The following is a 57,671-nucleotide window of genomic DNA, read 5'->3' on the forward strand; positions in this document are numbered from 1 at the left end:
CATTCGCCAATTAACCCATTACGTACACTCACTAGGTGGCGGCGAATAACCTTCGCCACCTAACCAAGATCTATCTTAAACAAGAGACTGACCTAATGAACGCCCAACAAGAAATACCACAACCGGAAAAAATCGAGCTTTACGAAGCGCGGAAAAAGATATTTCCCAAGCGTGCAGAGGGTCAGTTTCGGCGTTTAAAGTGGATCATTATGGCGGTGACGTTATCGATCTATTACATCACCCCTTGGCTGCGTTGGGATCGCGGTCCCCACGCGCCCGACCAAGCTGTCTTAATCGATATCGCCAATCGCAGATTTTATGCGTTCTTTATCGAAATTTGGCCGCAGGAGTTTTACTTCGTTGCCGGCATGCTGGTCATGGCGGGCGTTGGATTATTTCTTGTAACATCTGTGATGGGTCGCGCATGGTGCGGTTACACATGTCCGCAAACTGTTTGGGTTGATTTATTCCTCGTTGTAGAGCGCTTTATCGAAGGCGACCGCAATGCGCGGATGAAACTTGATAAGGCTCCTTATAATTTCGATAAATTACGCAAACGCATTATCAAACACGCGATATGGCTTGCGATTGCTGTTGGAACCGGCGGCGCATGGATTTTTTATTTCGCCGACGCGCCAACTTTGCTGGTTGATTTCGTTACACTCCAAGCCCCATATATAGCCTATGCAACGGTGGGTATTTTAACCGCAACCACTTACGTATTTGGTGGGCATATGCGCGAGCAAGTGTGTAACTATATGTGTCCTTGGCCACGTATTCAGGCCGCTATGCTCGATGAGAGCTCGCTGGTTGTCACATATAATGACTGGCGCGGAGAGCCACGCACGCATGGTAGCAAAAAGGCCAAAAAAGCAGATTTCACCGGTGGAGACTGCATCGATTGCATGGCGTGTGTAAACGTCTGCCCTGCTGGCATCGATATTCGCGATGGGCAGCAAATGGAGTGCATTACCTGCGCACTTTGCATCGACGCGTGTGATGACATTATGGGTAAACTTGGTCGCGAAAAGGGCTTGATCTCCTATTCAACGCTAGAAGATTACAACACCAATATGGCGCTCGCCACTGATCCAGATACGCTTAATCTTGATCCAAACCGCATCCGCGATGAGAACGGCTTTATTGATAAAATCAAACACTTTAACCCGAAGGTATTTTTGCGTCCGCGCACAGTGATGTATTTTGCGATCTGGGCATGTCTTGGCCTTGGATTATTAACCGCTTTATCATTGCGAGACCGATTGGGTGTGAACGTTCAACATGACAGAAATCCAGTTTTCGTTCAGCTTAGTGATGGCGGCATACGCAATGCATATACCGTTAAAATTCTCAACATGATCCAGGAGCCACGCACCATCGTGTTTTCAATTGAAGGCCTTGATGAAGCGGTGATGCAAATCAATGGTTTTGAGGATCGCGAAGCAAGAACCTTCTTGATCAATGTTGATCCGGACAAATTGCGCGAACTCCGCGTGTTCGTTAAACAACCAAAAGACAATCTGATCGCCGGATCTACGCCATTTAAATTTATCGCAGAAGATAGACAATCCAACGAACGCGACGTCTATGACGCCAATTTCGAAGCACCAGAGGTAGGAAAATAAAATGATCAAAGCAGTTAAATCTTTTGTCGCACCAACCGAATTTACTGGCTGGCATATGTTCACAATCATCTGCATGTTTTTCGGAACGATCATCACGGTCAACATGATCCTTGCCTTTAATGCTGGCTCCACATGGACGGGTCTTGTTGTTAAAAACACTTATGTGGCCAGCCAAATCTTCAATGAAGAAACTGAAAAACTGGAACAACAACGCGCGATGGGCTGGACATCTGATCTTAAATACCAAGATGCGCAGCTACGTCTTCAGCTCACTGATAACAAAGGCGCTTTGATTACCGGTGCGAATGTATCCGCTAAAATCGGCAATCCTGTGCACGAAACCAATGATCATATGGTCAGCTTTACTCAGATTGGCGAATTCTATGTTGTGGAGAACAATCTCGAGAACGGTCTTTGGCAAATCGATCTACAAGTTCAAACTCAGGACGGCTTAACCTGGAACAAAGCTGTTCGTCTGGTTGTTGGAGAATAAATCATGTCTTGCTGCGCAGGCGACATTGCTGAAGAGCTTGGAACTCAAGACTATCGCGAAACATCGCGCCGAGAGGAATATCTTCATTCCGGCCATGAGCTTGCCAGTGGAGACACCAAATATGTTTTCTCTGTTGCCAATGTTCACTGCGGCGCATGTATCAACATCATTGAAAAGCAGCTTAAAAAACAAACTGGCATCAATTCTGCGCGCGTTAATCTCACCCTCAAGCAACTTGATTTAGAGATCGATCAAAACGCAGACATCCTGCAAATCGTTGATCAATTGGAAAAGCTTGGCTACCCGCCGACCCCAGTAGATTTAGGCGATCTAAGCGAGTTCAAACAAGAGCAGCAAAGTGCAAAACTCATCCGGGCGCTTGCTGTTGCTGGATTTGCAGCTGCCAATATCATGTTACTGTCAGTTTCCGTCTGGTCAGGCGCAGATGGCGAAACACGTAAATTGTTCGAGCTGGTATCAGCGTTGATTGCCATTCCAGCAATTGCTTATTCTGGACAGGTCTTCTTCCGCTCGGCATTTTCAGCACTTAGGTTTGGTCATCTAAACATGGATGTGCCTATTTCACTGGCGATCATACTTTCATTGTTTATGAGCCTTTATGAAACATTCTATGGCACTGGTGAAGCCTATTTCGACGCTGGTGTTATGCTGCTATTCTTCCTTCTCATCGGGCGGTATCTCGATCAAAAAATGCGGGAGAAAGCCCGAAATTCTGTTTTCGCGCTGAGCAAAATTGCGGCCAAAGGTGCCAACCGCATTCTGCCAGATGGTCAGTTAACATATATCCCGATTGATCAAGTAAAAGCCGGCATGACAATGCGCATTTTCCCCGGTGATCGTACACCTGTGGATGGCGTAATGATTTCCGGACAAACCGATCTTGACCGTTCATTGGTCAACGGTGAGAGCGATACCCATGCGCCAAAAATCGGTGAAGAGATCGAGGCGGGTGTATTAAATCTAACCGGTGCTATTGATATCAAAGCATCAAAACCCGCTGATCAATCGTTCTTGTCTGAAGTTTCCAAAATGCTCGAAGCTGCAGAAAACTCTCGCATGACCTATGTCAGCCTGGCGGATCGGATGGCAAAAATCTACGCGCCTGTGGTTCACATCTTTGCGCTTGTTGCATTCTTAATCTGGTTCTTCCTCGTCGGCGAAACGTGGTATACCTCACTCAATATTGCAATTTCGGTGCTGATCATCACCTGCCCTTGCGCGCTTGGTTTGGCGGTACCCGTGACCAATGTGATCGCTGCCAATCAGCTTTTTAAAAATGGTATTTTAATGCGTGATGGCACTGCCTTGGAACGCGCTGCTGAAATTATCCGGATCGCATTTGATAAAACTGGCACTTTAACATTTGGCACGCCAAAACTTGCAAAAGGCGAGATTGAGAATTTAGGCGAGATGACAAAATCTTACCTTAAGGCACTTACATCACGTTCTTCTCACCCGGCTTCAAAAGCTATTGCCAATGCGCTGTATGATGTTACGCAAGGCAAGGTATCTGATATTCGCGAAATAGCCGGCTTCGGTGTTGAGGGCCATGTGAATGGCAAAACTATTCGCTTAGGCAGAGCAGCTTGGGTGAACGAAATTGCAAACGACGATAAGAAACCTATTGAAGATAAAATTTCCTATGCGATCGAAGGCAGCGCGTTACATCAATTTAACCTACACGAGACCTTGCGCACAGATGCCATGAAAGCACAGCAATATCTTCATGAACACAACATCGACACTGAAATACTCTCCGGAGATGGCAGTAAAGCCGTGGCAAAAATTGCCAATCACCTTGGTATAAAAACTTGGCAGGCTGGATTAAAACCCGCCGATAAACATGCGCATTTACAAAATCTGGAAAGCGAAAACATTCCAACAATGATGGTGGGTGATGGCCTTAATGATGCACCTTCACTGGCTGCAGCTCATGTCTCTATGGCACCTGCAAGTGCATGCGAAGTGGGGCGACAGGCTGCGGACTTTATTTTCACCAATGATAGTTTAAAAGCCGTGCCATATGCCATTAGCACCTCACAGCTCGCAAAGCGCATCATCAAACAAAACTTTGGTATTGCAATTGCCTATAATACAATCGCCATCCCCCTCGCTTTTTTAGGCTATATCACCCCATTAATTGCAGCTATTGCTATGTCTGCTTCTTCAATTATTGTCGTATTAAACAGCTTGCGTTTATCGCTACATAACATAAGTGAAGTTGAATCAAAGGCGCTAAAATGAATCTGATTTTATTGTTACTACCCGTTGCTTTGTCATTAGGCTTTTTGGGCTTGTGTGCATTTTTCTGGAGTTTGAAATCTGGTCAATATGATGACCCGGAAGGTGCTGCTCAACGCATATTAAATGACGATGAGCATATCTAGCAGCCCTATCTTAGCCCTCGAGTTTACCAAACGTTGGTGTCATTTCGGGATTCGTTACAATTGTAAGCAATTCCAGCATCAAAAATTAAACCCCTTTGCGTATAACTGATCCCAAATTACAGGATTAGTGCGCGTAACGAGCCATTTTTAACTCGTATTTATAAAACAAAAAGTCGCGTCACTATTAAGCAGGGGTGCGTCTTTAATGAATGAAAAGTTTAATATTGCCAACGCGTTTTACAGAACCGCTACTGAAAATCCAGACAAAACCGCTTTGGTTTGTGACGGTAAAATCTTCACTTATGGCGATCTTTGGCGCGATGCATCGCGACTAGCCAGTTTCATCAAACCAAATCTAAAAAACAAACGTGTGGGCGTTCTAGGCTCTCGCAGTGCAATGGCCTATATCGGTATCATCGGCGCTGCATCAGCGGGTTCAACCTATGTGCCACTCAACATGAAATGGCCTGAAGAGCGCCTCATCGCAATCTTTGAGCAGCTTGAGTTGGATGCAGTTATCGTCGACAAATTTGGCGCGAAACTTATTACTGAAAATGTGAAGAAGCACGCACCGAAAATCATTGTTTCAAGCGACGATGCTGGCGAAGTCGAAGGCGTTGTTAAACTATCCGATTTGCCAGAAGAGATTGTTACAGAACCCGTTCAGCGCAAACCAGACGATCTTGGTTATATCATCTTCACATCAGGCACGACCGGGATGCCAAAGGGTGTAATGATATCCAACAATTCACTCGATATCTATCTAAATGAAGCGCATGAATGGTGTGATCTAAATGCTGATGATCGTGTTGCAGAAGCGCATGATCTCACCTTTGATTTGAGCGTCCACAACATGTTCTTAGCTTGGCGCGGTGGTAGCGCACTTTATATCATGAGCCAATTGGACATGATGGCGCCGCAAGCCTTTGTGCGCAAACATGAGATTACCGTGTGGCTATCGGTTCCAACTATTGTGAACAATGTGCGCCGTGCAAACCGTCTTGGACCAAATCTGTTCCCAAGTCTCCGCCTTTCCATGTTCTGTGGTGAGCCGCTTCCTGTGGCGACAATTCAAGCGATGCAGGAAGCTGCGCCAAATGCGCGGATTGAAAACATTTACGGTCCAACTGAATGTACCATTGTGTGTTCACGCCAGACCGTGACAAATCCACTTATGGTTACAGAACAACGCGATATTCTGGCCATCGGTCAGGAATTTTCAAACACAAAAATGCTGATCTGCGATGAGGATGGCAATCTATTGTCTGATGGCAAAATGGGTGAAATCGCGCTTGAAAGCGAAAAGCTCGCCGATGGTTACTTCAAAGCCGAAGAGCAAACCAAGAAGGCCTTCCGCAATGTCGATGGTCGTCGCCTTTATTTCACCGGTGACCTTGGTTATCGCGATGAAAACGGCGTGCTCCACTATATGGGTCGCACCGATAACCAGATCAAAATGAAGGGCAATCGTATTGAACTTGAAGAGGTTGATACGCATTTGCGCAAAGCTGCAGGCACTGAACTTGCAGCCATTGTTGCCTGGCCGATCTTAGAAGGTATCCCGCAAGGCCTGGTTGGGTTTGCAATTGAGAACGGCAAGACAGCTGAAGACATTCAATTGGCGATGAAAAAATCACTGCCTTTATACATGGTGCCGAGCACGGTCCACATTCTTGAAGATATGCCGCGCAATACCAGCGATAAGATTGATCGCAAAGCATTGCGTGAACAACTTGCCAATCCTTCAACTAATGACACGGTTAAACTGGAAGAGGCATCCTAAACATGGCTTCAACAGAAACCTTACAACCGCCGGAGATTGAATATTCTCCGCTGAAATGGCGCCGCGCATGGCTCACCATGGATCAAAATCCGGTGGCGATCGAATTTGCGAAAACAAATTTGGGTGTGTTTGTATTACATATCGGCTTTATCTTAGCCCTAGCCGCTTCCGGACAATTGTCTGGTGCTGCATTGGTTATGGTATCAGCCACATTGGGTGCCATTGCGTTAGCACCGCATCGCCGCATTGAATTGCTGGTCGGCGCATCAATTCTTTACGTGATATTACGACCCTTTCGCATTGATGGATGGACCGCGGTTGTCAATTTGAAATCGCAAGTGATTGAATCATCGCCCTATCTGTTACAGATCCCGGCGGTGGTTTTATTCCTGTTTTTCTCGGCACTGTTTTTGCGCGCCATGCATTGGAAACCAACGCAAAGGCTGGCAAAGCGGCCGCTGACAAGTTTGTTTTTAATCTGGTCGGTCTTTTTGGTCACAGCGATTATGCTGCCGAAAGGCTCGTTAATTGGCGCATTTGTGTGGACATTTGTCGGCGTGATGATCTCTGCGATCTGGTTTCTGGCCTATGCGGCAGTGGACGAAAAAGCCAAGGTGAAAACGCCTTTAATTGCAAAGGCAGGTATGATGCGCCCTATTTGGGGTGGCAGTTCTACACCGCTTGGCAAAGGCTTTGGTTATCTTAATAAGTTTGATTCAAAAAATGCGGATGAACTTGCAGTCACAAGACTAAAAGCGCTCAAACTTGCTGTTTGGGGCGCATTGCTTGCAGGCCTTTGGTTCGTTATGGAATATTTCGCAAGAGATGTTTTTGAGCTGCCAACTTTGATCACATCGATCTTAGCCACAGCAGATGGAACTGCATCTGTGGGTACGAGCTGGGTCAGCTTGATCTATAACTACTTCTTGGATCTTGTGATCATTGCGGTTTGGGGACACATGATTGTCGCTGTCATTCGCATGATCGGATACCGCATCCCGCGTAATAGCCGCAATCCATTGGCTTCGCGCACTTTGGCTGAATTTTGGAACCGCTATCATTTTTATCATAAAGAACTATTGGTCGACTTCTTCTTCTATCCAGCCTTTGTCAGATACTTTAAGAAGTCACCAAAGCTCCGAATAGCATTTGCAACATTCTGTGCTGCAGGTTTAGGTAACTTCTTATTCCACGCTGCACGAGATACCCATGTCTTTGCCGACGCCACATTGATGGAAGGCTTAGCAATGTTCCAGTCCACTTGGGTCTATTTCTTGGCACTTGCGCTCGGTTTGGTCTTCTCACAGGTCAACCCATTTAAAATTAAACCCGAACATGGCTTCTTTTGTTACGAAATTCTCACGCGACTAAACGTTTGTACGTTCTTCTGTTTTGTGAAGATCTTCGGTGACATCACTGTTGAAGGCACACTGGCGGAACGTTGCCAATTCGTGCTGAGCCTATTCTTTATCTAACGAAACTAACGAGGACTTATTATGGCACAATCAATTCAGGACGTTGTTAAATCAATGATGGCTGCACGTGGCAACTCACAGGAAATCAGCAAAGATGAGCCGATTTTCACAAGTGGTTTGCTCGACAGTTTAGCGGCTACAGAACTTATGATGACCCTTGAAAGTGACTTCGGCATCGATTTAGCTGATGCTGATTTTGACATTTCAAAACTTGATACATTGGCAGATCTTGAAGGTTTGATCGGTCAAGCTGCTTAAGATTTAAGAGTGCTACTCACACTTAATTGATGTGATTTACAGCCTCTTCAAATAGGCAAAGCTATGATCCTTTGCTAACCTGATGCCCGAAGATGAAAAGTTTTACTTTGGGCGGAGAACGGGTTGAAGCAATTTTTAGCATTATTATTCTGCGCGGTTTGTTTTCTTACCGCGCATAATTTTATCGCAAACGCGCAATCTCAAGATGTCGATTTAGAGCTTGTATTGGCGATGGACGCTTCTGGCAGCATTAGCGAGCATGAATACATGCTTCAGCTCAATGGCACCGCGGACGCGTTTTTAGACACAAATATTCAAGCGGCAATAACCTCAGGTCCGCACGGCAAAATCGCTGTGGCAGTCGTATTATGGTCTGATGCCGCATTTCCCAAAGCCAATAGTGGTTGGCATATCTTAGATGATGAACCATCGATCATTGCCTTTTCTAATTTGGTGCGCACTTTCAATTTAACTGCAGATAATAAAATGGGCGCAAATGGCGGTGGCACTGGCATCGGTGCTGGTGTTGCTGAAGCCATTCGGCTTATCCGCGAAAACCAAATTCAAGGTGAGCGATTGGTCGTTGATGTTTCCGGAGATGGTATCGAAACAGATTTTTGGTTCACCCGAAAAACCATCATGATGCCGGACGCAAAACTACTGGCTCAAATCAACAATGTTACTATCAACGGGCTCCCTATTTTGACCAAAGACCATCCAAATCTTGATCAATACTACCGCGAAAACGTTATCTTCGGACCCGGCTCCTTTATTGAGAAAGCCACAAATTTTGATGATTTTGCCCGGGCTATTCGGCAAAAACTCTTCAGAGAGATCGCCCAACCCATCGGTTAAGACAAAACAACCGTTCAAGCTCGATAATTCGACCGCGTAACCTTTTCAAATAATTATAGCTGTTTATTGGCGCTGATATCCCTTGTTTAAATAAGAATTTAAACTACATATGCCGCAACTTTAAATATCATCTATTTTTGATTTAGGGGCTTATTGTCATGAATGACACAGCAACAAAAGAAACCTTTTCATTCCAGACCGAAGTCGGACAATTACTCGATATCGTTGCTGGATCACTATATTCAAATCGCGAAATCTTCTTGCGCGAACTCGTCTCCAACGCTTCTGACGCTTGCGATAAATTGCGCTATGAAGCGCTCACAAATGCCGCACTCCTAGAAGGTGGACAAGACTTTGCTATTGGCATTGAAATTGACGCAAAGGCAAAAACTCTGACCGTTTCTGATAACGGGATTGGAATGAACCACCAAGATTTGCTGGATACTCTGGGAACAATCGCAAAATCCGGCACGAGCAATTTCTTAAATGCATTGGATGATGAAAACAAAGGTGACTTAGGTCTCATTGGGCAATTTGGTGTTGGCTTTTATTCCGCCTTTATGGTCGCTGAAAATGTGAGCGTAACGACACGCAAAGCAGGTGAAAAAGAAGCATGGCTTTGGGCGTCAGACGGCAAAGGTCAATTTACTATTGAACCAACAACGCGGGAAAATAACGGTACCAGCGTGACGCTTTCATTGAAGAAAGACGCCAAAGAATTTTTAGAAGACGCTCGCATCAAGCATATCATTCGAACCTATTCTGATCACATCAGCTTCCCAGTTTTGTTGGGTGATGAAACGTTAAATTCAGCATCTGCGATCTGGACCCGCCCTGCAAAAGATATCACAAGCGAGCAATATACTGAGTTTTATCGCCATTCAGGACATGCCTATGATGAACCGTGGCTGACAATGCACAATCGCGTTGAAGGCCTGCTTAGCTATACCAACTTGTTGTTCATCCCATCTATGGCACCATTTGACTTGTATGAGCCAGAACGCAAAAGCCATGTAAAACTATACGTCAATCGCGTCTTCATCACCGATGACACACAAGGCTTATTGCCGCCATACTTACGCTTCTTACGCGGCGTCGTGGACAGCGAAGATCTATCGCTAAACGTATCTCGTGAGATGTTGCAGAGCGATCCGAAACTCGCGAAGCTGAAAACCGGTCTGACCAAGCGCGTGCTCGGTGAACTAAAGAAAAAAGCGGATAAAAAGCCTGAGGACTACACAGCATTTTGGGCAAATTTTGGTGCTGTTTTAAAGGAAGGTCTTGTTGAAGAAATTGCTCTGCGTGACAAAATTCTTCAGATCTGCCGTTTTAAATCAACCAATGGCGATGAGTTGACCAGCCTTGCAGGCTATGTCGAGCGCATCAAAGAAGGACAGGATGCGATTTATTACATTGTTGGTGAAGACGCATCAAAAATCGCGCGCTCACCGCATCTTGAAGGCTTTAAAGCGAAAGGTGTTGAGGTGTTATTATTGTCTGATTCAGTTGATGAATTCTGGCTACAACACATCACAGAGTTTGAAGGAAAAGCGCTTAAATCCATCACACGAGGTTCTGATGATCTTGATAAGATTAATGGCCTGGACAAAGCCGGTGAAGAAGATCAGCCAGAAGTCAAAGAGCTCGATCAACTCATTGCTCGCATTAAAGCTGAACTCGGCGACACCATTAAAGATGTGCGTCCATCAAAACGTCTTACAGATAGCCCTGTTTGCTTAATCGCAGATGATGGGGATATGGATGTAACCCTTGAGCGCATGCTAAAGCGCGCAGGCCAATTGCAACACACAACACCGCGCGTGTTGGAATTAAATCCATCACATCAAATTATCATTAAGCTTGCCGAACGTGCAAAAGCAGATGAAGGTGCGACAGATGATTTACTCAAGGATGCTGCGCATTTATTGCTTGATCAAGCACGCATTTCTGAAGGTGAGGCACCAAGTGACGCATTGGAGTTTAGCAGACGCTTAACAGCAGTCATGTCATTAGCGCTATAGGATCTTCATAGCGACAAATGGAGCCAGTTGATCATTTTTCTGGTGTCATGCAAAAACCAACTTAACATTAAGTTTCATTGTGATAACGTTGACCCTGCACAACATTTTGTGCGGGGAAAAATGTAAGCAGAGATGAAATGCGACAAAAATATACGGCTGCACATTGGGGCAGCTATCAAGTTAATACGTCAGGTGACGAAGTAAAACTTGAACCATTGGACGATGATCCAAATCCATCCACCATTGGAAATGGCTGGATGAGTGCCACCACAGACAATGAATTAAGAATTACCAAGCCAGCCATTCGAAAAGGTTGGCTTGAAAACCGGCAAACATCTAACAGGTGCAACGACACCTATGTCGAAGTAGAATGGGACGTTGCACTAGATCTAGCAGCTGAGGAGCTAACCCGTATCCGCCAAACCCATGGCAATCGTGCGATTTATGCAGGCTCTTATGGATGGGCAAGCACCGGGCGCTTTCACCACGCGCAATCGCAACTTAAGAGATTTCTCAATACAATTGGCGGTTTTACTTCATCCAAAACCACCTATTCTCATGGCGCTGCCGAAGTCTTGTTGCCTCACATAACAGGCATGTCCAACCGCGTATTTCAAGATGAAATGACGAGCTTGGAACTGGTGGCAGAACACTGCGAATATCTTATTTGCTTTGGTGGCATATCCGCTAGAACCGCGCAAATCACATCGAGCGGCACCTCAAAGCACGAGGTTGAAAACTGGCTCGAAGCTGCTCGGCAAAACGGTTTGAAAGTTGTCAATATATCACCCTTGCGCTCAGACTTCTCCAGCGATGCTGGCGCGCAATGGCTCCCTGTCAGACCCAACACAGATGCAGCCCTCATGCTTGCAATCGCGCATACACTGATTGAGCGCAATCTATATGATGGGAAATTCCTCAACACCTATTGTCATGGTTGGGATGCATTTAAATCCTATGTGATGGGTGACACAGATGGCATTGCAAAAACGCCACAATGGGCCGAAAACATCACTGAGATATCTGCTCAAGATGTCATTCAGCTCGCACAAAACATGGCGCGACATAAAACCATGATTTCAACGACATGGGCAATGCAGCGCGCAGATCACGGTGAGCAACCGCTTTGGCTAGCGCTCACATTAGCGGCCATGCTGGGTCAAATTGGCCAGAAAGGAACCGGTTTTTCCTTTGGTTATGGCTCTACCACACCGGTAGGTCGATCAGATAAATTGATAAGCTGGCCATCCGTTCCACAAGGTAAAAATCCAGTAGATGATTTTATCCCCGTCGCAAAGATCACAGAACTTTTATCAACACCTGGAAAGAGCTTCAAATTTGATGGTGACACCCATCAAATGCCGGATATCAAATTGGTCTATTGGGCGGGTGGCAATCCGTTTCATCACCAGCAAGACTTAAATAAGCTCAATGATGCTTGGACAAAGCCAGACACAGTGATCGTCCATGAACAGTTCTGGACATCAACGGCAAGACGCGCTGATATTGTCTTTCCTGTCACATCTTCGCTTGAACGCGACGATATTATGATGAACCGACGCGATCCTAAATTGGTTTGGATGGAACGTGTGTATGAAGCCAAGATCGACGCGAAATCCGATCATGAGATTCTATGTGGTTTGGCGCAAAGATTAGGCGTGCTGGACAAGTTTTCAGAACATAAATCAGTTGATCAATGGCTCGAGCAGCTTTGGAAAGATTCCCAAAAAGTTGCAAAATCAGAACAATTCGATTTGCCCTCGTTTGAAGATTTTAAGAACGAAGGTGTATTTGAATGCCCCAACAGTTCCCAGACGCGCATTCAATTCAGCAACTTTATCGAAGATCCAGAAGCCAATCCGCTCAACACACCAAGCGGTAAAATTGAGATCTATTCTGAAACCTTTGCGAAAATGGATATGGCCGATTGCCCCCCTCACCCGATGTGGTTGGAGCCAATTGAATGGTTGGGCGATAAAAACAACAAGCCGGATGCCTTGCATCTCATCTCCGGCCAACCGGCAACCCGTTTGCATAGTCAGCTTGATAATGGTTCGGAATCCAAATCAACCAAGATCAAGGGTCGAGAGCCTGCTTATCTTCATACCGATTTTGCCAGAAAAATGGGAATTCAAAGCGATGATATCATTCTAGTCCACAACGAACGTGGCAAGTGTTTGTGCGCAGCTCAACTCACCGATGACATTCACCCGCAGTCAATCTCGCTTGCCACTGGCGCTTGGTACGATCCGCAGGAAATTGATGGCGAGATCATTGAAGTTCATGGAAACCCGAATGTGCTAACCATCGACAAAGGCTGTTCAGAACTATCTCAGTCAAATATAGCCCATACGGCACTCGTGTGGGTATCTAAATGGGAGAAGCCACTACCACCCATTAAAGTGCACTCACCGCCTGAGATCGAAAAATACAAATAGGCGCAACAAAAAAGGCCAGATCTCAGTAGATCTGGCCTTTTATTTAGCTATCTATGTCTGGCTACATCTTACAATCAGCTGCATAAGCATCTGAATGTTCAGTTAAACCAGTAGCGATGATCTTATTGGTAAAGACATCACCTTCTTTGATCACTTCGCGAACATAAATGTCCTGAATTGGGTGATGGTTGTTTCCAAACTTGAAATCGCCACGTGTTGAAGAGAATTCAGCTGCTTTCAATGCAGCGCGGAAGGCATCTGCATCTTTAACATCTGCTTTGTCCATTGCGCTTAACAACAAATTCGCAGTGTCGAAACCTTGCGATGCATAAAGCGATGGCAAACGACCATATTCAGCCTGGAAGCTTTCAACAAAGGCATTGTTTGTCGCATTGTCGATATCTTTATTCCACTGAGATGTGTTTTTCACACCTAGCGCTGCTTCACCAACGGCCTGCAAAATGCCCTGATCAAAACTAAAGGCTGGGCCAACAACTGGTAGATCGATACCGCTGCCAGAGAACTGCTTTAAGAATGAGATACCCATACCACCTGGCAAGAAGAAGAACACACTGTCAGCACCTGAAGCACGGATTTGAGCGATTTCCGCTGCATAGTCTGTTTGGCCTAGCTTTGTATAAAGCTCGCCCGCAAGCTCACCTTTAAAGAAGCGCTTGTAACCCGTCAGAGCATCTTTACCTGCTGGATAGTTTGGCGCCAAAATGAAAGAATTTTTATAGCCTGCGTCATTTGCATATGCGCCAGCTGCCTCATGCAGGTTATCGTTCTGCCATGCAACATTGAAATAATTTGGATGACACCCTTTGCCCGCAAGTGGTGATGGGCCTGCATTTGGAGACAAATAGAACTTACCTTGCGCGGTTGCAGCTGGTACAACAGCCATTGCAAGGTTTGACCAGATAATACCTGTCAGAACATCAACATTTTCAGATTGGATCATCTTGTCTGACAAACGCACAGCAATATCAGGTTTACGCTGATCATCTTCGATCACTACTTCCAGATCGGTATTCCCGCTTTGCTTAACTGCCAGCATAAAGCCGTCGCGAACATCAATTCCCAAACCAGCGCCGCCACCTGACAATGTCGTAATCATGCCAACTTTTAATTTGCCGTGACCATCTGCGGATGCAGGTAGGACGGCCGCAGCGCTCAACGCAGTGGCAGCAATAGCAGCAAGTCCAAATGCTTTAAGTTTCATATTCAACTCCCAAATGTTTATTTTATATCCTATTTATACAGATTAGTTTTTGGATCGAAACAGAAAATTTATTTGAATGCAAACAAACTTAACAACTGTCGTTAATATGCTTGATAGAAATTTGATTTTGAAACCATATTCTTAGCGCAATAAAGTGATCGTATGCTACTTGCGCTTTGCGATGCTGGTCAGGTATGAAATTTAAATGCTAAACCAACGCATTCAATTAATAAAAACACCTGGTTCGTTGCCAAATGACCAAGTGCTTTCCAATGTGAGTAAGTTTTCTGATATGTCCAATAGCTTTCTATTTAAAAACATAAGCCTGTTTTGTTCATTCCTGTTTGCATGCCTTATTCTGGCTATACAGCCGGCAAAAAGCGAAGTGATCGAGCAAAAAGAAAGTCAGTACAACACCATTATCATCCGAAAAGATAATAACCTTGTTTCCATGACCTTTGGACACAATACGCGCATCTATACAGAAAGTGTGAAAGATCTCACCGATGAATTTGCGCTACCTGTGACTTACACACGCTATATGACTATCGCTATGGCATATCCAGACAATGCCAAAACTGTTGTTGAAATCGGCTCAGGCGGTGGTCGCACAGCGGCCTATCTCAGCCAAAGCATTGAAGATGTAAATGTCACAACCGTTGAACTAGACCCAGAAGTTCTAAGATTAGCTGATAAGTATTTTGGGCTCAAAAAATCGGATAATCTTGACATTGTTGAGCAGGATGGTCGGATATTCCTAACCCGGAATAAACAAAAACACGACATCATAATTGTAGACGCGTATCGCGGCCCATTTGTGCCATTCCACCTGCTGACGAAACAGTTCTACGAGCTCTCTGCAAAGCGTTTAAATGAAGGGGGTGTTATGGTTCAAAACATCGAACCCTCCACAATGTTATTTGATGCTGCAATTGCTACCATTTCAGATGTATTTGAACATGTAGATTTGTTTGAAGCACGCGGCAATATTGTTGTTATTGCCTATAATGGCGAGAAAAAGAATATTGATGATATCGTGAAGCGTGCTGAAAAGCTGGATGAAACATATGGTTTGAAATACCCAATTGCTAACTATCTCGATGAACGTCGTGTGGTTCTTAAGGACCTCATAAAAGGAGAGATTTTGACCGATGACTTTGCACCAGTGCAATATCTTAATTCTATCGAACGACATAATCGTCGTTTGGAAGAAATATCGCAATAGCATCGGAGCACGATAATGCGTTACGTTCTATACTGCCTTTTGTTCATTGAAGGGTTCGTTTTGCTCGGATTTGAAATGCTCGCCAGCAGATATTTAAACCCCTACTTTGGCAGTGGTATCGACACATGGGCATGCATAATTTCCGTAGTGCTGTTATCGATGATGTTCGGCTATATGGTCGGAGGCAATTTATCAAAACGCTTCACAGCCATTTCAGTTCTTTCAATCGTTACTGCTGTTTCCGGTATATACATGATATTGGTTTCAATCTTTGCGCACGGGTTGTTGCAGACGGCAATTGAAGACTTAGAATATGGGTTTCCACTGCTGTTCATGTCAGCCGTTTTCATCCAGGCTTTACCTGTATTTCTAATGAGTTTTTGGTCTCCTTATCTGGTGAGAAGCTTGACCCGAAATATCCAGGAGAGCGGCAGCATTGCCGGTTGGGTTTATGGTATATCTACATTGGGGAATGTTGTTGGTACACTTGTGACCGCCTTTGTATTGATCCCAAGATTTGGTACCTCTCAAATATCAATGAGTTTTGGCATAGTCCTCCTCTTCATCGCGTCTTTGATCATGTTTATACATCTGAAATCCGGTTTTCTGATCAACCGGCTATCAATATTTTTTGCAGCATTTTTGATCAGCTCAGGTCTTTGGCAAAACATTGATGCACGCGCTGACAATTTAAAAATCGATGCACTCTATCCAGAAGGGATATATTTTAATTCAGAAGATGACCTGTTCTTCACTGAGATGACCGCAAATAGAATAATGCGACTATCCGGCCCGAAGCTTAGTGTCTTCTGGGAGGGCGAAAAATGTGGTCCAACTGGATTTACCAAGATACAATCTGAGAACTTTGCAGTGGCCTGTCATCTAGAACCTAAAATTCTGATTTTAGATTCATCGGGATCTGTTAAAGACACATTGAAATATTCCACAGATGGGTATCGAATCTCATCACCTAATGACATCAATTCAGATGGAACAGGTGGCGCATATTTTTCAAATTCCGGGGTATTTTCACCAAATTCAATTCCAACAGGGCAAGTCTTTCATATCGACGCATCACTGAACACCAAGCTCGTTGTACAAAATATTCGCTATGCAAATGGTGTAGCATTCAGTGGAGCGGACAAAGCATTATACGTGAGTGAACACTTAAATAAGCGCATCCTCAAATTTATGCAAAAACCAGATGGGAGCTTCGCCCAAACTCCTGAAATTCATACAGAATTTGCAAACACAAGAGCATTTGAAAATGCCTCTGCGCTAACAGGTCCTGATGGGTTGCGAATAATGAAAAATGGCGGTCTGCTCGTCGGTCTATACGGCACCTCAAACGTTGCAATGGTCGACACGTGTGGTGAAATAAACTTCCTAACCGGCTTTGATAAATTTGTAACAAGCGTTGGATATCACGACAACAAAATTGCAGTTGCATCTGCGACAAACAACACCAAATTCCCCTATCGGGGACATATCCATCTTAGGGATAACATAACTCCAAAAGTGTGTTAGTTATATAAAACAATAGGCAAACAGTTGGATGAGTGTAAATTTGTATTTAAGCAAACGCCAAAAAGAAATCTTAGATCACGTGGTTCGCAATGGTGAGGTTTTTGTCGAGGATTTAGCCTTAAAGTTTGATGTCTCACCACAAACCATCCGCATGGATCTGCGTGAATTAGACAAAGCAGAAAAACTCGAACGCACCCATGGCGGTGCACGCGCGAAAAACGGTAAAAAGAATTTAGCTTATCAAGAACGCAAGCAAATTGCGGCATCTGAAAAGATCTCAATCGGGCAAACCGCAGCGGAACTAATCCCCAATAATGCATCACTCTTTATTAATATCGGCACAACAACTGAAGCTGTGAGTGATGCACTCCAAGCGCATACGGGTCTTTTGATCATTACCAATAATATCAATGTGGCAAGTAATTTGAGCTTAGGCGAAGCCAATGAAATTGTTGTTGCAGGTGGAACTGTGCGCGCAAGCGATGGCGGCATAATTGGTGAAGCGACCGTTGATTTCATCAACCAGTTCATGGTGGATTTTGCCATTATCGGCACGTCCGCGATTGCTGAGGATGGCGCACTCCTTGATTTCGATTATCGCGAGGTAAAAGTCTCACAAGCGATCATGAAAAATTCCCGCCATGTCATATTGGTTGCTGACAGCACAAAGCTAGGCCGCAAAGCCCATGCACGTATCGGCCATATTTCACAGATTGATACTTTTGTAACAGATACAATTCATTCCGAAAATCTCAGACAGCTCTGCCAAGAATCAGATATCGATATCATCGAGACAAAAGCAGATTGATTGATGGCCTGCCGAAATTCCGCAAGCCACCAACATTTTTATCTAAACTATATCAGCCAAACAGTTCTTTGAATAAGTCTATGGATTGACGGAATCCATTTTCAAAATTGCCATCACCCGGATGATAAACACTTTCAAACGAGATGACCCCGTCATATCCATCGGAACGTAAGGCATTTGCTATGGGTTCAAATAAATGGCCAAGCTGCCCCTGTCCCATCTTTCTGACTTCAAGCGTAGCTTTGGGTGTATCGACATAAACATCCTTGATATGAATATGACCAAGATAGCCGTCCTTTGCCTCATCATATCCGTTTGGATATGCAAGTTCATGGCACCAACAATTATTCGCCGGATCCCATAGAATTTTCAGCGTATCTTTGGCATCCAAGTCATCAATCATTTTACGCGCTGTATAATTGGAATTGACCATCGTGCCATTACCGGTTTCAACAACCAGCGTCACACCTTCTGATTTTGCAAGCTCAACTGCGGGTGCGATGAGTGGCAACATCGCATCCCATGCGCCATGGGCGACATTCCACTTTTCCGCGCCGTTCGCACCCCATAGGATTTGCTCTTTCTTTGGCGTCATAATCCGCACTAAAGGCGAACCAACAATATGGGCCATATCGATCACGCGTTTTAGCGCATCCATATGTTTGGCATGCAGCTCATCGCCGGGTTTATTTGCAGATGTCATGCCAGCAAAAATATGGCGAGACAAGCATGATACCGGCTTGCCACGATCACGCAGCAATTGATCAATCGCATTAATCTCCGCAGCGCTATGATCACCTACCTCTTTTTCACCGACAAACTGTAATTCCGCATATTCCAACGAAAATTCATCCATCGCATCAACCGCATGTTCAAGGTCACGGCTAATACCATCACAAATTACACCAAGTTTCATTTTTGCTTAGATCCCTTGCGATGAAGTTCAGCGCCGACGATGTCCTCAATCACTTGCGTACACGCCCAATTATCTCCGTTTGGAAATTTCGATTTCCCGGCATGAAATACCTGCATGGCAGCTGCAGCTGTGTGCAACGGCACGCCTAATTCTTCGCCCAAATTCATTGAGATCGTCAGATCTTTATGCATTGTGTTGATGTGGCTGCCTGTGCCTTCAAATTGACGATCAATTATCTTTTCAAGCGCGTTATTCACAACACCGCATCCGGCTGAAGAGGTTGAAAACACATCTAAAATAACTTGCCCAGGAACACCGGCTTTTGCAGCCAACGCAGCTGCCTCAAAAGTTGCAGAAAATTGCGCTCCGATAAGAGATTGCAAACATGCTTTAACGGTTTGGCCTTCCCCGCAAGATACCCCTACACGATGGATGTTCGCCGAAACGGCTTCCATCACATCTTTACAATTAGCAAGTGCGGTATCTGACCCGGCTGCCATCATGGTCAAAGTACCCCCTTGAGCACCCGGAAATCCGCCTGAAACAGGGCTATCAATGATATTTAGATCATAGTCTTTAAGTTCATCACCAATCTCGCGCGCTTCTTTAGGCTTAATGGTAGCAGTCAAAATAATTGTTGAACCAATTTTCAATGTTCGAGTTAACCCATTCTCGCCAAAAATAACCTGTTTGGCTTGATCGCCTGTCATCACCATGATGAACACAACATCTGCATTTACACCCACTTCAGCTATGCTTGTAGCCGCGCGGCCGCCTAATTTTTCAAACGCTGACATACGTTCAGGACTTAGATCAAGTCCCCATGTTTCAAAGCCGTTTTTGATCAGGTTTTTTGCGATCCCTGACCCCATATCTCCAATGCCAATTATCCCGACAGTTTTCATGATATTATCCTATCTTCCGTTTTCATAAATTGAGATTACATCTCAGTTGTTCGCGGGATTTCAGGCACCAATTTGGTGTCGGGCGGGTCCGGAAGACACCCGCTGCCCGAAAAAAACCGGAGCTAATTTTGCTCCAGCGTATCCTTAACCACTTCCCATGCCACGGCCAGATGCTCACTCAATGCATCCTCAGCCGCCACAGGATCGCGTTCTAAAATTGCGTCATAGATCTTCTTATGCGCTTGATAATTAATTAAATTATGATCCGACGCCCGCTTCATCTTTCCCCAACTTGGTGACAACCAAGACAGATATCCTTTGTGAATAGCCGGAAAAATCGGGTTTCGAACGATCTTGTACAACACACCATGAAAATCCATGTCTGTCTTGAAGAAAAGCTGGGTGTTGTCCAAGGCTTCATAATTCGCCGCTAGAGCTGATTTTAAATCAGCGATATCATCCTTGTTGGCATGAAGGGCAGCGTGCCGCGCAAGGCTTCTTTCGATAAACTCACGGCTTTTATAAAGATCAGCAACTCCACCTGGTTCACTTAACAAATGTTCAATGATTTTCCCTGTCGCGGTCAACACTGTTCCATAATCAGGTTTTTTAACAACAGGTCGAAATCTTGGTTTTGATTCTAATAGACCACGATTTGCAAGGGTAGAGATAGCTTCCCGAACAACTGTGCGGCTAGCACCAAAAGTGTCCATCAATTCGCGTTCAGCTGGCAAAGGCTTATTATGTTCAAACTGACCAGAGGCAATCCGATCCTCAATTTCAGCCACTAAATCATCCGATGCTCTTCGCATTCACTCCACCCGAAACAACAATAATCCCAATTTTGGCTCGACCAAAACCCGCCGACAAACCAAATATTTTTTGGGCGAGTATGAGCCTGAATTTAAAATTTCGTCAAGCCCAATCCATTTAAATATTATTTTTCAACTACTTATTACGATTACACCGTAATTTCCGGTATGAATATGAGAAAAAATTGCTTGACTCAACGCACATTACCCGATTTCCTGATGGTGTGTTTTGGTCATACCAAAATATTGGTCGTAAAGTAATTTTGGGAGGAATTACTTGGCAAAAATTGCCGCAGTGAGCGTTCGGTTGTTCCATATTCCGCTAGCAGAAGTGCTGACGGATGCAAAGCATGGTGACCACACACACTTTGAACTTATCACAACAACAATCCAATTAGATAATGGTTTGCTTGGCACCGGATACACATATACCGGTGGCAAAGGCGGTCACGCGATTGCCTCTATGATTGAATGTGATTTGGCGCCAATGTTGGTAGGAAGAGACGCAAGTTCCGTCGAAATCTTATATGAACAAATGCAGTGGCATATCCATTATGTTGGGCGCGGCGGTGTTGCATCTTTTGCAATATCAGCATTGGATATTGCTTTGTGGGATTTGCGCGGCAAAGAACGTGGCTTGCCGCTAAAAGAGCTCATCGGGGGGCTGGTTCGAGATGCAAGGCTTATCGCGGAGGGATAGACCTTGCATTCTCGTTACCCAAACTACTTTCGAGCATTGAAGACTATCTCGACGAAGGATTTAACGGTGTAAAAATCAAACTTGGCCAGCTTAATGTTCAAGATGATATTGATCGTGTGGCGGCTGTCCGTAAACTCCTTGGAGCCGACATCAACTTCATGGTGGACGCTAACTATTCAATGAGCGTTGATGAAGCAATTTATGCATCCAAAGCGATCGAAGAATTTGATATCTTGTGGTTTGAAGAGCCAACCATTCCTGATGATTATCAAGGTTATACGAAGATTGCGGCTGCAACAAATATTCCATTGGCCATGGGTGAAAACTTACACACAATTCATGAATTTGGTTATGCGTTTGATCAGGCAAAACTTGGGTATATACAGCCTGATGCATCAAATTGCGGTGGGGTAACTGGTTTCATGCAGGTTGTAGCATTAGCAGAGAAATATAACATTCCAGTGTGCAGTCATGGCATGCAAGAGCTGCATGTTAGTTTGCTGTCAGGAATTAAAAACTCTGGCTGGTTGGAAGTACATTCATTCCCAATTGATCAATACACCTTAAGACCGCTTCAGATAGAAAACAGCTTAGCTGTCGCGCCAGATACCCCAGGTATTGGTGTTGAGTTTAATTGGGACAAACTTGAAACAGAGGACATGTTATCAGCCGACGTTCGGCACGTCGCTTAATACGAAATTTCCGAGCTAAAGGGATGAAGCTCAGAAGCAAATGATCTCATCAGAGATTAGAAATAAATAAGCAAAATTGGGAGGAACCTTATGCTTAAAACTTTAACTCACACAATGCTTGCTGGTGCAGCAGCACTTGCATTCATGGCTGGTAGCGCAGCTGCAGATGGCCACGCAACAAAAACAAAATTGCGTATACAAACACACTTCTCGACTGAAACACTTTCTGGCCAGCTTGCTGGTAAGTTCGTTGATGACATTACATCAATGTCAAATGGCGAAATCGAAGTAGAAATGTTCTACTCAGGTGCAGTTGTTAAAGCGGCTGAAACATTTGATGCGGCTGCAACAGGTATCTTGGATTGCGACATGACTGGTGGTGCTTACCAAACTGGTAAAAACCCTGCATTCCAGTTTACTGGTGACTTGATGGGTGGTTATTCAAACCCTTACCAGCAAATGGCTTGGTTGCTACATGGTGACGGTCGTTCAGCGATCAACAACTTGTACAACGATCACAACATGGAATTTGTTGGCTGGTGGATCCCTGGTCCTGAATCACTATCATCTACTCGTCCAATCCGAGGCGTAGAAGACTTTAAAGATTGGAAATTCCGTTCACCTCCAGGTCTTGCAACAAAAGTGTTTGCAAACTTGGGTGCGTCTCCAATCGTGATGGACTTCAACGAAATCTTTACAGCTTTGGAAACAGGTATCATTGATGGTGCAGATGCTGCGAACTTGACCAACAACATCGGTCTTGGTCTTTATGACATTGCGCAGCACACAAACTATCCTGGCTTCCACTCAATGCCAGCTGACCACTTGGCTTGTCGTAAAGATGTTTGGGATGCAATGCCTGACCACCATAAGAAAATTATGGAAGTAGCGATGGATTCATTGGCTCTGCATAATGCGACAATTAACGAAGTTAAGAACGCTCAAAATGCTGTTGAACTACGTGCAAAAGGTGTGAACCTTTACGAATGGTCTCCTGAAGAGTTGGCTAAATTCCGCGCCGCTGTTCAAAAAGGTTGGACTGAGTTCGCAACAACTCCAGAAGCTAAAGAACTTCTAGCAAGCCACATCAACTTCCTAAAAGGCATTGGTGCAATGCAATAATAAGCAATTATGTTTATTGCTGGCAGGCGAGCAATCGCCTGCCATTTCTTATGTTCGGCTAGCCATTATGAAAATCACAAAAATCACCAGTCATGTATTGCAGTATGATATGCCCGAACTCCTGGGCTATTCTCAGCAATATTACGCCAAAAGAAGCGCCCATCTGGTGGAAATAGAAACGGATGAAGGCATTACAGGATGGGGCGAATGCTTTGGCCCTGGAAACATCGCAATTGCCAATAAAACAATTGTCGAAAAAGTAATTCAGCCAATGATACTCGGCGATGATCCGATGGACCGCGACGTCATTTGGCACAAAGTTTATAATCTCATGCGCGACCACGGCCAAAAAGGCATGCCTTTGCAGGCGCTATCTGGGGTCGACATTGCGCTGTGGGATATTGCAGGCAAGGTTGCAAAATTACCGCTGTACAAATTATTGGGCGGCGAGCACCGAAAAGAAATTCAGGTTTACGGTTATGGGATGATGCTAAGACCCGAACCAATTGAAGACCTTATTTCCCGTTTTGAAGATGAAGCGCAAGAAATTAAATCCAAAGGTTTTCGCGCCACCAAGATGAAAATTGGCATGGGACCGAAAGATGACATTCGTCTGGCTCAAGCCGTCCGAAAAGGTGTGGGCGAAGATTTCAAATTTATGGCAGACGCCAATCATTGTTATACAACAAGCGATGCATTTTATGTCGGGCACGCGCTGGATGAGTTAGATGCTTATTGGTTTGAAGAGCCCGTAGCACCCGAAGACTTAGATGGCTATCGCGAGCTAAGAGCTGGCCTTAAAATCAACATCTCTGGCGGAGAAGCAGAGTTCAATCGCTGGGGTTGGCGCGCCTTGCTCGAAGCCCGTGGTTTGGACATCGCTCAGCCAGAAGTTTGCGCATTAGGCGGAATTTCTGAGTATATTCGCGTTTTGGCATTATGCCATGCACACCATACACCAGTGATCAATCATGTTTGGGGTTCAGCAATTGCTGTTGCAACCAACATGCATTTGCTAACATCGATGCCACCGATGCCGGGAGGATTGCATCCGTGGGAACCAATGTTGGAATTTGATACAACGGACAACAAGTTCCGAGATGAATTGTTGCAAGAGCCACTTAACATTTCATCACAGGTTAAGAATAATGACGGACGAGTTATCGCGCCACAAGGCCATGGTCTAGGCGTGACACCAGACAGAGACTTTATAAGTCACTATAGTATTCACTAAGGGGAGAGAAATCGTGGAAAGAAAATCCGGAGGATTGCATGAATGGGCATTCGCATTTGCGTTTGTATTTTGTGCAGGATGGGTCATTTGGCATGGACCAGCATATATTATTGATTTCATACCCCCTGCGAGTGAAAGTTTGCTGACGCAAATGACAGAATTGCATAAGTCAAAAGATGTAACGCCAGGAATGTCTGGGTTATTTGGTGGACAAACCGACATAATCGATTGGGCTGCGCTCATTTTAGCGCCGATCTTCTTCACCTTTGGCATGCGAACCGTTGTTTTGGCACAGATGGAATTCCCCCACGCATCGAAGATAGACAGATTTGCGATGTTTGTTGGTCGCGTTACAATGATTTTGATCATCTCCATGACCCTAATCATGCTCTATGAAGTTTTCCTACGTTATGCAATTGAAGCGCCAACTTTATGGGCCAACGAGTTAACCCTTTGGATTGCGGGCTTTGTGTTCTTGCTATCAGGCCTTTATGCTATGCAACAGCGCAGCCACATTCGCATTTTCATCATCTACGATCTGATGCCACGCTGGGGACAACATATCTGTGATGTCATTTCAGTCTTTATGCTCTGGGTCTTCACATTCTTCCTTATCTTTGGAAGCTATTCGCAAGTCTTTGCGATCAAATTTTATCGTTGGGAGGTGTTTGGGACAGCGTTCGATCCGCCCATCCCAGCAACAATTCAGCCAATGATCTTGATCATGGCAACACTTATTTCAATACAAGCTCTTTTAAACTTAATCGCTGACTGGAACCGCGATCCGAATGAATTGACGGAAGCTGAAGTTATCGATCAGGAAGAGCTGGAAGCCATTAAGAAAAGCGTGGGGGCAAACTAATGGATATCGGAACAATATCAATTGTACTCGTCATCGGGTTAGTTTTCCTTCTTGGTATCGGCATGCCTTTGGGCCTCGCATCTGCGGTGCTGGCTGCCCTAGTTATGATCATGAAGTTTGAACCAAATCTCTTCTTTGATCCATTTAGCTTTGGCGAAGGCATGCTAACGGGACGACCCGGAACCGGAGCGTTATATATCCTAACGCAGAAGATTTTCGATCTCCTGACGGAATATGTCCTCATATCGGTGCCCTTATTTATTTTCATGGCCGCATTGCTTGAACGATCAGGCATCGCAAAACAAATGTATGACAGCCTTGATTTCTGGCTTTCAAGAACACGCGGTGGTATCGCGATCGTGACATCTTTGATGGCTGTGTTAATGGCTGCGATGTCAGGCATCATCGGTGGTGAGGTTGTGCTACTTGGCCTAATTGCGTTGCCACAAATGCTGCGTCTTGGCTATGATCAGAACCTTGCAATCGGTACCATCTGTGCCAGTGGTTCGTTGGGAACAATGATCCCGCCGTCCATCGTATTGATCATCTATGGTTTAATCACAGAAACTTCGATTAAAGCGCTCTTCACAGGTGCGTTTGTACCTGGCTTTATGTTGGCAAGTTTCATCATTTTGTACATCGTCATTCGTACAAATCTGAACCCATCTTTGGCGCCATTGCCGGAGCCAAAACCAGGTGATCCTGTGGGACGTGAAAAAACCATGATGTTTGGTGGTTTTGTGTCCGTAATCTTTGCTGGCCTTTCTGCATTGCTTCTTCTTCGCATTGCATTCTACACAGCAACGGGCAGAAACGTTGATACAGGTGAAGACTTTGAAGCGCCTTCATGGGGCATGGTTGCTGATGTGCCAGTTCTTTTAGGTGTATTGGTTGCATCAATCCTATTGATCATGTTCGTGTTTGGTCGCGAACGCACCAAATTTGGCTGGGAAAAAGGCAAGGGCTTAGTCCCTCCTCTCATGGTCATCGGTATTGTTCTTGGCTCCATCTATGGCGGTATCACGGGTATTACCGAAGCTGCCGGAATGGGTGCGCTTGCGGTATTCTTAATCGCTGCAATCAGAGGTGAAGCATCTGTTGATCTTGTATGGGTGAGCCTCATGCGTACACTGCGTTCCACCGGAACAATTATCTGGGTAACGGTCGGTGCCGCAGCTCTTGCGGGTGCTTATACGCTGGCAGGTGGCCCAGCATATATCGCTCAATTGATCGTGGGTGCTGAAATGCCGACCATGGTCGTCATTCTGACCATGATGCTTATCCTGTTATTTATGGGCGCCTTCATGGATTGGGTGGGCATCGTGCTACTCATCATTCCTGTATTCTTACCCATCGTCAAAAGACTTCCGATTGAGGAGATTGGATTTATTGGTCAGCTTCAACCATCGCAGGTCGCAATCTGGTTTGGTGTGTTATTCTGTATGAATATGCAGGTGAGCTTCCTATCGCCACCGTTTGGACCGGCTGCGTTCTATCTAAAATCTGTAGCGCCATCACATATTTCGCTTACAGATATTTTCCGCGGCTTCTTACCATTTATCGGTGTTCAACTCTTGGCGCTTATGGTGCTGCTCATCTGGCCTTCAATCGTAACAATCTTGCTCTAGCAGGGAGGAAATTATGATTACACAACAACAAGTCGATGACTTTAATCAAAATGGCTTTTTAGTTGTTGAGAACCTTTTAGATGAAGCTACTCTGTCCGACGTTCGGGCAGAGTATGCAGCCCTCATGGATACGCTCTATGAAGGTTGGTGGCGTGATAACAAAGTTGAAAAATCACCCGAGAATATGAGCTTTTGGGAAAAGCTTGAAGTTGCCATCCAAAGCGGGCTTGAATGGTATCAGCCTTTTGATATCAGCCTGCCACATTCTGATATCTCCATGGATACCCCAATGCATATTGGTCCGGCAGTATTTTCAATGGCAACGCATAAGAACATTTTGGATATGGTCGAACAATTAATTGGTCCGGAGATTACGTCCAACCCAATCCAACATGTGAGAATTAAACCTCCGCAAAACGCTGTTCCAAAGGCTGAAAACCGCGCACATATCATTGCAACAGACTGGCACCAGGATATGGGCGTGACAATGCCAGAAGCGGATCGGACAGAATTTGTAACGGTTTGGCTGGCAATTACAGATGCCACCGTTGAAAACGGATGCTTGCAGGTTGCATCAAATAACTATGATGAAATGCTGCCTCACTGCACCAAAAATCAGGTGGGAATTGCCGATGAATTTATCCCAGAAGAAAACGCCATCCCAGTGCCTGTAAAAGCTGGCGGTGCGGTTATATTTCATCCGCTGACACCGCATTCGTCTTTATCAAACAAGACCGATGGGTTCCGCTGGTCGTTTGATCTTCGTTATAACGTAACTGGACAGCCGACAGGCAGAAGCCAATTTCCAGAATTTATAGCAAGATCAAAAAGCAATCCGAATAAAGAACTTAAAGATTGGCAGGCCTGGCAAAATATGTGGAATGATACGCGCAAACAACTTTCGCAATCAGAACATATTCCCCAGCATCGCTGGGATTCAAGCAGTCCGTATTGCGCATGATTATGAACAACAATGAGCCTGCTAGAATAGTTGTCGTTGGCGCCGGATTAATCGGAGAGCGGCATGCAAAGTTAGTTGCGCGTCATACGATGACTGAGCTGGCAGCTATTGTTGATCCAGCCCCCCAATCGAGCCAACTCGCAGATGAGCTTGGCTGCAAAAAATTTAATGACATTAGTGAAATAGCAATGGATGAGATTGATGGTGCAATTATCGCCACACCTAATGCTAATCACCTAAAATCTGGGTTGTTCTTTGCGAATAAAAATATACCGTGTCTGATTGAAAAACCGATCGCTGACAATCTTAAAAATGCTGAACTAATCGCTTCTGAATTTGAGAAACTCGGCGTTCCTTTGCTGATCGGTCATCATCGACGTTACCATCCCTTTGTAGACCGCACGAAAGAAATTATCGAAAAACAAGAGCTCGGCGTTCCTGTGATGGCATCCATTATTTGGGCGGTTCGTAAACCTGATGATTACTTCGAAAAAGGTGCTTGGCGTACCAAGTCAGACGGCGGCCCACTTTTAATCAACTTCATCCACGAAGCTGACTTGCTGCTGCATATTTTTGGCAAAGTTATCGAAATCCAGGCAATGACGTCAAACTTTCAACGCGGACAAGCAGTTGAAGATACTGCAGGTGTTTTACTAAGGTTTGAAAGCGGCTTGATGGCCAGCGTCATCCTAAGTGACGCCGCCCTCACCCCTTGGAGTTTTGAAGGTGCGTGTAGTGAAAATCCAAATATCGCTGGAACCGGCATATCCTCGTGGCGCATAGGCTGTGCACAAGGTGCGCTTGAATTCCCGCAGATGAATGTCTGGACTGATAAAGAAGATCAAACTGGGGATTGGTCACGACAGCTGAAATCTACTCAGGAAGATGTCCCTGTCGTTGAACCGCTTTATGAGCAGCTCACGCATTTTACAAACTTAATTCGTAAAACCGAAACCAAGGCAAAATGCGATGGCTGGGACGGCATAAAAGCAATGCGTTTGATTGACCTCATCAACCAATCTGTTGAGCCGCTTAGTTCTTTAGAACAACATGTAAAAGCCGTTTAGCCATGAACGCGCGCCCTTTCCGCATTCCAGCAGGCGGACCGCTCCTTGGTATTGTTTTAATATTGGTCGCCAACTTTTTCTTCTCCTTCGTGGATACAGGATCAAAATGGCTAGGTGTCATTGGGTTATCTGCGCTGCAACTAGCATTTATGCGCTACTTCGTTCATTTCGTAATTTCGGTCGGCATATTTGGTAAAAACGGGTTTGATTGGAGTGTTTTTCGTTGTGAAAAACTATTGCTCGTCATCATCCGCGGCGCCTGCTTAATGCTAGCAACTGTGGCCAATTTCATCGCCATCCAATATCTCTCTCTATCGCTTACAGCGACCATTTTGTTCTCTGCACCAATTATCATTTGCGCGTTATCATGGCCAATTTTGAAAGAACCGGTGGGGAAATTTCGATGGATGGCCATTGGCCTTGGCTTCATTGGAATACTTGTTGCGATCCGACCCTTTGATGAAGATTTCCACTGGGCGGCATTTGTCTCTCTTGCCGGCGCATTTTCATTCGCACTTTATTCGATATTTACCCGTAAACTCACAGGTGTGGTATCAGCTGATACAATGCAGTTCTGGGCGGGGCTGGTAGGCACTGTCGCCCTCATTCCTTTTGCCATTGTAGAATGGCAGTCTCCAACAACCGAATTTCAATGGGTTGTATTGCTAAGCCTGGGCTTTTTTGCCTGGGCAGGCCATCAATTCATGACCAATGCAATGGCCTATGCACCACCCAATTTAATCATGCCATTTGGATATTCATTTGTAATCTATCTTACCGTCTGGAGCTTCTTCATATTCGACGAAATTCCAGATCGCTGGACACTCTTAGGCGCAGTGATCATCATCGTTGCAGGGCTAATCATTTGGTTCCGAGAGAAAAAACAAGCGAGCGAATGACAAAAAAATTGGCGACCGAAGCCGCCAATTTATCTCTTTTATAATCAGGTTCTGAATTATCTAACCACATGCACCGAGCATTTGGAGTGCCGAACGATGCGCGCTGCATTTGGCCCCAAAAGATAATCGGCGAAATCTGGTTTGTGTGCGCCCACAACAATAAGATCAGATTCAGCTTTACTCGCCGCATTTAGCACTTGCTCATAAGTTTTACCGAAGGCGATGATGTGGCGCACTTTTTCATTTACCTCAGCGCCCAATGCGCTGGTGACCTGCGCATTGAGTTGTTTTGAGGCTTCAGCCATCATTTCATCATGATGCTCTTCTTTAAAGAAACCGCTCACAAGGCTTGTGCCGTAATCTGGAACAACGGTGATAACATCAAGCTGTGCATCATCCATTGCTGCTAGTTTTGCCGCCTGTTGAAGTACATTTGTATCTTCGCCAGGGTGACTGATATCGACGGCACATAGTACAGACTTACTCATGCGACTTCTCCCGCGTTTTCATTGGGTGTTTCAGGCTCTGATTTACGACGTCTGGATTGCAGCCAACCAATCAGGAACAACAGCAAGAATGCCGGTATAAATACAAGTTCCTTAGGAGACTGTTCAGAAGGTGCCTGAATGCTTTTGATTACCACAGGATCATCCAGATAGAAATCAAAGCTACCAAGAGTTTGTGCATATGGCGAGCTGAAAGACGGCTCATCCATTTTCACAACATCACCCTCTGGGATAAGCAACAAACCTGTTGCTTGAAGGCGTTCTTCCCCGCTGCCTTCCCCATCGATCGCGACCACGAGCGTTGTATCTTTATTTTCTCCAGTATCAAAATCAGGACCTGAAACGACTACGCGCAGCTCATCTCCAGCATTTGCATTACCAAGTGCAGTTGTAAACTGCGCCGGCTCAATGCTAGCAAATGGAGGCTGCAATCTATTCATTACGAAGTCTGGTCTAAACAGAACAAACGCTATCAAGACCAAAGCAACACTTTCATAAATGCGGCTTCTTGTAACAAACCAACCCATTGTACCTGCGGTGAACACCAATATGGCAATCGAGGCTACAATGAAGACAAATATGCCCTGTGTCAGCGACACATCAATGAGCAATAGATCTGTGTTGAAGATGAATACAAATGGAAGTGCCACCGTGCGAAGCGAATAGAAGAAGGCAGCAAAGCCTGTCTTAATCGCATCACCACCTGACACCGCAGCAGCTGCAAAACTTGCTAAGCCCACCGGAGGTGTCACATCGGCCATAATACCGAAATAGAACACAAACAAATGAACAGCGATCAAGGGCACAATCAGACCAGATTGTGCACCCAATTCAACCACAACACCTGCCATCAGAGATGACACCACAATGTAGTTCGCTGTTGTTGGCAAGCCCATTCCAAGAATAAGACTTAGCAATCCAACAAGAACCAGCATCAAGATCAAATTACCACCTGATAGGAACTCAACCAGATCAGCCATTACTTGACCAACACCTGTGAGTGTCACCGTGCCCACGATAACCCCTGCAGTTGCCGTCGCAAGACCAATACCGATCATATTACGAGCGCCATCAATCAAACCCTGAATAAGATCTGCAACACCATCTTTAAAGGCATTTACAGTTTCATTCTCGCCACGGAAAATAGATTTAAGCGGACGCTGGGTTAGCAGGATCACAAACAGCAATGCTGTTGCCCAGAATGCTGACAGACCCGGTGATTTTTGTTCGATCATCAAGAAGTAAACAAGAACGATGATTGGCAACAGATAATAAAGACCAGCTTTATAAATCTCAGCAATTACCGGAAGTTCAACATCTTTTGCATTTGGATCATCTGGCTCAAGATCTGGCACTTGTGCAGCAAACTTAAGCAGAACAACATAAGCAACAAAAACGAGGAACGCCAGAATACCGCCCGACCCTTCAGGGAAGAGCGAGGTTATCCATTTGACCGGATATTGAACCCCATAACAAAGACCCGCAAATCCTGCGAAGAACAAGGCCATGCCACCAATTGTGCGACCGAGTGATACAACGCGGTTGCCAAGTGTTGGCATGTTAGATTTCACAGCTTCCAAATGCACAATGTAAACAAGTGCAATGTAAGAGATCGTTGCAGGTAAGAATGCATGCGTGATCACTTCAACATATGAAATACCCACATATTCCACCATCAAGAACGCCGCAGCACCCATCACAGGTGGCATGATCTGTCCGTTCACCGAACTTGCCACCTCAACGGCACCCGCTTTTTCAGATGAGAAACCAACGCGTTTCATCAATGGAATGGTGAATGTACCAGTTGTCACAACATTGGCAATTGATGAACCAGAGATAAGACCAGTTGCTGCGGAACCAACAACGGCCGCTTTCGCTGGACCACCTTTAAGGTGACCTAGTGCGCCAAACGCCATCTTGATGAAATAGTTACCAGCGCCCGCTTTATCGAGCAGCGCACCAAATAACACAAATAAGAATACGAACTTGGTAGATACGCCAAGAGCAATACCGAACACACCTTCTGATGTGATCCACATATGACTCATAGCTTTCTTCAACGAAGCGCCTTTCCAACGAATTACGTCAGGGACAATTTCGGAAGATCCAAAGAACACATAAGCGAGGAAAATCGTTGCAATGATTGCCATTGCTGGCCCCAATGCGCGACGAGCTGCTTCAAACAAAAGCAATAATCCCGCAAGTGCGAACCACTTGTCGACATCATCGGCTAATCCGCCAGCATCAACGATTTTTTGATAAAAGATAAATCCATAGAGCGCGATAAAGGCCGCTAAAATCGCCATAATCCAATCTTGAATTGGAATGTAATCGCGCGGACTTGATTTGAGCGCTGGATAGGCCATGAAAGCAAGGAAAATTGCAAATGCCAAATGCAGCTGACGAGAGTTGTTAATGATATCACCAGGCAAAACATAGTTTGCAAGTGGCGATGCTAAAATGACCTGAAAAACCGACCAAATGACTGCTACGATCGCTAAAAATGTCCCCACTGACCCTTGGGGAGAACGGGCACCAGCGTCCGTTGCGGCTACTAATTCTTGTAGCTCTTCTTCGCTTAATGCACGGTTTTCTTTGCTATTATCTGCCATTGAGATGTCCCCTCGACTATCCATGGAAAGCTATAACGAAATGCAAAAGGGAGGGCATTTCTGCCCTCCCGCCCTGTAAAAGAAACTTACTCGATCAAGCCAGCTTCTTTATAGTATTTTGCAGCGCCCGGATGTAGCGGCGCAGAAAGACCGGCTGTTGCCATGTCTTTTGGCTGGAGGTTTGCAAAAGCAGGGTGAAGTTTTCTGAAGTCTTCGATGTTTTCCATCACAGATTTCACAACTGTGTAAACAGCTTCTTCAGACACAGCAGTCGATGTTACGAATGTTGCACCAACACCAAATGTTGTTGTGTCGCCATCGTTGCCACGGTACATGCCGCCTGGGATAGTTGCTGAACGGTAGAATGGATTATCATTGATCAATCCGTCTACAGCGCTACCATCAACAGTCACAAGAACACTGTCACATGCTGTTGTTGCTTCTTGGATTGAACCAGATGGGTGACCCACTGTGTAAACCATCGCATCGATTTGGTTATCACAAAGAGCAGCTGATTGCTCAGCAGCTTTCAACTCTGTTGCCAATGCGAAATCGCCAGTTGTCCAACCTTTAGCATCAAGAAGAACTTCCATTGTACCACGTTGACCAGAACCTGGGTTACCGATGTTTACGCGCTTGCCTTTAAGATCATCAAAGCTTGAGATGCCAGCATCTGCACGTGCAACAACTGTAAATGGCTCAGGGTGTACTGAGAACACAGCGCGTAGCTCTTCAAATTTACCAGCATCAGCAAATTTTGAAGTACCGTTATAAGCGTGATACTGCCAGTCAGACTGAGCAACACCAAACTCCAGCTCGCCTTCGCGAATTGTATTGATGTTATAAACTGAACCACCTGTTGATTCTACAGAACAACGAATACCGTGGTCTTTACGACCTTTGTTGACCAGACGGCAGATCGCACCACCTGTTGGGTAGTAAACGCCAGTAACGCCGCCGGTACCAATTGTGATGAAGTCTTCAGCAATCGCAGTTGTGCCCATCATAGAACCAAGTGCAAGCGTAGCTGTGAGAAGTTTTAAATTATTAATCATTGTAATCTCCCGATTAATTAAATTTTATTTCCGCAGGTCAGTGAAGGATTTTTGATCAGGTTCTTGTCTTAAAAAACAAGTCCGGATTCTATTATTTTGGACGCAATACCCCTTCCTGCTTAACTAAGAGGATCACATTCAGGCAAAAAACTGTCTATACGCGTGTTTACCTATACCGACAGCAGACGGCCCTAAAAGAGTTTACACGCACAAGAAAGAGACTTATTGCTTAACAATAAAATCATATTGATCATTATTAGGATAGAACTAATCTATTGATATATATATTGATTTTTGCAACTTAACTGTTGCAGACGCATAACCAGAGGGCCAAATATAATGAAACTTTCACTTGGTGCAATCCTGGCAATCTGGCTGTCCGGCTTGCAATTTATTGCCGTTCTTTTTGTCGTTTCATTCTATTTTGTTTCTTCAGAACGCGTATTGGTGGATCATGCTACAACGCTAATTGGAGAAGTTGGGCGCAGTTCAACTGAACATTCAAAAGGCTTTCTGGAACCGGCGATTCGAGCCACAGAACTGGCCAAAAACCTCATCGAAAGTGGTATAGTCGACAGCTCAAACACCGATGAATTGGAACGCTTATTGTTCCAGCAAATGCAAGTGGTCCCACAATTATCAGGGATGTATTACGGCGATGAACAAGGCAATTTTCTCTATGTCATGCGGAGTGAAAAATATGCGACCTATCGGACGAAAATCGTAAGACGTAATGTTGAACAAATTTCAACAGAACTTATCTGGAGGGATGAAAATTACGCAATTGTAAGACGTGAAACGGACCCCAGTGATAGATTTGACCCCCGTGTAAGACCATGGTTTGTGGATGCAAAAGAGAAACAAAGTTTAATTTGGACCGCTCCGTATATTTTCTTTTCATCGCAACGTCCGGGGATTACATCCGCCACACCTATAACATCTGCGTCTAATAAATTTGAAGGTGTGATCGGTGTCGATATAGAAATTGATGAGATATCACGTTTCCTATCAAGCCTGGATATCGGTAGCTCCGGTGTTGCCATGGCACTCTCAAATGAACGCGATGTGATTGCGCATCCCAATTCTGAGTTTATTCAAGAGACAGATCGATCCAACCAACTGAAATTTGTAAAAATTGACCAGATTGATGACCTTGTGGCAAGGGAAGCATTTGGCAATCTGCCGAACTTTCTTCAAGTCTCATCTGAGCAAGAAATTGAAGCTGAGTTTCAATACAATAACGGGACATATGCATCTATCCTCATTCCCGGATCAAACCATGATTTACCTTGGTCAATTGCGATTTACGCTCCTTTGAGCGACTTTATCGGTGGTATTGAAGAAAACAGAACACGCAACATTTGGATAGCAATGTTCATTGCGATGGTCACTGGCCTCATCGGTTTGCAAATTGCCAACCGAATTAACAAACCTATCCGAGATTTTGCAGTTCGAGCCGGACTGGTCGCAAGCGGGGATGTTTCGAAATCCAACGCCAGCGCGCAAACCTATCCAGAACTTGAAGAAGTCAGCGAGACACTGGCAAGTGAAATAGCACAGAGAAAAACCTTTGAGCGCATTTATGGTCGAACATTTAGTTTGGCATCGCGCGGTATGGCACAGATATCATCGAGCGATGGACATTTTATAAGGGTAAACCAACAACTTGCCGATATTTTAGGTTACACAACTAAAGAAATGGTCGATATGTCGATCAATGATATCTTGCATCCTGAAGACGCAGACAGCTATATTTCGTTCCAGAAAACCATGCATGATGATTACGAATATAATCAGGAAAAACGTTATATCCGTAAAAATGGTGATATCGTTTGGCTGCAGGTCAATGCGTTCTTAATTCGAGATAATTCGGGCGACCCTATGTATGCAGTTGCGACCGTTGATGATAGAACCGAGCAGAAAAAAGCTGAAACCAAAATCAATGAATTAAGCCGAGATTTATCTCACTTTGCACGCGTTAATATGATGGGGCAAATGGCGGAAGGTTTAGCACATGAGCTCAACCAGCCACTCACATCAATCACGCAAAATGTTGATGCTGCACTTCTTACAATTAAAGACCTACCCGATGCTGATCCAGAATTGGTAGAAATACTCAATGACATGGATCGACAAGCCCACCACGGCGCTGAAATTATTCGAGCATTGCGCGGGCTGGTTCGCAAAGATGACGGCGGGAAATCGAAATTTGATCTCGCTGAGCTGTTGGATCAAACCTTGCAACTACTAAAACCTGAAGCCAATGAACACAAAATTTCGATATCTCTTATGGCAAACGATATACCTTTGGCGTTCGGCAATAGAGTGCAAGTTGCACAGGTTGTTGTAAATCTTGCACGAAATGCGATAGAGGCCGTTGAGGCTAAAAACCCAGATGAACGTGAAATTGTTATTGAAACTTCAAAGCGAGATAAATTCATAGAAGTTCATGTCATAGATACAGGCCCGGGCATTGATCCTAATGTTGATCTGTTTGCACAATTTGAAAGCAGCAAACAGGACGGTATGGGGCTTGGACTATCTCTCAGCCGAACGCTCATTGAAGCAAATGGTGGCAAGATTTGGTATGAACCAAAAACCAAAGGTCGCTCTCGCTTTTGCTTCACAATTCCAGTTGCTGTGATAAGTTAAATCATCAAAGGAACTATATTGCATGTCCCTCATGAAAGATTTCACCGTTTTTATTATTGATGATGAAGAAGATATTCGCACATCTTTGACCAGATCATTGACCAAACGCGGATATAAAGTTGAAAGTTTTTCGTCAGCCAATAGTTTTTTAGAGACCTATGATCAGACTAATTATGGTTGCTTGCTATTGGACTATGGCATGCCTGGAATGAATGGGCTTGAACTTCAAAACAAACTGATTGAAATGGATATCTCAATCCCGATTATTTTCATGACCGGCCATGGTGGCATTCCACAATCCGTTCAAGCAATAAAAGCAGGTGCAGTCGACTTCCTGGAAAAACCCTTCCAACAAAAGGTACTTTTAAAAGCAATTGATGCAGCATTTGAGCAGTCGGCTATTGTCAATCAAGAAATTGAAGACGCAACTGTACTGAAAGCAAAATTTGAAACACTCACGACACGCGAAAAAGAGATCGCAGAATTTATAGTGCAAAATCCCGCTGACACGTCTAGCAAAAATATCGGGCGCCAATTGGATGTAAGTCCGAGAACTATCGATCATCATCGAGCGCGCGTTCTCGAAAAAATGGATGTCACTTCGGTCGCAGAATTAATCGAAAAAGCTATCAAATCCAATTTGTTTTCATAGATTGGTTTGGGGACACTCCAAAGCCTATTAGATATCAAACCACCTCCTAGAAAGGGCATTTATGTCTAGTCATCAAACACTGCCAAAAATCATGGTTGCACCCAATGGTGCAAGGCGCACTAAGAAGGATCACCCTGCCCTTCCCATCGATATTTATGAGACTGCTGCGACAGCAATTGCGTGTCGGAAAGCAGGCGCCGACGGACTGCACATGCATATTCGCAGCAGAGATGAGATGCATACGCTAGATCCGGGTTTATATCTTGAAGCACTTCAGGAAATGGAACATGTTGTCCCGGGATTTTACGTTCAAATCACAACAGAAGCTGTGGGACAATATTCACCCCAACAACAGCGTGATGTAGTGCAGAAAATCATGCCAAAAGCCGTTTCCATATCCATTGCGGAAATGCTGTCAGACGGTGAAAGCGAACAAGCAAAGCACTTTTATGACTGGTGTCTTGATAGCGAAATATCAGTTCAACACATCATCTATAATGTTAATGATTTAGCACGCATTGAAAGCATGAATTTACTGAATGAACAAACTGCGACCCAATTGCTATTTGTGCTCGGGCGTTATACCAAAAACCAGCAAAGTTCACCAAATGATTTAGACCCATTTCACAATTGGGTTCAAAAGCAAAACGCAAAACTGGATTGGGCAATATGTGCTTTTGGACAAGGTGAGACAGATTGCCTTGTTCATGCGCATCAACATGGCGGCAAAGTTCGGATCGGCTTTGAAAACTCACTCTGGCATAAAGATGGTTCCGTCGCGAAAGACAATGCAGAGCGCGTTGAAGAATTTATCAAATATCGCGATGCGTTAAGCTGACCGTTCAATCAAATCAGGTGCGACTTGACTTGACATCGCACCAGCAAATACTTGCCCTACGCCGATTAATACAGGTTCGTCATAACCTATCTCTGCAATACCAACTTCAATCTCATTAAGGCATCCAAACCAAGTTTGCTGATTATCCCGTGAAATAGAAGATGAGATCACAACTGGCATTTGACCACTCATACCTTCTTCAAGCAAGCGGGCTTTAATTTGCGCAGCTGTTCGGCCGCCCATATAAAAGATCGATGTTGCGCTTTGATCTGCAACGGCCTGCCAGTTCACGCTGTCAGGTAATTTTCCTTTCTTGCTATGTCCGGTGATAAACCGCACTGACTGAGCATGATCGCGATGCGTGAGCGATACGCCCAGCTGTGCAGCCATTGCCGAAGCCGCTGTAATGCCTGGGATGATAGATACTGGGATATTATGTTGCTCGAGCGCACAAATTTCTTCACCAGCACGGCCAAACACCGATGGATCGCCTGACTTTAACCGAACAACATTTTTGCCTGATTTAGCAAAATTGAGCATCATCGCATTGATATCATCCTGCTTGCAGCTTTCGCGCCCGCCGCGTTTACCAACCAGCATGCGTTTTGCTTCGCGGCGCGCAAGTTCCAAAACATCTGATGAGACTAAATCATCAAACAATATAACATCAGCTGATTGCAGCGCGCGCATGGCTTTAATCGTCAACAGTTCAGCATCACCCGGACCTGCACCAACAAGTGTCACCTTGCCGGTTTCATTTCTGGCTTTCATAAGTTTCGCATTATCTAAAAGCGCATTTTCCGTTGCCTCATCTGCGGTTTTCGAAAACGCTTGATCAACAAAGTGCTCCCAAAAAGCACGTCGTTCTTTACCCGGTTCAAGCAGATCGTTAATCCGCGCTCTGATCGACATCGCGGTTTTTGCCCAAGCCTGTAGATATACGGGCAATAACATTTCAATCCGACGCCGAATGGCTTGACCAAAAATTGGTGCAGCACCATCGGTTGAAATGCTAATAATTGCCGGACTACGGTTAACAATTGAGCCAAATTGAAACTCGCAATAATCGGGCATATCAATCACATTAACAGGAACACCTGATGCTTTTGCCGCACAATAAAACGCTTTTGCAGAACCATCACTTTCCATATCACCGATGGCAATTTGAGCATTTTCAAAAATGTCTGTCGCCCACGGTCTATTATGCCAAATAATCTGCTTTGGATTAGCAGCCATCAAAGCATCAAATTCTTCATCTAGCTCGCTTGCATATAAATGCACACAGGCCCCAGCAGCCACAAGCAATTCACATTTCCATGCAGCAGCATCTGAGCCACCTGCCAAGACAACTTTCTTGTCCTTAAGCTTGTAGAAAATCGGCAAAACAGCCAATTCCCCTATGCGTTCCGGACGCGCTCTTTTTCGCTTTTTACTCTGCGGCAAGGATCTGATTGTCATGAATAATCTCACTTATTTCTGCTCGGCATGAGCCGCAATTTGTTCCAGCAGCAGTCGCTTCACTAATAGCATCAAGGCTTAAGCAGCCTTTGTGAATTGCACCCAAAATCTCATTTGATCCGACAGACATACAGCTACAAATAATTTGCCCTTTATCGGGCTGATCCATGCTGGGACGTCCAGCAATTATTTTGTAGCGGTCTGCAATGGTCTGAAAGCGCTCCGACAGCTGCTCACTCGCCCAATTTCGCGATACTTCAACAGGCGCCTTGCTCAAAAACAGGGCTATTTCTAACTGTTCATCATTGAACCAAGCATATCTGCTACGCCCAGTATCGTGATCTAAGTATGAAATGTCATTGGCTCGATCTTTCAGTCCCCAAATGCTTTGATTGGAGAAATCAATGTCTTGAACTGAGCGATGCGCGAACTCCAATTTCCAACCGTCAACGCACTTTGATAAAGCCCAGTAATCAAATTTTGGCGGCACCGGTTTGTTTTGCGACACCAACAAACCGTATGTTGCGACTTTCGCTGGACGCAGTTCAACAGGAACATTTTTCAGCGCAGGTTGACCCGATACGGGATCTGTAATGGAAGGCACAAGCACATCTACCCGCGCATTGGCGGCAAACTGATCTGTCCAATGCATAGGTACAAATACGCTGCCCTGTTGTTGTCGCTTAGTAATGAGAGCACGGACGGTGATCTTCCCATGCGCTGTTTCAAGCTCCACAAGAGACGCAGGCTCTAGTAACAATCGCTCAGCATCTGTGGGGTGAATTTCGCAATAAGGTTCACCCAAATGCGACGATAGTCGAGCGCTTTTGCCAGTCCGCGTCATCGTGTGCCAATGATCGCGGATCCGGCCGGTGTTAAGAGTTAGCTCATCGCTCTTACTCTGAACATTTGCTTGGAAAGCAACTGGCAGAATATTGGCGCGCTTGTTCGGCGTATAAAACTCACCTTTGGCAAAAAATCGTGTTTTAACACGCCGTTCTTTGCCTACAATCGGCCATTGCACCGGTTTTAACTCGTCATATTCAGCTTCTGAAACATCAGCCAACCCAGAGACATCAAAATCGCGCAATCCATCATTTTGATAACCTGATAGCTTTGCATGCTCGATGAATACAGCGCGCGCATCTGGATAATCAAACGCCCCTGCAAACCCCATGCGTTTACCCACTTCAGCCAGTTGCCACCAATCAGCTCTGGTATTGCCGGGCGCAGGCAACATAGCTTTCTGGCGCGATATACGGCGCTCTGAATTGGTAACAGTTCCGTCTTTTTCACCCCACGCCAAAGATGGCAGTTTCACATCAGCCAAGGCAACAGTGTCAGTTGAGTGAAGAACGTCTGATACAACAACAAAAGGACAGTTCTTGATCGCTTCTTTAACGTCATTAGCCTGGGGCATTGAAACAACAGGGTTTGTCGCCATAATCCAAATTGCTTTAATGCGGCCGTCTTTCACAGCGTTGAACATGTCAACCGCTTTTAACCCGGTTTCAGACGCAATCGTCGGCGATTGCCAAAACGTCTGTACGAGGTCGCGATGTACTGGGTTTTCAATTGCCATATGCGCTGCCAACATATTTGCAAGACCACCAACCTCACGCCCTCCCATTGCGTTCGGTTGTCCGGTGACAGAAAAAGGACCCATTCCTGGTTTCCCTATTCGACCTGTGGCCAAATGACAGTTGATAATCGCATTGACTTTATCACTGCCAGATTTTGATTGATTAACACCTTGGCTATAGATCGTTACCGTTTTTTCGGTGTTGGCAAACATCTCGTAGAACTGCTGAATATCAGACACCTCAAGAGATGTTGCCTGCGCAATTTTCTCCATTGTGAGATCTTTTAGCTGCGCCAATGCGTCTGTTAAGCCAGAAGTATGATCTTTGACAAAATCATGATCTTCACAACCCTGATCGTGAAGATGTTTTAACAATCCAGTAAACAGCGCGACGTCACCATCTGCTGAAAGAGGTAGATGCAAATCAGCAATATCTGCGGTCATGGTGCGGCGTGGATCAATCAACACCACTTTCATCTCAGGGCGCGACTGTTTTGCAGCCATGATGCGTTGATACAATACCGGATGGCACCAAGCTAAATTGGAACCAGTGAGAACAATAAGGTCTGCAAGCTCAAGATCTTCATAGCAACCTGGTACTGTATCTGAACCAAATGCACGTTTATGCCCTGCAACAGATGACGCCATGCAAAGGCGGGAATTGGTATCAATATTTGCGGAACCAATATACCCCTTCATCAATTTGTTGGCGAGATAATAGTCCTCTGTCAAAATTTGACCTGAGACGTAAAACGCAACGGAGTTAGGGCCATGCTCTTTGATGGTCTGAGAGAACTTCTCTGCGACCAGATCAAGGCTCTCGTCCCATGAGGAAACTTCACCATTAATCTCTGGTTCTAAAATCCTGTCATCTAACGAGATTGTTTCTCCAAGTGCAGAGCCCTTTGAACACAATCTGCCAAAGTTTGCCGGATGGTCGGGATCACCCTTTATATCAAGTGATCCATCTTTTTGGGGTGTCGCCAACACTCCACAACCAACACCACAATAAGGACATGTTGTCTTAATTGTTTTCGGCAAATCCTGCGTCATTATTCTTTATGTCCATCAAGAGACAATAAAATGTCTCCATCTTCAATTTTAACTGGATAGGTCATTGTTGACCCTTCATCTGCGCCTTGCGCAGTTCCTGAAGAAAGGGAAATGACCCAATTGTGCAAAGGGCAAGTTACACAACCGTCATGGACAATACCTTGACTAAGTGGGCCATTTTTGTGTGGGCATTTGTCTTCAAGAGCAAAGACTTGATCATCGGCTGTACGAAATAATGCAATTGTAACATCACCGTTTTTCACACAGCGCGAACCCCTTACAGGTATGTCATCCAGCTTGCCGATGGCAATCCAGTTTTCTGTCATTGCATTCATTCTGCTGGCTCCAGTTTTAGATCTGCCATTGGTTTAAATTCATGTTTATCCTTACCGGAAACACGCTCGTTCCAAGGATCAACTTGTGCAAATTTTTGGCTAAAGACAAAGCGCTCATAATAGGCTTTTCGCATTTCAGCATTGTCCATAATCTGAGATCTAATCTCATCAAGACCAATACGTTTTGCCCACTTATAAATACGCTCTAAGTAGCGCCCCTGCTCTCGATACATCTGCGCAAGTGCCACAACATGTTCCATCACTTCTTCTTCGGTTGAAACATTACCGAGGATTTCCGTACCTTTAATATCTAGACCAGCAGCTCCCGCAAAATGGATTTCGTAACCGGAATCTACGCAAATGACACCGATGTCCTTACACGTTGCTTCCGCGCAATTTCGAGGACAACCAGATACTGCAAGTTTGAGTTTTGCAGGTGTCCATGACCCCCACATAAACTTCTCCAGCTTGATACCAAGGCCGGTTGAATCTTGCGTTCCAAAACGACACCAGTCAGATCCAACACAGGTTTTAACTGTACGCAAACCTTTTGCATAAGCCTGACCCGAGACGAAACCTGCCTTACCAAGATCAGCCCATACCGCGGGCAAATCTTCTTTTTTGATGCCCAACATATCAATACGTTGACCACCTGTGCATTTAACAGCAGGAATATCAAACTTATCCACCACATCAGCAATCGCACGAAGTTCAGATGACGACGTCATCCCACCCCACATGCGCGGCACAACAGAATAAGTACCGTCTTTTTGAATATTGGCGTGCACGCGTTCATTGATGAAGCGAGATTGATAATCATCGGCATATTCATCAGGCCAATCGCAAACCATATAATAATTGAGCGCGGGACGACATTTTGCACAGCCGCACGATGTCTTCCACTCCAATGCCTGCATTAAATCAGGAATTGTTTTAAGCTCCTTGGCTTTTATCAAACGACGAACATCATCATGACCTAAATCAGTGCATGCACACATAGGAGTTATCGCAGCTGGATTATAACTGTCACCGAGCGTAACAGACATAAGCTGTTCAACAAGTCCGGTACACGTACCGCAAGATGCTGAAGCTTTTGTGTGCGCTCTGACATCATCAAGCGTCGTTAAATTCTTATCCTTGATTGTATCAACAATTGTGGATTTGCAAACGCCGTTACAGCCGCAGATTTCTGCATCATCCGGCAAGGCTGCAACGGCCGCCGTGGGGTCCAAGGGGGTGCCCCCTTGATAGGCTTGACCGAAAATCAGTGTTTCGCGCATTTCAGAAATATCTTCGCCTTTTTTCAATAAATTATTGAACCAGGCGCCGTCAGATGTTTCCCCATAAAGTACCACACCGATAATCTTATTATCTTTGATGACTAAGCGTTTATAGATACCTGCTTGCGCATCGCGAAGTACGATTTCTTCGCGATCTTCACCTTGAGCAAAATCACCCAATGAATATAGATCGATACCAGTTACTTTGAGCTTGGTTGCTGTTTCAGCATGTTTAAATGCCTCACATGGAATGCCAGCTAAGTGATCCGCTGCAATTTTAGCGGTCTCATAAAGTGGTGCAACAATGCCATAAACCTGACCACCAACCTCAGCACATTCCCCCAGCGAGTAAACATCTGGATCACTGGTCACCATGCGACCATCAACCAAAATACCTCGACCCACATCAAGATCAGCTTCTTTGGCAATTTCAGCGTTTGGACGAATACCAACCGCCATAACAACAAGTGAGGCAGGAAGGATTGTGCCATCTTCAAGCTCAAGACCTTCAACCTTGCCATCACCTACAATTTGTTTTGTGTTGGATGAGGTATGAATTTTAATGCCGCGGCCTTCCAATTCGCGTTGGAGAAGATGACCTGCAGCTTCATCAAGTTGGCGTTCCATCAATGTTGGCATCAAATGCACAACAGAAACGTCCATACCTTGTTCTTTAAGACCTGCAGCAGCTTCAAGTCCCAACAGACCGCCACCAATCACAACTGCTTTGCCGCAAGATTTCGAAGCTTCCAACATCGCCTCAACGTCATCAAGATCACGATAGGTTAGAACACCTGGTAGGTCATGTCCTGGCACAGGAATAATAAAGGGATTCGAACCAGTCGCGACGACCAACTTGTCATAAGAAACCATTTCCCCTTTGTCAGATGTCACTGATTTGGCTTCACGATCGATATTGGTAACTTTATGCCCTTTTAAAAGCGTGATATTTCGCTCGTCATACCAGCTATCACCGTGAATGATGATTTCCTCATATGTCTTTTCGCCCGAAAGAACTGGTGAAAGCATAATCCGGTCATAATTGACCCGCGGTTCAGCATTGAAAATGGTTACATCATAAAGGTCAGGCGCTTGTTCATACAATCGCTCCAACATACGGCCTGGCACCATGCCGTTGCCAATGACTACAAGTTTCTTTTTCATGTTCTACTCCGCTGCCGTCTTTGGGTAAGCGGCCTCAATCATTACGTTGGAAAGTGTGGCATAAGCAACCAGCCAAGCGTCTTTAACTTCCTCGGTAAAGCTGTCAGCAAGCCCCTTTTCCAAGGTCCAGATCAACGCTTCGCCCACGACGTTGTAATGTTCAGGTTCAACACCATAATTTAAGTGGTTTTGCGCAAGTTTTTGCGCAATCGGAACAACCTGTTCAATATTGCTCAAGCCGTTGACAACCACGGTTAGTGCCTGCATCAGCTTTTTACCTTGGGCCGCAATGTCATCAGAAAACATAGGCTTTACGTCAGGTGCAATCTCAAACAATCGTCCGTAAAACAACTCCGCAGCTGTATCTGAAATAGGTGCAACTTTTGCAAAGCTGTCTTGAACCAATGTGATTTGTTCGGGTGTCATTTCCCTCTCCTATTCCGCAGCAGCAACTGATTTGTTTTGAGACTGACGCGCAATACGCGCCGCACGTTTTTCCTGGATAGACTTCAACTGTTCTTCAGATGGATCAGCTCCACCTTCATATGCTTCCAAGAAGTCAAGCAACTCTTCACGATAGGCGTAATAATCCGGGTGGTTAAGCAATGCTTTTCTGGAGCGTGGACGCGGAAGATCAACTTCCATGATATTACCGATCTTTGCATTTGGACCATTTGACATCATTACAACGCGGTCGGCGAGCAAGATGGCTTCATCCACATCATGGGTCACACAAATTGTCGTCACTTCTGTGCGTTTCCACACATCCATCAACACGTCCTGCAATTCCCAACGTGTGAGTGAATCAAGCATACCAAATGGCTCATCAAGTAAAAGCAATTTAGGTGACAATGCAAACGCGCGCGCAATACCCACACGTTGCTTCATACCATTAGAAAGGTCCATTGCTGGCTTATCCATGGAGTCTGCCAAACCAACACGTGAAAGATAATATTCAATGACTTCCTTGCGCTCATTTGCCGTGGCATGCGGGTAAACTTTTTCCACACCCAAGGCGACATTTTGGTAAGCTGTTAGCCATGGTAATAATGAAGGCGCCTGGAACACCACAGCTTTATCGGGACCTGCACTTTGAATATGCGTACCATCTAAGATAATACCACCAGCGGTGATTTCATTCAGACCTGAAACCATGGAAAGCACGGTGGATTTACCACAGCCTGAGTGACCAATCAGAGTGACAAATTCACCCTTTTTCATCTTCAGATCAAAGCCATCCACAACCGTCAAAGGACCTTTTGGTGTCGGATAAACCTTTTTGGTTTGCGAGAACTCAAGATAGGTGCGGTCGTGCTTTGCACCACTTTCAGCTTCATAAGCTTTTGGTAGTTTTTGTTCCTTGAGCTGTGAAATTGGAACTACATTCGGAAGGTTAAACTCCTGCGCAGTTTCAGCATCACGCTCAGCGCCGACAGTCATAAGATATTCTGTAACTTCCGCACGCAATTTGATGAATTCATCGCTTGAGTTCATTTCACCGCGATTACGAGGGCGCGGCAGATCAACTTTAAAATCCGGACCAAGTGTAGCATTTGGGCCAGGTTTTAATGGGATAATGCGGTCAGCAAGCAAAATTGCTTCATCCACATCGTTTGTGATCAGAATGATTGTTTTCTTTTCTTTCTCACAGATGTCCGCAAATTCGTCCTGCAACTTAGCGCGAGTTAGCGCGTCAAGCGCAGACAATGGCTCATCCAGCAGTAGCAATTCTGATTGCATCGCCAAGGCACGTGCCACAGCAACGCGCTGACGCATACCACCAGACAATTCCGCAGGTTTACGATCCGCTGCGTGAGACAATCCAACCATATCGACATATTTCTGGACAATCTCATTGCGTTCCGTTTTGCTTTTGTCTTTGAATACACTGTTCACCGCAAGGGCAACATTTCCAAAAACAGAAAGCCATGGCATCAAAGAGTAGGATTGGAATACAACACTACGCTCAGGGCTTGGACCGTCAATCTCTTTTCCTTTAAAGATCACGCCACCGCTATCTGGTTCAATAAGACCAGCAATGGCTGAAATCAAAGTCGTTTTACCAGAACCTGAAAAGCCGACGATTGCGATAAATTCGCTCTCTTCCACTTTCAGATTGATGTTGGAGAGAACCTCTGTTCGGTTCGCTCCTTCACCATAATGTTTTGAAAGATCTGTAATTTCTACAAAAGACATTTATCTGATCCTAGCGGTTGCTTGAGAATGTAAAGGCTTGCTGGAGTGTGTACATCACACGGTCGAGCATGAAGCCCACGATACCGATGGTCAGAACAGCAACCATAATTTTAGCCAAAGATTGTGATGAACCATTTTGGAACTCATCCCATACGAATTTGCCAAGACCCGGGTTTTGAGCAAGCATTTCCGCAGCGATCAACACCATCCAGCCAACACCAAGTGAGAGGCGAAGACCTGTGAAGATCAAAGGCAAGGATGAAGGAAGCACCAAGTTGGTGATTGTTTTATATGTTGGCAGCTTGAGAACGCGGCTCACATTCATAAGATCTTTATCGATAGATGCCACACCAAGTGCAGTATTGATCAATGTTGGCCATAGCGAACACAATGTCACTGTCACAGCGGAAATAAGCAGCGATTTCGGCATAAATTCCCACGGTGTCACATATGTTGCTGACACAATCATGGTCACAATCGGCAACCAAGCGAGTGGCGATACCGGTTTAAAAATTTGAATAAGTGGATTGATCGCACCGTTCACGGTTTTAGACAAACCAGATGCAATTCCAAGAGGAACAGCAATCACTGTCGCGATCACAAAACCAAGACCAACTGTGAACAAAGATGTCACAATCTGATCAAGATATGTTGGTTTACCAGTATAGTTACGGAACTTAACACGGTCTTCTTTACCGTCAGCGATCAGTTTTGCATTACGCGCATCTTGGCGCTCATAAAATGCAGCTGCTTTTTCTCGCTCGCGAATGTGGTCATCCCAAAGGTTACCTGCCTGTTCCCATACTTCAACTGGTCCAGGAACAGCACCAAGTGATGTTTGAACCTTCGGCGCAAGAATTCCCCATGCTGCCAAGAAGATCAAAATACCCATGAGTGGAACGATAAGTGAATTTTTAAGCTCACCCATTTGCGTTTTTACATCATCGCCACCCGCGATCTTTAGCAAAGGCACGAACCAGGAAAGTCCCAATGCCTCTAACCATGAGCTGGATTTATTCACGAAAGAAAGGAATTTACTTTTCCTCGATACCTCGGGGACGGAAGTCATTGCCTGTGCCATTTTAGGTCCTATTAATTATCTGAGAATTGGGTTGGCCGTTACTCGGCCAACCCACTATTTTGTTGAGTGTTAGCCTTTAACGTCGCTGCCTTCGATCATTTGGTTTGTTTTCAAACCGATCGTTAGGCTGTCGATGTAAGCGTTAGGTGCTTTTGCATCGAATGCGATACCATCAATGATGTCTTCAGCTGGTGTTGGTGCTTTGTAACCATCTGTACCGAATGGGAAGTCAGCTTTTTCAACGTAACCTTCTTCGATAAGCATCTCAGCCGCTGACATATAGATGTCTGGCAAGTAAACTGATTTTGCAACTTCATCATACCATGCATCATCTTTATGATCTGCAATCTGACCCCAACGACGCATTTGAGTTAGATACCAAACAGCATCTGAGTAGAATGGGTATGTCGCATAATAACGGTAGAACACGTTAAAGTCAGGCACATCACGCTTGTCGCCTTTTTCGTATTCAAAAGTACCAGTCATTGAGTTCGCAATCACTTCAGCATCCGCACCCACATATTCAGAACGTGCAAGAATTTCTACAGCTTCCATACGGTTTGCGTTGTTATCTTCATCAAGCCATTTAGCAGCACGAATTAGCGCTTTCGTTAGAGCAAGTGTTGTGTTTGGATTTTGTTCTGTGAATTCTTTGGTTAGACCGAAGACTTTCTCAGGGTTGTTTTTCCAAATTTCATAGTCAGTGATGACCGGAACACCGATACCTTTAAACACAGCAGCCTGGTTCCAAGGCTCACCCACGCAATAACCATATATTGTTCCAGCTTCGAGTGTTGCAGGCATTTGCGGTGGAGGTGTTACTGATAGAAGTGCTTCCCCTTGGATTTGACCCGATACGTCAGTTGGCGAATAATAACCTGGGTGAATACCGCCAGAAGCCAACCAATATCTTAGCTCATAATTGTGTGTTGATACCGGAAACACCATACCCATGTTAAACGGCTTACCTTCTGAAATAAACTGATCAACAACAGGCTTAAGCGCATCAGCTTTAATTGGGTGAATTGGCTTACCTTCCCCATCCATTGGAATGTGAGGTTTCATCATTTCCCAAATTTCGTTTGAAACTGTGATGCCGTTACCATTCAAGTCCATTGAGAAAGGTGTTACGATATGTGCTTTCGTACCAAAGCCAATTGTCGTTGCCAAAGGCTGACCAGCCAACATGTGCGCGCCATCAAGCTCACCTGTAATCACACGGTCAAGCAAAACTTTCCAGTTCGCTTGTGGCTCCAAAGTAACAAAAAGCCCTTCATCTTCGAAATAGCCTTTTTCATAGGCAACAGCGAGTGGCGCCATATCTGTAAGCTTAATAAAGCCGAATTTAAGCTCATCTTTTTCAACATCAAGCATTTCAGCATGTGCTGTTGAGAAGGCACTGATTGCAAGTGTGGTTGTCACACCAAGCGCCAATGCGTTCTTTCTAATCACGTCAAACATTTTCTCTCCTTCAAAATGGGTTTACATGACCCACAAATAAAAAGCCGCCAAAACGACGTTCTGCTGGGAGGAGGATGCAGATACGAAGTTTTGGCGGCATTGCCTATTATTTTGGACCCGTCATTGGATCCGATTATTAGCCTTGGGAAGCTGTTTAGATATATGCAGGAAGTGTGCCAGTTTGAAAATTAATTTTTTTATTGTTAAATTTCAGACACTTAAACAAAAATATTTATTTTTACCATATGGTCAACTCTAATGAATGATCGAAAAAGCAGCAGAAATGAACATTTTTTGTGCAACGCAATAAAATTCTACAATTTTGATTGCCCAAGAATGTAGCGGTCAATTTGATCCGGATCGAATATATTGTCATCGAAGAAGCCGTCAGGGCCCAAATAGAGCGTATTTGAAGCAGCGCCAACAGCTGTTCTGGTTTTTAACGCTCCTTCAACCTTGGAATTTCCAGAAGGTATGACAGCATCAGTTGATTGCAGCGCAGCGCGATAGATATCGGGTCGGAAACTTGAACGAGCGATCTCTGCATTTTCAGCAGAATGCTCAAGGTGTCCCCAACGCACCATTTGGCTATAAAGCCACAAAGCATGACTTTGCCAGGGAAAGGTTGCAGCATTATTGTAGAACTCCAAAAAGGGTAAATTATGATCGGCATCTATTGAAACAGATGACGACAAAGATCCATTTAGAGCACCCAAGATTAATTCCGCTGGCATATTTAAATATAGTTCTGCAGACAGGGTATTTGCCAATTTTTCAAAATTCTGCTTGGCAGAACACCATTTTGCAGCCTTTACCAATGCAACTAGTAACGCTTGCAACGCATCTTGATTCTTATCCGCCCAATCAGATTGCACGGCCAAAACCTTTTCTGGGCTCGATGCCCAAATTGCAGTCTTGGTCGTAATGACTTTGCCTAGACTTTTTGAAACAGCAAGGCTGTTCCAAGGTTCACCAACGCAAAACCCATCAATCTGGCCAGCATTTAATGCATCGGCCATAAGCAGCGGCGGCACAATTTTTATTTGCACATCACGATCGGGCGATATGCCCATGGATGACAGCCAGTAACGTAGCTCAAAATTATGAGCGGAAAACGGGTGAACGACACCTAAATTGAGTTTTCGCTCACCACTTTGTTGCCATTTGGAAACGACGGCTTGAAAATATTTACCAGCAATTGATGCATCAAGCTCTCCGCCATAACCAAGCTCGGACATTTGCTTATAAATATAATGACTAACGGTCACTGCATTACCACCCATGCCAAGAGCCATGGGTGCAATAAGCGGTGTAGCAAATGGTGTTAATCCAAGATTGGAAGCAATTGGCATTGGTGCTAAACAATGAGCCACTTCAAACTGACCAACAGCCAATCGATCGCGAATATTAGCCCATGATGTTTCGCGCAACAAATTAAGAGCAATACCTTGCTCCTCGGCAAACCCCATCTCTTTTGCAATAATGAGTATGGCTGCATCTGTCAGTGGCAAAAAGCCAGAGTTAATTTCGATCATGATTGTCCCCCGTCAAGTAAGTTTGCCGACAGAACAAGGCTTTCAGCCACCTCAACGATCTTCCGGTTTTGGTTCATTGCTGTTTTGCGCAGCAATTTATAAGCTTCGTCTTCACTCACCGCGCGCGAGCTCATAATCAACCGTTTCGCCTGATCAATTACATTGCGGTTTTCCAATGCTGTTTTTGCTTCTTCCAATTCTCGTTCGAGTTTTGAGAATGCATTGAAACGGCTAACAGCCATATCTAAAATGGCTTTAACGCGATCTTGCCTTAGACCATCAATCACATAAGCCGATACCCCAGCATCAATAGCAGATTGCATCATCTCATTGTCGGATTTATCGACAAACATAGCGACCGGACGTTTCACAGCCCGAGAGAGCTGCAACGCATCTTCCAACATATCACGGTTTGGGTTTTGTAGATCGATCACAACAACATCAGGCGCGATCTGCGCAATCTTAGCCACAATTCCTGCCATATCGTTGATGATTGTAACATTTTCATGCCCAGCAGAGATTAATCCTGCTTCAATAATCGAAGCACGGGCGGCGTTTTCATCAACAATGACAACAGAAGGCATACGCGAAGACATGTCACTTATCATGTCTGATTTTAATTTATATTGCAACGCACAATAAAACTTTTAAACGAAAATGGTAAACCACAACAGCCATCACTGACTTGCACTGACCAATGCCATATCAGTCTAATGGCAACCCGCTTGGAACTGAATTGGGGATTCCAAATGGCAAATCATCAACTGTTTTTCCCGTCAGCGCTTTCATAAAAGCCACAAGATTATCAATCTCATTGGCAGAAAGTGCGATCGGTTTTATATCACGTACACTTGCCTGACGAGCCATCTCGCGACTGTCTTCTTGAATAGCAAAATCCACAGCTGCAATCCACGGGGCATCTGGTAAATTAACAAGATCGCGGCTCCAGCTAGGCCTTGCTTCAACATGTGCTCTGATAATACCTTCCAAAGTTGGATATGCCCCGTTGTGCCCGTAAGGTGCCGTTAGTTCGACATTGCGCAACATTGGCGTTCTAAAACGGTAAGCGTCCTCAAGTAGATCAGATTTCCCCATACGGCCGACATCACGCGGTATCGGATCAAACCGTCTCGTTCGCCCTGGTCCAAAAGCTGGCAACTGAAGTGCATGGAATTTTTGATCGCTCAGCAATGGACCTGAATGGCAGGATGCGCAATTGGCTTTACCAAAAAACAAATCCATCCCTTTTGATTGTTCTTCAGTAAGCGCTGCTCTATCGCCATTTAAATAAGCATCATAAGGACTATCAAAACTTTGCCATTCAAGTCCCATAAACGCCGCCAGCGCATTAGCGATATGTACAATTGTCACATCTTCGGAACTTTCAATATCGTCAAAGGCTTCTACGAAAGCATCCCCATATTGTGGGATCACCCGAACCCGCTTTGCTAAGATCGGCCAAGCAGCATCAATCCTATCATGCACGGCACCGGCAATTTCATTTTCTTTTGGATTGCCAGCCATTTCAAATTGCGCAACCAACGGAAATACCGCTTGCGCAGCTAACAGTGAATTAAATCCAGTGGGCAACCACTCTTCCGCAGGGCTATCAAATTCATTTTCATAGCGATCGCTGATACTCAATCGACCATCATGAAACATAGTATGAAGTGACTTTGCACCCAAATTCCAAAGCGCCGGCGCATTCCTTGGAATACGTTTTTTGATGCGATTATCGCCCTCACCCGTAATCCGTTTTGGCCCCAGTCCAATGCCACCCTCACCCACGCCTAACGCAAGTCCGTCACCTGTTCCAAAATCAGGATGATGGCATGTCGAACAGGCAATATTCTTATTCCCCGATAATATCCGATCATAAAACAAAAGTTGACCAATCGCAGCTTGCTGACGATCAAATTTTATGAAATCTTGGGAGCTAAGTTGAGCTGAATTTTCCGCATGAGTGGGAAGTGAAAAGCTCGCCATTAAAATTGACAGGAGTGCAAATTGTTTAATCGTAAAATTGCCAGTTTTATACTTGCGTCCACTCTGTTCAGCGCCCAACCAGCCCTTGCTGGACTTGAAGAAGGTCGCGATTTTATGGAGGCCAATGATTTTGAAGCTGCCATGCAAGAATTTTTGCCATTGGCGCGTTCTGGAAATGCCGATGCGGAAGAATTGATTGGTGTTATGTACGCGCTTGGTCTCGGGGTTGAACGCGATGATGAACGTGCGTTTGAATGGTATCTGCGATCTTCGCTTAAAGGTCATCCCGGTGCGCAAAGCGGTATTGGCTGGTATTACGAAGTTGGTCGCGGCATGCCCGCACCCGATCTCGTGCGCGCTTACACATGGTATGTTCTCTCGGCAATCGGCGGCGATCCCGACGCTGCGATTTCGCAGGAAGAGGTTGTAAAGAAAATGACCAAAGAACAAATTGATAAAGCGCATATTCTAATCGATGATTACAAAAGTTGGTTATATCCGTTTCGATAAAAGATCATAACATTTTGGCGCGTTGAGTCCATTTTACATCTCGGCATAACCGAACGGAATTCTATTCAAAAATTTTAAAAAAAGCCCCGCGAAAATCGCGAGGCTTCTGTCTAACTAAATAAGCTCTAGTTTAGATCTTTCATGTTTGCTGCTTTAATATCAGCTTCAGCTTCTGCAACAGCATCAGTTAGAGCAGTGAACACTTCTTCACCACCTTTGATGTTTGTTTTGAACCAGTCATAAACTGGTGAAGCTGCTTCTTTAAAGGCTGCTTTTTCAGCTGGTGTTGGCACATAAAGATCACCACCGCCTGCTACAAATGCTTCGTATGCTGCAATAGATTTACGCTTTGGAGAAGCAAATGTTGCTTGTTGAAGCGCTGAGAAACCATCAACAACAACTTGACGAAGATCTTCTGGCATTGACATGAATTTGTCATTACCCATCCACCATAGAGCACCCATGTAAGCATGGCCATCAAGTGTTACATACTGAAGACCAGCATCTGGGAATTTCATGCCCATGATGTCAGTGATACCGTTTTTAGAACCTTCAACAACACCAGTTTGGAATGATGTAAATAGCTCAGGCCACGGGATCGGTGTTGGAGCTGCACCCAGTGCTTTAACCAACTCTTGTGGCAGATCAGCAACAACTGTACGGATCTTTAGACCTTCCATATCAGATGGGTTTTGAACACGACGTTTTGTGTTCGCAAAGTTACGCCAGCCGCCTGTGTTACCAACAGTCATCAAGCGAATTTTATTGCCTGAATCTGCCAATGCCATGTCACGAACTTTACGTGTGAAATCGCCTTGCAAAACAGCTTCAGCAACACGGTCACTTGACATCAGGTATGGTAGATCAAGCACCTGCACATATGGGAATGCACCCGCAGCACCGCCAGATGTTGAGATGTAAACATCGATTGTGCCATCTGCTACACCTTGAAGACATTCAGCACCTTTTGAGCAAAGCTGAGTACCGATGAATAGCTCAACAGCAACTTTACCGTTTGAAGCAGCTTCAACATAGTTTTTGAAAACAACTAGACCATCATAATCCTCGTCATTCTCATTTGAGTTGGCAGTTGCACGGATAGTGAAATCAGCAGCAAATGCTGTAACTGCACTACTCGTCAAAAGACCAAGACCAAGCGCAGCTGCGCCTAATGTATTGATGAGTTTGTTCATATTTTTCCTCCGTTTGTGAGCCACCATGACTCAGTATTATTCAATATTTATAGCCCCATTGTGACAGGGATATAGATTTTAAGAAACTTAAAAGATTGCTCCTAAAAGCGGCCCCATTAAGTCTGCATCTTTTACAAATCCCAACCATTTTGGAATACCCAAAGAGATGATCGGGAAATATGTAATCAAGAAGATCACGAACACTTCAACTGCCAAGAATGGCAAAATAGCACGTGAAATTGCTTCTACTTTCACCCCAGATACCGATGATGCTACAAATAACACAAGCCCCATCGGCGGCGTTGCCAAACCAACTGTTAAGTTGACCGACATGATCATTGCAAAATGCACTGGGTGAATACCCATATTGATGAAGATTGGCGCTAAGATCGGACCCAAAATGATAATCGCAGGTCCCGCGTCTAAGAACATGCCAACAATGAACAACAAGATGTTGATCAGCAATAATAAGAACAGCGGGTCACTTGTGATCGACACAATGAACACTGCCAAATCTTCAGCAGCATGCGACAAGCTCACAACCGTTTTAAACGCCATCGCTGCACCAACCAGCAACAAGACAACGCCTGATGTCGTCGCTGAGCGAATGAGAACGCCGGGCACTTCGTTGAGTTTAAGTGTGCGCAACACGATCAGACCCAAGAAGGCTGCATAAGCAACCGCAAGAGCCGATGCTTCTGTTGGTGTTGCAACACCGCCCAAAATACCGCCCAGAATAATGACTGGAGTTAGAAGCGGCAGCACTGCACGTTTTGAAACAATTCTGAAATTCTCAGACATTAAACGGCGCTGGATTTGAACAATCACTTCGCCAATGACCAGCGCAATTGCAAATGCAAGCGCTCTTTGACCGCCAGTCATTTCCTCAGCAAATCCACCAAGACTTGTGACGAGCGGATAAAGCACAGCAGCGAGCATTATTCTAAGGATAATGCGCGCAGCCAAGTTCTCACCTGGCGATATCGTCACATTATTCAATACAACACGTTTTGCTGGTGGATATTCATATTTGTTGGCCATTAGGCGCGTAACAATCATCAAGCCTAGGCCAACCAAAATGCCCGGAATAATGCCGCCAGCAAAAAGCGCGGCAACCGAAACTTCCATCACATAAGCATAAATGATCATAATGCCTGATGGCGGAATAATCGGTCCAATCACCGATGATGCTGCCGTGATCGCAGCTGAGAACTTACGTGTGTAACCCTCTTTTTCCATCGCTGGGATCAACATTGAACCCAATGCAGATGTATCGGCTACAGCAGAACCGGACATGCCGGCAAAGAGCATTGATGATAAGATGTTCACTTGCGCCAAGCCACCACGAACAGAACCGATAATTGCCTGACAAAAACTCACCAAACGTTCGGTGATACCACCGCGGTTCATCAATTCACCCGCGAGCATAAAGAACGGGATAGCAAGCAAAACGCCGTTATCAATGCCGTTGAAGATATTGCGGTACATCAACGCAACGTCTTTCTCTTGGCCATTAAGATAAAGCAGGATACCTGGTGCCGCCAACATGGCAAAAAATACTGGCACGCCGAACATTAAGAAGATTAAGAATAAAGGTAGAAAGAGTGCTAACATGATTAATCTCCCACCATAACTGCAGGTGTTTCCAGAGATGGAAACTCCTCTTCCGACCATATAAATTGTGCAATCTGACGAAGAATAAGCTCAGCTGAAACAATGAGCATAATGACCAGCAATACAGACATCGCTAAATAGATATATGCCGTTTTGAATTCTAAACTGGTACCTAAAAGCTGATTAATACCACTGTCTTGCAACAGACGGTTTAAACCAGATGAATCAAATAGCAGCGGCGCAGAAAAATGCGCCCAAGCATGGGATAGCATCACAACAATAACCAGCGTGGCAAGAAGCAAAATGGTGAACATCAGCAAAGCACGCACCTTTTTGGGCATCATGTCTGGCACCATTTCGATGGCAACGAAACCGGCATATCGATAAGCAGACGGCGCTACAAAAGCCATCATCCAAATCATCAATGCACGCGCAGCTTCCTCAGGCCATGGCAGCGCATTGTTGAGCGCATATCGATAAAAAATTTGAAGAAGGATACAAAAGACCATCAAAACCATTGCCACGCAGGCAAGGCTTCGACCGAAGCTTAAAAGTCGATTATTGAACCCGCCAATAATCGCTAGTAACGTTGAAATTGTATTCAAAATATCCTCCCCAGTTTATTTTGAAATTCAGAACGATGTCAGACGAGTTTACTTCATCTCATCATCTGAAAAAGTTCCAAACTTTCCGGCGTTAAAAATAAGCGGCTGGCCAGCCCTTTGTGAGAAACGTTTCACACGACCAATCAAAATTGAATGATCACCCCCATCGTGAACAGCTTCACTTTCGCACTCAAATCTTGCAAGTGCTCTTTTTGCAAGTGGGACTTTACCGGAACTCATATCCCATTCCTGCTCGTTAAAACTATTCCCATTCTTGGCAAATGCCATAGCAAGGTCAAGTTGATTTTTAGCCAAAATATGGATCGCATAGTCCGACGCATGACGAAAAGCTTCATAGCGTCCGGAT

The 57,671-nt window shown here is 44.9% G+C and carries 49 protein-coding genes (2 of these 49 only partly in view); 27 read left to right on the plus strand and 22 right to left on the minus strand.

What is annotated here, in order from left to right; all coding sequences use genetic code 11:
- From ccoP to ACZ1GZ_RS16540, 11 genes are all read left to right on the plus strand, one after another.
- Positions 1–49, plus strand: the 3' end of a protein-coding gene (gene ccoP / locus ACZ1GZ_RS16490) for a cytochrome-c oxidase, cbb3-type subunit III (RefSeq protein WP_472665960.1). Its footprint begins 824 nt before the window's first position; 49 of the gene's 873 nt are visible here — the last part of the coding sequence; its start codon lies off the left edge, out of view; its stop codon occupies positions 47–49.
- Positions 50–95: 46 nt separating this feature from the next.
- A complete protein-coding gene (ccoG, locus tag ACZ1GZ_RS16495) occupies positions 96–1,625 on the plus strand; it encodes a cytochrome c oxidase accessory protein CcoG (protein WP_472665961.1) in 1,530 nt (509 codons plus the stop codon).
- A gap of 1 nt (position 1,626) precedes the next feature.
- Entirely contained in the window at positions 1,627–2,118 is a 492-nt protein-coding gene (locus tag ACZ1GZ_RS16500; RefSeq protein ID WP_472665962.1) for a FixH family protein, read from the plus strand.
- Between the two features lie 3 nt (positions 2,119–2,121).
- A complete protein-coding gene (locus ACZ1GZ_RS16505) occupies positions 2,122–4,383 on the plus strand; it encodes a heavy metal translocating P-type ATPase (RefSeq protein ID WP_472665963.1) in 2,262 nt (753 codons plus the stop codon).
- Positions 4,380–4,526 (plus strand): cbb3-type cytochrome oxidase assembly protein CcoS, encoded by a 147-nt coding sequence (ccoS, locus tag ACZ1GZ_RS16510; RefSeq protein WP_472665964.1) that lies wholly within the window; start codon positions 4,380–4,382, stop codon positions 4,524–4,526. The genes ACZ1GZ_RS16505 and ccoS overlap by 4 nt, the downstream gene beginning before the upstream one ends.
- A gap of 205 nt (positions 4,527–4,731) precedes the next feature.
- Positions 4,732–6,309: an AMP-binding protein gene (locus tag ACZ1GZ_RS16515; RefSeq protein WP_472665965.1), complete on the plus strand. Its 1,578-nt coding sequence runs from the start codon at positions 4,732–4,734 to the stop codon at positions 6,307–6,309.
- A 2-nt stretch (positions 6,310–6,311) separates the two neighbouring features.
- Positions 6,312–7,784 carry a hypothetical protein gene (locus tag ACZ1GZ_RS16520; RefSeq protein WP_472665966.1) on the plus strand — a complete coding sequence of 491 codons (1,473 nt, stop codon included), beginning with the start codon at positions 6,312–6,314 and terminating at the stop codon, positions 7,782–7,784.
- Between the two features lie 21 nt (positions 7,785–7,805).
- A complete protein-coding gene (locus tag ACZ1GZ_RS16525) occupies positions 7,806–8,042 on the plus strand; it encodes a phosphopantetheine-binding protein (RefSeq protein WP_472665967.1) in 237 nt (78 codons plus the stop codon).
- A 123-nt stretch (positions 8,043–8,165) separates the two neighbouring features.
- Positions 8,166–8,897 carry a DUF1194 domain-containing protein gene (locus ACZ1GZ_RS16530; protein WP_472665968.1) on the plus strand — a complete coding sequence of 244 codons (732 nt, stop codon included), beginning with the start codon at positions 8,166–8,168 and terminating at the stop codon, positions 8,895–8,897.
- Between the two features lie 158 nt (positions 8,898–9,055).
- Entirely contained in the window at positions 9,056–10,918 is a 1,863-nt protein-coding gene (gene htpG, locus ACZ1GZ_RS16535) for a molecular chaperone HtpG (protein ID WP_472665969.1), read from the plus strand.
- Between the two features lie 137 nt (positions 10,919–11,055).
- A complete protein-coding gene (locus ACZ1GZ_RS16540) occupies positions 11,056–13,356 on the plus strand; it encodes a molybdopterin-dependent oxidoreductase (RefSeq protein WP_472665970.1) in 2,301 nt (766 codons plus the stop codon).
- Between the two features lie 61 nt (positions 13,357–13,417).
- Here ACZ1GZ_RS16540 and ACZ1GZ_RS16545 read toward each other — a convergent pair whose 3' ends face one another.
- Positions 13,418–14,578, minus strand: a complete 1,161-nt coding sequence (locus ACZ1GZ_RS16545; protein WP_472665971.1) for an ABC transporter substrate-binding protein — start codon at positions 14,576–14,578, stop codon at positions 13,418–13,420.
- A gap of 205 nt (positions 14,579–14,783) precedes the next feature.
- On the opposite strand from ACZ1GZ_RS16545, the gene ACZ1GZ_RS16550 reads away from it, so the two are divergent.
- Genes ACZ1GZ_RS16550 through ACZ1GZ_RS16560 form a run of 3 tightly spaced genes read left to right on the plus strand, consistent with a single transcriptional unit; the run spans position 14,784 to position 18,138 of the window.
- Complete coding sequence (locus tag ACZ1GZ_RS16550) at positions 14,784–15,803, plus strand: spermidine synthase (protein WP_472665972.1); 1,020 nt, start codon at positions 14,784–14,786, stop codon at positions 15,801–15,803.
- Between the two features lie 15 nt (positions 15,804–15,818).
- Complete coding sequence (locus ACZ1GZ_RS16555) at positions 15,819–17,330, plus strand: fused MFS/spermidine synthase (RefSeq protein ID WP_472665973.1); 1,512 nt, start codon at positions 15,819–15,821, stop codon at positions 17,328–17,330.
- 40 nt (positions 17,331–17,370) lie between these two features.
- Positions 17,371–18,138 (plus strand): DeoR/GlpR family DNA-binding transcription regulator, encoded by a 768-nt coding sequence (locus tag ACZ1GZ_RS16560; protein WP_472668339.1) that lies wholly within the window; start codon positions 17,371–17,373, stop codon positions 18,136–18,138.
- A 52-nt stretch (positions 18,139–18,190) separates the two neighbouring features.
- On the opposite strand, the gene ACZ1GZ_RS16565 is transcribed toward ACZ1GZ_RS16560, so the two are convergent.
- From ACZ1GZ_RS16565 to ACZ1GZ_RS16575, 3 genes are all read right to left on the minus strand, one after another.
- The gene (locus tag ACZ1GZ_RS16565; protein ID WP_472665974.1) at positions 18,191–19,054 is read right to left on the minus strand and encodes a sugar phosphate isomerase/epimerase family protein; all 864 of its coding nucleotides are present in this window, start codon (positions 19,052–19,054) and stop codon (positions 18,191–18,193) included.
- Complete coding sequence (locus ACZ1GZ_RS16570) at positions 19,051–19,959, minus strand: NAD(P)-dependent oxidoreductase (RefSeq protein ID WP_472665975.1); 909 nt, start codon at positions 19,957–19,959, stop codon at positions 19,051–19,053. Before ACZ1GZ_RS16570 ends, ACZ1GZ_RS16565 begins: the two co-directional genes overlap by 4 nt.
- Positions 19,960–20,081: 122 nt before the next feature.
- Positions 20,082–20,771, minus strand: a complete 690-nt coding sequence (locus ACZ1GZ_RS16575) for an FCD domain-containing protein (protein ID WP_472665976.1) — start codon at positions 20,769–20,771, stop codon at positions 20,082–20,084.
- Positions 20,772–21,048: 277 nt separating this feature from the next.
- Between ACZ1GZ_RS16575 and ACZ1GZ_RS16580 the strand changes: the two genes are divergently transcribed.
- From ACZ1GZ_RS16580 to ACZ1GZ_RS16620, 9 genes are all read left to right on the plus strand, one after another.
- Positions 21,049–21,471 (plus strand): enolase-like domain-containing protein, encoded by a 423-nt coding sequence (locus ACZ1GZ_RS16580; protein ID WP_472665977.1) that lies wholly within the window; start codon positions 21,049–21,051, stop codon positions 21,469–21,471.
- A complete protein-coding gene (locus tag ACZ1GZ_RS16585; RefSeq protein ID WP_472665978.1) occupies positions 21,381–22,163 on the plus strand; it encodes a mandelate racemase/muconate lactonizing enzyme family protein in 783 nt (260 codons plus the stop codon). Before ACZ1GZ_RS16580 ends, ACZ1GZ_RS16585 begins: the two co-directional genes overlap by 91 nt.
- A gap of 90 nt (positions 22,164–22,253) precedes the next feature.
- Positions 22,254–23,285, plus strand: a complete 1,032-nt coding sequence (locus ACZ1GZ_RS16590; RefSeq protein WP_472665979.1) for a TRAP transporter substrate-binding protein — start codon at positions 22,254–22,256, stop codon at positions 23,283–23,285.
- Between the two features lie 67 nt (positions 23,286–23,352).
- Entirely contained in the window at positions 23,353–24,519 is a 1,167-nt protein-coding gene (locus ACZ1GZ_RS16595) for a mandelate racemase/muconate lactonizing enzyme family protein (protein ID WP_472665980.1), read from the plus strand.
- A gap of 13 nt (positions 24,520–24,532) precedes the next feature.
- Positions 24,533–25,381, plus strand: a complete 849-nt coding sequence (locus tag ACZ1GZ_RS16600; RefSeq protein ID WP_472665981.1) for a TRAP transporter small permease subunit — start codon at positions 24,533–24,535, stop codon at positions 25,379–25,381.
- On the plus strand, positions 25,381–27,009 hold the full coding sequence (locus ACZ1GZ_RS16605; RefSeq protein WP_472665982.1) for a TRAP transporter large permease: 1,629 nt from the start codon (positions 25,381–25,383) through the stop codon (positions 27,007–27,009). The genes ACZ1GZ_RS16600 and ACZ1GZ_RS16605 overlap by 1 nt, the downstream gene beginning before the upstream one ends.
- Positions 27,010–27,022: 13 nt before the next feature.
- Positions 27,023–27,970, plus strand: coding sequence for a phytanoyl-CoA dioxygenase family protein (locus tag ACZ1GZ_RS16610; protein WP_472665983.1), 948 nt, complete (start codon positions 27,023–27,025; stop codon positions 27,968–27,970).
- 2 nt (positions 27,971–27,972) lie between these two features.
- Complete coding sequence (locus tag ACZ1GZ_RS16615; protein ID WP_472665984.1) at positions 27,973–29,037, plus strand: Gfo/Idh/MocA family protein; 1,065 nt, start codon at positions 27,973–27,975, stop codon at positions 29,035–29,037.
- Positions 29,038–29,039: 2 nt separating this feature from the next.
- Positions 29,040–29,936, plus strand: coding sequence for a DMT family transporter (locus tag ACZ1GZ_RS16620; RefSeq protein ID WP_472665985.1), 897 nt, complete (start codon positions 29,040–29,042; stop codon positions 29,934–29,936).
- Between the two features lie 56 nt (positions 29,937–29,992).
- Here ACZ1GZ_RS16620 and ACZ1GZ_RS16625 read toward each other — a convergent pair whose 3' ends face one another.
- The 3 genes from ACZ1GZ_RS16625 to ACZ1GZ_RS16635 form a co-directional block, all read right to left on the minus strand.
- A complete protein-coding gene (locus ACZ1GZ_RS16625) occupies positions 29,993–30,424 on the minus strand; it encodes a universal stress protein (RefSeq protein WP_472665986.1) in 432 nt (143 codons plus the stop codon).
- Complete coding sequence (locus ACZ1GZ_RS16630) at positions 30,421–33,054, minus strand: TRAP transporter permease (RefSeq protein WP_472665987.1); 2,634 nt, start codon at positions 33,052–33,054, stop codon at positions 30,421–30,423. The genes ACZ1GZ_RS16625 and ACZ1GZ_RS16630 overlap by 4 nt, the downstream gene beginning before the upstream one ends.
- A gap of 86 nt (positions 33,055–33,140) precedes the next feature.
- Positions 33,141–34,109 carry a TAXI family TRAP transporter solute-binding subunit gene (locus ACZ1GZ_RS16635; RefSeq protein WP_472665988.1) on the minus strand — a complete coding sequence of 323 codons (969 nt, stop codon included), beginning with the start codon at positions 34,107–34,109 and terminating at the stop codon, positions 33,141–33,143.
- A gap of 339 nt (positions 34,110–34,448) precedes the next feature.
- Here ACZ1GZ_RS16635 and ACZ1GZ_RS16640 point away from each other — a divergent pair, with 339 nt between their 5' ends.
- From ACZ1GZ_RS16640 to ACZ1GZ_RS16650, 3 genes are all read left to right on the plus strand, one after another.
- Positions 34,449–36,761, plus strand: coding sequence for a PAS domain S-box protein (locus tag ACZ1GZ_RS16640; RefSeq protein WP_472665989.1), 2,313 nt, complete (start codon positions 34,449–34,451; stop codon positions 36,759–36,761).
- Between the two features lie 22 nt (positions 36,762–36,783).
- Complete coding sequence (locus ACZ1GZ_RS16645) at positions 36,784–37,413, plus strand: response regulator transcription factor (protein ID WP_472665990.1); 630 nt, start codon at positions 36,784–36,786, stop codon at positions 37,411–37,413.
- A 61-nt stretch (positions 37,414–37,474) separates the two neighbouring features.
- Positions 37,475–38,251, plus strand: a complete 777-nt coding sequence (locus ACZ1GZ_RS16650) for a beta-keto acid cleavage family enzyme (protein WP_472665991.1) — start codon at positions 37,475–37,477, stop codon at positions 38,249–38,251.
- On the opposite strand, the gene cysG is transcribed toward ACZ1GZ_RS16650, so the two are convergent.
- From cysG to ACZ1GZ_RS16705, 11 genes are all read right to left on the minus strand, one after another.
- Complete coding sequence (gene cysG / locus ACZ1GZ_RS16655; RefSeq protein WP_472665992.1) at positions 38,243–39,709, minus strand: siroheme synthase CysG; 1,467 nt, start codon at positions 39,707–39,709, stop codon at positions 38,243–38,245. The genes ACZ1GZ_RS16650 and cysG overlap by 9 nt on opposite strands.
- Positions 39,681–42,332, minus strand: coding sequence for a nitrate reductase (locus ACZ1GZ_RS16660; protein WP_472668340.1), 2,652 nt, complete (start codon positions 42,330–42,332; stop codon positions 39,681–39,683). The genes cysG and ACZ1GZ_RS16660 overlap by 29 nt, the downstream gene beginning before the upstream one ends.
- Before the next feature lie 11 nt (positions 42,333–42,343).
- Complete coding sequence (nirD, locus tag ACZ1GZ_RS16665) at positions 42,344–42,670, minus strand: nitrite reductase small subunit NirD (protein ID WP_472668341.1); 327 nt, start codon at positions 42,668–42,670, stop codon at positions 42,344–42,346.
- Between the two features lie 5 nt (positions 42,671–42,675).
- Positions 42,676–45,123 (minus strand): nitrite reductase large subunit NirB, encoded by a 2,448-nt coding sequence (gene nirB / locus ACZ1GZ_RS16670; RefSeq protein ID WP_472665993.1) that lies wholly within the window; start codon positions 45,121–45,123, stop codon positions 42,676–42,678.
- Positions 45,124–45,126: 3 nt separating this feature from the next.
- Entirely contained in the window at positions 45,127–45,549 is a 423-nt protein-coding gene (locus ACZ1GZ_RS16675; RefSeq protein WP_472665994.1) for a globin family protein, read from the minus strand.
- A 9-nt stretch (positions 45,550–45,558) separates the two neighbouring features.
- A complete protein-coding gene (locus tag ACZ1GZ_RS16680) occupies positions 45,559–47,319 on the minus strand; it encodes an ABC transporter ATP-binding protein (protein WP_472665995.1) in 1,761 nt (586 codons plus the stop codon).
- A gap of 10 nt (positions 47,320–47,329) precedes the next feature.
- A complete protein-coding gene (locus tag ACZ1GZ_RS16685; protein WP_472665996.1) occupies positions 47,330–48,400 on the minus strand; it encodes an ABC transporter permease in 1,071 nt (356 codons plus the stop codon).
- A gap of 69 nt (positions 48,401–48,469) precedes the next feature.
- Complete coding sequence (locus ACZ1GZ_RS16690) at positions 48,470–49,861, minus strand: CmpA/NrtA family ABC transporter substrate-binding protein (RefSeq protein ID WP_472665997.1); 1,392 nt, start codon at positions 49,859–49,861, stop codon at positions 48,470–48,472.
- 314 nt (positions 49,862–50,175) lie between these two features.
- A complete protein-coding gene (locus ACZ1GZ_RS16695; protein WP_472665998.1) occupies positions 50,176–51,396 on the minus strand; it encodes a CmpA/NrtA family ABC transporter substrate-binding protein in 1,221 nt (406 codons plus the stop codon).
- Entirely contained in the window at positions 51,393–51,992 is a 600-nt protein-coding gene (locus ACZ1GZ_RS16700; protein ID WP_472665999.1) for an ANTAR domain-containing response regulator, read from the minus strand. Before ACZ1GZ_RS16700 ends, ACZ1GZ_RS16695 begins: the two co-directional genes overlap by 4 nt.
- A gap of 109 nt (positions 51,993–52,101) precedes the next feature.
- A complete protein-coding gene (locus tag ACZ1GZ_RS16705; protein ID WP_472666000.1) occupies positions 52,102–53,382 on the minus strand; it encodes a cytochrome-c peroxidase in 1,281 nt (426 codons plus the stop codon).
- Between the two features lie 21 nt (positions 53,383–53,403).
- Here ACZ1GZ_RS16705 and ACZ1GZ_RS16710 point away from each other — a divergent pair, with 21 nt between their 5' ends.
- Positions 53,404–53,892: a tetratricopeptide repeat protein gene (locus tag ACZ1GZ_RS16710; RefSeq protein ID WP_472666001.1), complete on the plus strand. Its 489-nt coding sequence runs from the start codon at positions 53,404–53,406 to the stop codon at positions 53,890–53,892.
- 125 nt (positions 53,893–54,017) lie between these two features.
- Here ACZ1GZ_RS16710 and ACZ1GZ_RS16715 read toward each other — a convergent pair whose 3' ends face one another.
- The 4 genes from ACZ1GZ_RS16715 to ACZ1GZ_RS16730 all read right to left on the minus strand — a co-directional run.
- On the minus strand, positions 54,018–55,085 hold the full coding sequence (locus ACZ1GZ_RS16715; protein ID WP_472666002.1) for a TRAP transporter substrate-binding protein: 1,068 nt from the start codon (positions 55,083–55,085) through the stop codon (positions 54,018–54,020).
- A gap of 87 nt (positions 55,086–55,172) precedes the next feature.
- Positions 55,173–56,699, minus strand: a complete 1,527-nt coding sequence (locus ACZ1GZ_RS16720; RefSeq protein ID WP_472666003.1) for a TRAP transporter large permease — start codon at positions 56,697–56,699, stop codon at positions 55,173–55,175.
- A gap of 2 nt (positions 56,700–56,701) precedes the next feature.
- Positions 56,702–57,304 carry a TRAP transporter small permease gene (locus tag ACZ1GZ_RS16725; protein ID WP_472666004.1) on the minus strand — a complete coding sequence of 201 codons (603 nt, stop codon included), beginning with the start codon at positions 57,302–57,304 and terminating at the stop codon, positions 56,702–56,704.
- A gap of 48 nt (positions 57,305–57,352) precedes the next feature.
- On the minus strand, positions 57,353–57,671 hold the 3' portion of the coding sequence (locus ACZ1GZ_RS16730; protein WP_472666005.1) for a flavin reductase family protein. 281 nt of this gene lie beyond the right edge of the window; only the last 319 of its 600 coding nucleotides appear in the window; its start codon lies beyond the right edge, outside the window; the stop codon is at positions 57,353–57,355.

The sequence above is a fragment of the Lentilitoribacter sp. JB5-8 genome (assembly GCF_055693385.1).

Bases quoted from the DNA above. Each gene is read 5' to 3' on its own strand.
- ccoG (WP_472665961.1), top strand. From the start codon at position 96: ATGAACGCCCAACAAGAAATACCACAACCGGAAAAAATCGAGCTTTAC.
- ACZ1GZ_RS16500 (WP_472665962.1), top strand. From the start codon at position 1,627: ATGATCAAAGCAGTTAAATCTTTTGTCGCACCAACCGAATTTACTGGC.
- ACZ1GZ_RS16505 (WP_472665963.1), top strand. From the start codon at position 2,122: ATGTCTTGCTGCGCAGGCGACATTGCTGAAGAGCTTGGAACTCAAGAC.
- ccoS (WP_472665964.1), top strand. From the start codon at position 4,380: ATGAATCTGATTTTATTGTTACTACCCGTTGCTTTGTCATTAGGCTTT.
- ACZ1GZ_RS16515 (WP_472665965.1), top strand. From the start codon at position 4,732: ATGAATGAAAAGTTTAATATTGCCAACGCGTTTTACAGAACCGCTACT.
- ACZ1GZ_RS16520 (WP_472665966.1), top strand. From the start codon at position 6,312: ATGGCTTCAACAGAAACCTTACAACCGCCGGAGATTGAATATTCTCCG.
- ACZ1GZ_RS16525 (WP_472665967.1), top strand. From the start codon at position 7,806: ATGGCACAATCAATTCAGGACGTTGTTAAATCAATGATGGCTGCACGT.
- htpG (WP_472665969.1), top strand. From the start codon at position 9,056: ATGAATGACACAGCAACAAAAGAAACCTTTTCATTCCAGACCGAAGTC.
- ACZ1GZ_RS16540 (WP_472665970.1), top strand. From the start codon at position 11,056: ATGCGACAAAAATATACGGCTGCACATTGGGGCAGCTATCAAGTTAAT.
- ACZ1GZ_RS16545 (WP_472665971.1), bottom strand. From the start codon at position 14,578: ATGAAACTTAAAGCATTTGGACTTGCTGCTATTGCTGCCACTGCGTTG.
- ACZ1GZ_RS16550 (WP_472665972.1), top strand. From the start codon at position 14,784: ATGCTAAACCAACGCATTCAATTAATAAAAACACCTGGTTCGTTGCCA.
- ACZ1GZ_RS16555 (WP_472665973.1), top strand. From the start codon at position 15,819: ATGCGTTACGTTCTATACTGCCTTTTGTTCATTGAAGGGTTCGTTTTG.
- ACZ1GZ_RS16565 (WP_472665974.1), bottom strand. From the start codon at position 19,054: ATGAAACTTGGTGTAATTTGTGATGGTATTAGCCGTGACCTTGAACAT.
- ACZ1GZ_RS16570 (WP_472665975.1), bottom strand. From the start codon at position 19,959: ATGAAAACTGTCGGGATAATTGGCATTGGAGATATGGGGTCAGGGATC.
- ACZ1GZ_RS16575 (WP_472665976.1), bottom strand. From the start codon at position 20,771: ATGCGAAGAGCATCGGATGATTTAGTGGCTGAAATTGAGGATCGGATT.
- ACZ1GZ_RS16590 (WP_472665979.1), top strand. From the start codon at position 22,254: ATGCTTAAAACTTTAACTCACACAATGCTTGCTGGTGCAGCAGCACTT.
- ACZ1GZ_RS16595 (WP_472665980.1), top strand. From the start codon at position 23,353: ATGAAAATCACAAAAATCACCAGTCATGTATTGCAGTATGATATGCCC.
- ACZ1GZ_RS16605 (WP_472665982.1), top strand. From the start codon at position 25,381: ATGGATATCGGAACAATATCAATTGTACTCGTCATCGGGTTAGTTTTC.
- ACZ1GZ_RS16610 (WP_472665983.1), top strand. From the start codon at position 27,023: ATGATTACACAACAACAAGTCGATGACTTTAATCAAAATGGCTTTTTA.
- ACZ1GZ_RS16615 (WP_472665984.1), top strand. From the start codon at position 27,973: ATGAACAACAATGAGCCTGCTAGAATAGTTGTCGTTGGCGCCGGATTA.
- ACZ1GZ_RS16620 (WP_472665985.1), top strand. From the start codon at position 29,040: ATGAACGCGCGCCCTTTCCGCATTCCAGCAGGCGGACCGCTCCTTGGT.
- ACZ1GZ_RS16625 (WP_472665986.1), bottom strand. From the start codon at position 30,424: ATGAGTAAGTCTGTACTATGTGCCGTCGATATCAGTCACCCTGGCGAA.
- ACZ1GZ_RS16630 (WP_472665987.1), bottom strand. From the start codon at position 33,054: ATGGCAGATAATAGCAAAGAAAACCGTGCATTAAGCGAAGAAGAGCTA.
- ACZ1GZ_RS16635 (WP_472665988.1), bottom strand. From the start codon at position 34,109: ATGATTAATAATTTAAAACTTCTCACAGCTACGCTTGCACTTGGTTCT.
- ACZ1GZ_RS16640 (WP_472665989.1), top strand. From the start codon at position 34,449: ATGAAACTTTCACTTGGTGCAATCCTGGCAATCTGGCTGTCCGGCTTG.
- ACZ1GZ_RS16645 (WP_472665990.1), top strand. From the start codon at position 36,784: ATGTCCCTCATGAAAGATTTCACCGTTTTTATTATTGATGATGAAGAA.
- ACZ1GZ_RS16650 (WP_472665991.1), top strand. From the start codon at position 37,475: ATGTCTAGTCATCAAACACTGCCAAAAATCATGGTTGCACCCAATGGT.
- cysG (WP_472665992.1), bottom strand. From the start codon at position 39,709: ATGACAATCAGATCCTTGCCGCAGAGTAAAAAGCGAAAAAGAGCGCGT.
- nirD (WP_472668341.1), bottom strand. From the start codon at position 42,670: ATGACAGAAAACTGGATTGCCATCGGCAAGCTGGATGACATACCTGTA.
- nirB (WP_472665993.1), bottom strand. From the start codon at position 45,123: ATGAAAAAGAAACTTGTAGTCATTGGCAACGGCATGGTGCCAGGCCGT.
- ACZ1GZ_RS16675 (WP_472665994.1), bottom strand. From the start codon at position 45,549: ATGACACCCGAACAAATCACATTGGTTCAAGACAGCTTTGCAAAAGTT.
- ACZ1GZ_RS16680 (WP_472665995.1), bottom strand. From the start codon at position 47,319: ATGTCTTTTGTAGAAATTACAGATCTTTCAAAACATTATGGTGAAGGA.
- ACZ1GZ_RS16685 (WP_472665996.1), bottom strand. From the start codon at position 48,400: ATGGCACAGGCAATGACTTCCGTCCCCGAGGTATCGAGGAAAAGTAAA.
- ACZ1GZ_RS16690 (WP_472665997.1), bottom strand. From the start codon at position 49,861: ATGTTTGACGTGATTAGAAAGAACGCATTGGCGCTTGGTGTGACAACC.
- ACZ1GZ_RS16695 (WP_472665998.1), bottom strand. From the start codon at position 51,396: ATGATCGAAATTAACTCTGGCTTTTTGCCACTGACAGATGCAGCCATA.
- ACZ1GZ_RS16700 (WP_472665999.1), bottom strand. From the start codon at position 51,992: ATGTCTTCGCGTATGCCTTCTGTTGTCATTGTTGATGAAAACGCCGCC.
- ACZ1GZ_RS16705 (WP_472666000.1), bottom strand. From the start codon at position 53,382: ATGGCGAGCTTTTCACTTCCCACTCATGCGGAAAATTCAGCTCAACTT.
- ACZ1GZ_RS16715 (WP_472666002.1), bottom strand. From the start codon at position 55,085: ATGAACAAACTCATCAATACATTAGGCGCAGCTGCGCTTGGTCTTGGT.
- ACZ1GZ_RS16720 (WP_472666003.1), bottom strand. From the start codon at position 56,699: ATGTTAGCACTCTTTCTACCTTTATTCTTAATCTTCTTAATGTTCGGC.